The organism is Streptomyces sp. NPDC101152 (assembly GCF_044768275.1).
GTDB lineage: Bacteria > Actinomycetota > Actinomycetes > Streptomycetales > Streptomycetaceae > Streptomyces.
On the sequence record NZ_JBIWPO010000022.1, the window covers coordinates 1 to 56,990 of the forward strand.

At 72.5% G+C, this 56,990-nt stretch carries 52 protein-coding genes, 1 pseudogene and 1 riboswitch (1 of these 54 running past the window's edge); of the genes and pseudogenes, 30 read left to right on the plus strand and 23 right to left on the minus strand.

Annotated features, from left to right (window positions below; genetic code table 11):
* The coding region (locus ACIRVK_RS25805; RefSeq protein WP_404250921.1) for an alcohol dehydrogenase catalytic domain-containing protein at positions 1–204 on the minus strand (204 nt) is incomplete at its 3' end.
* Positions 205–381: 177 nt separating this feature from the next.
* Here ACIRVK_RS25805 and ACIRVK_RS25810 point away from each other — a divergent pair.
* Positions 382–2,136, plus strand: a complete 1,755-nt coding sequence (locus ACIRVK_RS25810; protein WP_404250923.1) for an ABC transporter ATP-binding protein — start codon at positions 382–384, stop codon at positions 2,134–2,136.
* A 29-nt stretch (positions 2,137–2,165) separates the two neighbouring features.
* Here the strand turns inward: ACIRVK_RS25810 and ACIRVK_RS25815 are convergent, their stop codons facing one another.
* On the minus strand, positions 2,166–2,447 hold the full coding sequence (locus tag ACIRVK_RS25815; RefSeq protein WP_404250925.1) for a hypothetical protein: 282 nt from the start codon (positions 2,445–2,447) through the stop codon (positions 2,166–2,168).
* Between the two features lie 171 nt (positions 2,448–2,618).
* On the opposite strand from ACIRVK_RS25815, the gene ACIRVK_RS25820 reads away from it, so the two are divergent.
* The 10 genes from ACIRVK_RS25820 (at position 2,619) to hypE (ending at position 13,399) form a co-directional block, all read left to right on the plus strand.
* Positions 2,619–2,984: a nuclear transport factor 2 family protein gene (locus ACIRVK_RS25820; protein ID WP_404250927.1), complete on the plus strand. Its 366-nt coding sequence runs from the start codon at positions 2,619–2,621 to the stop codon at positions 2,982–2,984.
* A 69-nt stretch (positions 2,985–3,053) separates the two neighbouring features.
* Positions 3,054–3,137, plus strand: a riboswitch (ZMP/ZTP riboswitch).
* Positions 3,138–3,162: 25 nt separating this feature from the next.
* Positions 3,163–4,011 (plus strand): bifunctional 5,10-methylenetetrahydrofolate dehydrogenase/5,10-methenyltetrahydrofolate cyclohydrolase, encoded by an 849-nt coding sequence (locus tag ACIRVK_RS25825; protein WP_404250929.1) that lies wholly within the window; start codon positions 3,163–3,165, stop codon positions 4,009–4,011.
* 96 nt (positions 4,012–4,107) lie between these two features.
* Positions 4,108–5,343, plus strand: coding sequence for a glycosyltransferase (locus tag ACIRVK_RS25830; protein WP_404251130.1), 1,236 nt, complete (start codon positions 4,108–4,110; stop codon positions 5,341–5,343).
* A 126-nt stretch (positions 5,344–5,469) separates the two neighbouring features.
* Complete coding sequence (locus ACIRVK_RS25835; RefSeq protein ID WP_404250931.1) at positions 5,470–7,188, plus strand: enoyl-CoA hydratase-related protein; 1,719 nt, start codon at positions 5,470–5,472, stop codon at positions 7,186–7,188.
* The gene (locus ACIRVK_RS25840) at positions 7,185–7,781 is read left to right on the plus strand and encodes a hydrogenase maturation protease (RefSeq protein ID WP_404250933.1); all 597 of its coding nucleotides are present in this window, start codon (positions 7,185–7,187) and stop codon (positions 7,779–7,781) included. The genes ACIRVK_RS25835 and ACIRVK_RS25840 overlap by 4 nt, the downstream gene beginning before the upstream one ends.
* A gap of 51 nt (positions 7,782–7,832) precedes the next feature.
* A complete protein-coding gene (hypB, locus tag ACIRVK_RS25845; RefSeq protein ID WP_404250935.1) occupies positions 7,833–8,579 on the plus strand; it encodes a hydrogenase nickel incorporation protein HypB in 747 nt (248 codons plus the stop codon).
* Entirely contained in the window at positions 8,576–10,915 is a 2,340-nt protein-coding gene (gene hypF / locus ACIRVK_RS25850; RefSeq protein ID WP_404250937.1) for a carbamoyltransferase HypF, read from the plus strand. Before hypB ends, hypF begins: the two co-directional genes overlap by 4 nt.
* A 3-nt stretch (positions 10,916–10,918) precedes the next feature.
* On the plus strand, positions 10,919–11,200 hold the full coding sequence (locus ACIRVK_RS25855) for a HypC/HybG/HupF family hydrogenase formation chaperone (protein WP_404250938.1): 282 nt from the start codon (positions 10,919–10,921) through the stop codon (positions 11,198–11,200).
* Positions 11,197–12,339, plus strand: a complete 1,143-nt coding sequence (hypD, locus tag ACIRVK_RS25860; protein ID WP_404250940.1) for a hydrogenase formation protein HypD — start codon at positions 11,197–11,199, stop codon at positions 12,337–12,339. Before ACIRVK_RS25855 ends, hypD begins: the two co-directional genes overlap by 4 nt.
* Positions 12,332–13,399 (plus strand): hydrogenase expression/formation protein HypE, encoded by a 1,068-nt coding sequence (hypE, locus tag ACIRVK_RS25865; protein ID WP_404250942.1) that lies wholly within the window; start codon positions 12,332–12,334, stop codon positions 13,397–13,399. The genes hypD and hypE overlap by 8 nt, the downstream gene beginning before the upstream one ends.
* 55 nt (positions 13,400–13,454) lie before the next feature.
* Here the strand turns inward: hypE and hypA are convergent, their stop codons facing one another.
* The 9 genes from hypA to ACIRVK_RS25910 form a co-directional block, all read right to left on the minus strand.
* On the minus strand, positions 13,455–13,802 hold the full coding sequence (gene hypA / locus ACIRVK_RS25870) for a hydrogenase maturation nickel metallochaperone HypA (RefSeq protein WP_404250944.1): 348 nt from the start codon (positions 13,800–13,802) through the stop codon (positions 13,455–13,457).
* 7 nt (positions 13,803–13,809) lie between these two features.
* Complete coding sequence (locus ACIRVK_RS25875; RefSeq protein ID WP_404250946.1) at positions 13,810–13,995, minus strand: hypothetical protein; 186 nt, start codon at positions 13,993–13,995, stop codon at positions 13,810–13,812.
* A gap of 23 nt (positions 13,996–14,018) precedes the next feature.
* On the minus strand, positions 14,019–14,225 hold the full coding sequence (locus ACIRVK_RS25880; RefSeq protein ID WP_404250948.1) for a hypothetical protein: 207 nt from the start codon (positions 14,223–14,225) through the stop codon (positions 14,019–14,021).
* A gap of 42 nt (positions 14,226–14,267) precedes the next feature.
* Positions 14,268–14,864: a DUF5947 family protein gene (locus tag ACIRVK_RS25885; RefSeq protein ID WP_404250950.1), complete on the minus strand. Its 597-nt coding sequence runs from the start codon at positions 14,862–14,864 to the stop codon at positions 14,268–14,270.
* On the minus strand, positions 14,861–15,418 hold the full coding sequence (locus ACIRVK_RS25890; protein WP_404250952.1) for a NifU family protein: 558 nt from the start codon (positions 15,416–15,418) through the stop codon (positions 14,861–14,863). The genes ACIRVK_RS25885 and ACIRVK_RS25890 overlap by 4 nt, the downstream gene beginning before the upstream one ends.
* Complete coding sequence (locus tag ACIRVK_RS25895; protein ID WP_404250954.1) at positions 15,411–17,204, minus strand: nickel-dependent hydrogenase large subunit; 1,794 nt, start codon at positions 17,202–17,204, stop codon at positions 15,411–15,413. Before ACIRVK_RS25895 ends, ACIRVK_RS25890 begins: the two co-directional genes overlap by 8 nt.
* A gap of 64 nt (positions 17,205–17,268) precedes the next feature.
* Positions 17,269–18,357, minus strand: a complete 1,089-nt coding sequence (locus ACIRVK_RS25900) for a hydrogenase expression protein HypE (protein ID WP_404250956.1) — start codon at positions 18,355–18,357, stop codon at positions 17,269–17,271.
* 1 nt (position 18,358) lies between these two features.
* On the minus strand, positions 18,359–19,867 hold the full coding sequence (locus ACIRVK_RS25905; protein WP_404250958.1) for a hypothetical protein: 1,509 nt from the start codon (positions 19,865–19,867) through the stop codon (positions 18,359–18,361).
* A 452-nt stretch (positions 19,868–20,319) separates the two neighbouring features.
* Positions 20,320–20,982, minus strand: coding sequence for a TetR/AcrR family transcriptional regulator (locus ACIRVK_RS25910; protein WP_404250960.1), 663 nt, complete (start codon positions 20,980–20,982; stop codon positions 20,320–20,322).
* 181 nt (positions 20,983–21,163) lie between these two features.
* Here ACIRVK_RS25910 and ACIRVK_RS25915 point away from each other — a divergent pair, with 181 nt between their 5' ends.
* Positions 21,164–22,408, plus strand: coding sequence for a YncE family protein (locus tag ACIRVK_RS25915; RefSeq protein WP_404250962.1), 1,245 nt, complete (start codon positions 21,164–21,166; stop codon positions 22,406–22,408).
* Between the two features lie 63 nt (positions 22,409–22,471).
* Here ACIRVK_RS25915 and ACIRVK_RS25920 read toward each other — a convergent pair whose 3' ends face one another.
* Positions 22,472–24,331: an endoglycosylceramidase gene (locus tag ACIRVK_RS25920; protein ID WP_404250964.1), complete on the minus strand. Its 1,860-nt coding sequence runs from the start codon at positions 24,329–24,331 to the stop codon at positions 22,472–22,474.
* A 194-nt stretch (positions 24,332–24,525) separates the two neighbouring features.
* Here ACIRVK_RS25920 and ACIRVK_RS25925 point away from each other — a divergent pair, with 194 nt between their 5' ends.
* From ACIRVK_RS25925 to ACIRVK_RS25955, 7 genes are read left to right on the plus strand one after another with little or no spacing between them, the layout of a single operon-like run.
* On the plus strand, positions 24,526–24,996 hold the full coding sequence (locus tag ACIRVK_RS25925; protein ID WP_404250966.1) for a (2Fe-2S)-binding protein: 471 nt from the start codon (positions 24,526–24,528) through the stop codon (positions 24,994–24,996).
* Complete coding sequence (locus tag ACIRVK_RS25930; RefSeq protein ID WP_404250968.1) at positions 24,993–27,353, plus strand: xanthine dehydrogenase family protein molybdopterin-binding subunit; 2,361 nt, start codon at positions 24,993–24,995, stop codon at positions 27,351–27,353. Before ACIRVK_RS25925 ends, ACIRVK_RS25930 begins: the two co-directional genes overlap by 4 nt.
* Complete coding sequence (locus tag ACIRVK_RS25935; protein ID WP_404250970.1) at positions 27,350–28,204, plus strand: FAD binding domain-containing protein; 855 nt, start codon at positions 27,350–27,352, stop codon at positions 28,202–28,204. Before ACIRVK_RS25930 ends, ACIRVK_RS25935 begins: the two co-directional genes overlap by 4 nt.
* Before the next feature lie 15 nt (positions 28,205–28,219).
* Positions 28,220–29,095: an AAA family ATPase gene (locus tag ACIRVK_RS25940; RefSeq protein ID WP_404250972.1), complete on the plus strand. Its 876-nt coding sequence runs from the start codon at positions 28,220–28,222 to the stop codon at positions 29,093–29,095.
* Positions 29,092–30,261 (plus strand): VWA domain-containing protein, encoded by a 1,170-nt coding sequence (locus ACIRVK_RS25945; RefSeq protein ID WP_404250974.1) that lies wholly within the window; start codon positions 29,092–29,094, stop codon positions 30,259–30,261. The genes ACIRVK_RS25940 and ACIRVK_RS25945 overlap by 4 nt, the downstream gene beginning before the upstream one ends.
* On the plus strand, positions 30,254–31,354 hold the full coding sequence (locus ACIRVK_RS25950; protein ID WP_404250976.1) for an XdhC family protein: 1,101 nt from the start codon (positions 30,254–30,256) through the stop codon (positions 31,352–31,354). The genes ACIRVK_RS25945 and ACIRVK_RS25950 overlap by 8 nt, the downstream gene beginning before the upstream one ends.
* An 18-nt stretch (positions 31,355–31,372) precedes the next feature.
* Complete coding sequence (locus ACIRVK_RS25955; protein ID WP_404250978.1) at positions 31,373–31,975, plus strand: SRPBCC family protein; 603 nt, start codon at positions 31,373–31,375, stop codon at positions 31,973–31,975.
* A gap of 9 nt (positions 31,976–31,984) precedes the next feature.
* Here the strand turns inward: ACIRVK_RS25955 and ACIRVK_RS25960 are convergent, their stop codons facing one another.
* From ACIRVK_RS25960 to ACIRVK_RS25980, 5 genes are all read right to left on the minus strand, one after another.
* Positions 31,985–32,899: an aminoglycoside phosphotransferase family protein gene (locus ACIRVK_RS25960; protein ID WP_404250980.1), complete on the minus strand. Its 915-nt coding sequence runs from the start codon at positions 32,897–32,899 to the stop codon at positions 31,985–31,987.
* Positions 32,900–33,112: 213 nt separating this feature from the next.
* The gene (locus ACIRVK_RS25965; protein WP_404250982.1) at positions 33,113–34,540 is read right to left on the minus strand and encodes an MFS transporter; all 1,428 of its coding nucleotides are present in this window, start codon (positions 34,538–34,540) and stop codon (positions 33,113–33,115) included.
* A 94-nt stretch (positions 34,541–34,634) separates the two neighbouring features.
* Positions 34,635–35,135 (minus strand): metallophosphoesterase family protein, encoded by a 501-nt coding sequence (locus ACIRVK_RS25970; protein WP_404250984.1) that lies wholly within the window; start codon positions 35,133–35,135, stop codon positions 34,635–34,637.
* Positions 35,136–35,264: 129 nt separating this feature from the next.
* Positions 35,265–36,068: a class I SAM-dependent methyltransferase gene (locus tag ACIRVK_RS25975; protein ID WP_404250986.1), complete on the minus strand. Its 804-nt coding sequence runs from the start codon at positions 36,066–36,068 to the stop codon at positions 35,265–35,267.
* A gap of 274 nt (positions 36,069–36,342) precedes the next feature.
* A complete protein-coding gene (locus ACIRVK_RS25980) occupies positions 36,343–36,522 on the minus strand; it encodes a hypothetical protein (protein WP_404250988.1) in 180 nt (59 codons plus the stop codon).
* 152 nt (positions 36,523–36,674) lie between these two features.
* Between ACIRVK_RS25980 and ctaD the strand changes: the two genes are divergently transcribed.
* Entirely contained in the window at positions 36,675–38,342 is a 1,668-nt protein-coding gene (ctaD, locus tag ACIRVK_RS25985) for a cytochrome c oxidase subunit I (protein WP_404250989.1), read from the plus strand.
* The gene (locus tag ACIRVK_RS25990; RefSeq protein WP_404250991.1) at positions 38,339–38,740 is read left to right on the plus strand and encodes a cytochrome c oxidase subunit 4; all 402 of its coding nucleotides are present in this window, start codon (positions 38,339–38,341) and stop codon (positions 38,738–38,740) included. The genes ctaD and ACIRVK_RS25990 overlap by 4 nt, the downstream gene beginning before the upstream one ends.
* Here the strand turns inward: ACIRVK_RS25990 and ACIRVK_RS25995 are convergent.
* From ACIRVK_RS25995 to ACIRVK_RS26005, 3 genes are all read right to left on the minus strand, one after another.
* Positions 38,658–40,175: a cytochrome bc complex cytochrome b subunit gene (locus tag ACIRVK_RS25995; RefSeq protein ID WP_404250993.1), complete on the minus strand. Its 1,518-nt coding sequence runs from the start codon at positions 40,173–40,175 to the stop codon at positions 38,658–38,660. The genes ACIRVK_RS25990 and ACIRVK_RS25995 overlap by 83 nt on opposite strands.
* A 117-nt stretch (positions 40,176–40,292) precedes the next feature.
* Positions 40,293–40,712, minus strand: a complete 420-nt coding sequence (locus ACIRVK_RS26000; protein WP_404250995.1) for a CBS domain-containing protein — start codon at positions 40,710–40,712, stop codon at positions 40,293–40,295.
* A gap of 92 nt (positions 40,713–40,804) precedes the next feature.
* Positions 40,805–43,252 (minus strand): SpoIIE family protein phosphatase, encoded by a 2,448-nt coding sequence (locus ACIRVK_RS26005; RefSeq protein ID WP_404251132.1) that lies wholly within the window; start codon positions 43,250–43,252, stop codon positions 40,805–40,807.
* Between the two features lie 196 nt (positions 43,253–43,448).
* Here ACIRVK_RS26005 and lanKC point away from each other — a divergent pair, with 196 nt between their 5' ends.
* The 4 genes and pseudogenes from lanKC to ACIRVK_RS26025 form a co-directional block, all read left to right on the plus strand.
* Positions 43,449–46,016, plus strand: a complete 2,568-nt coding sequence (lanKC, locus tag ACIRVK_RS26010) for a class III lanthionine synthetase LanKC (protein WP_404250997.1) — start codon at positions 43,449–43,451, stop codon at positions 46,014–46,016.
* Between the two features lie 73 nt (positions 46,017–46,089).
* Complete coding sequence (locus tag ACIRVK_RS26015; protein WP_030937754.1) at positions 46,090–46,206, plus strand: SapB/AmfS family lanthipeptide; 117 nt, start codon at positions 46,090–46,092, stop codon at positions 46,204–46,206.
* Between the two features lie 91 nt (positions 46,207–46,297).
* The gene (locus ACIRVK_RS26020; protein ID WP_404250999.1) at positions 46,298–47,974 is read left to right on the plus strand and encodes an ABC transporter ATP-binding protein; all 1,677 of its coding nucleotides are present in this window, start codon (positions 46,298–46,300) and stop codon (positions 47,972–47,974) included.
* A pseudogene (locus tag ACIRVK_RS26025) lies at positions 47,967–48,884 on the plus strand (ABC transporter ATP-binding protein); the annotation flags it as partial. The gene ACIRVK_RS26020 and the pseudogene ACIRVK_RS26025, both read left to right, overlap by 8 nt.
* A gap of 162 nt (positions 48,885–49,046) precedes the next feature.
* Here the strand turns inward: ACIRVK_RS26025 and ACIRVK_RS26030 are convergent.
* Positions 49,047–49,331: a DUF5955 family protein gene (locus ACIRVK_RS26030; protein WP_404251134.1), complete on the minus strand. Its 285-nt coding sequence runs from the start codon at positions 49,329–49,331 to the stop codon at positions 49,047–49,049.
* A gap of 198 nt (positions 49,332–49,529) precedes the next feature.
* Between ACIRVK_RS26030 and ACIRVK_RS26035 the strand changes: the two genes are divergently transcribed.
* Both ACIRVK_RS26035 and aceB read left to right on the plus strand, forming a co-directional pair.
* The gene (locus ACIRVK_RS26035; RefSeq protein ID WP_404251001.1) at positions 49,530–50,129 is read left to right on the plus strand and encodes an NTP transferase domain-containing protein; all 600 of its coding nucleotides are present in this window, start codon (positions 49,530–49,532) and stop codon (positions 50,127–50,129) included.
* A 184-nt stretch (positions 50,130–50,313) separates the two neighbouring features.
* Positions 50,314–51,939 (plus strand): malate synthase A, encoded by a 1,626-nt coding sequence (gene aceB / locus ACIRVK_RS26040; RefSeq protein WP_404251003.1) that lies wholly within the window; start codon positions 50,314–50,316, stop codon positions 51,937–51,939.
* 86 nt (positions 51,940–52,025) lie between these two features.
* On the opposite strand, the gene ACIRVK_RS26045 is transcribed toward aceB, so the two are convergent.
* On the minus strand, positions 52,026–52,931 hold the full coding sequence (locus tag ACIRVK_RS26045) for a HipA family kinase (protein WP_404251136.1): 906 nt from the start codon (positions 52,929–52,931) through the stop codon (positions 52,026–52,028).
* A 110-nt stretch (positions 52,932–53,041) separates the two neighbouring features.
* On the opposite strand from ACIRVK_RS26045, the gene ACIRVK_RS26050 reads away from it, so the two are divergent.
* Positions 53,042–53,731: a GAF and ANTAR domain-containing protein gene (locus tag ACIRVK_RS26050; protein WP_404251138.1), complete on the plus strand. Its 690-nt coding sequence runs from the start codon at positions 53,042–53,044 to the stop codon at positions 53,729–53,731.
* A gap of 25 nt (positions 53,732–53,756) precedes the next feature.
* On the opposite strand, the gene ACIRVK_RS26055 is transcribed toward ACIRVK_RS26050, so the two are convergent.
* On the minus strand, positions 53,757–55,289 hold the full coding sequence (locus ACIRVK_RS26055) for an IucA/IucC family protein (RefSeq protein WP_404251005.1): 1,533 nt from the start codon (positions 55,287–55,289) through the stop codon (positions 53,757–53,759).
* A 113-nt stretch (positions 55,290–55,402) separates the two neighbouring features.
* On the opposite strand from ACIRVK_RS26055, the gene ACIRVK_RS26060 reads away from it, so the two are divergent.
* Complete coding sequence (locus tag ACIRVK_RS26060; protein ID WP_404251007.1) at positions 55,403–56,941, plus strand: IucA/IucC family protein; 1,539 nt, start codon at positions 55,403–55,405, stop codon at positions 56,939–56,941.
* A gap of 16 nt (positions 56,942–56,957) precedes the next feature.
* On the plus strand, positions 56,958–56,990 hold the 5' portion of the coding sequence (locus ACIRVK_RS26065) for a VWA domain-containing protein (RefSeq protein WP_404251009.1). It continues 1,242 nt past the right edge of the window; 33 of the gene's 1,275 nt are visible here — the first part of the coding sequence; its start codon is at positions 56,958–56,960; the stop codon falls past the right edge of the window.

Here is a 56,990-nt window from a genome sequence, read left to right on the forward strand (position 1 = left end):
CACGCCTGCGGCCTCGTGGCCCAGCAGGAACGGGAACTCGTCGTTGATGCCGCCCTCGCGGTAGTGCAGGTCGGTGTGACAGACCCCGCAGGCCTGGATCCGGACCACGGCTTCCCCGGACCCCGGGTCCGGCACGACGATCGTCTCCACCCGCACCGGCTCGCCCTTGCCCGCTGCGATCACGCCGCGTACTTCCTGCGCCATGGTGTTGAGTCCTTTCGTCGGCCGCTGTCAGTCCCCCACGACCCTACGGGTGACTGATCAGTAAGGTCCGTCGGTCCCCTGCTGGGCCACCCGGTCGGCGCGCTGCTGGTGCCGGGGTGCGGTCTGTGGCGGACGCCGACGTAGCCTGATTGCTTCGTACGACTCCCGAGGAGCGCCGTGAGCATCGCAGACACCGAGACCGGCCCGCCCGCCTGGCGGCTGCTGCTCGGGTACGTCCGGCCGCACCGGTGGACCCTGTTGGCGGGTGCGCTGCTGACGCTGCTCACGGGTGCCGCCGGACTGCTGCTGCCGCTGGTGGCCCGGGGTCTGATCGACGACCTCGCGCACGACCGGGCGATCAGCGGTGCCCTGCTCGCCATGTCGGCGCTGGTGGTGGCCAACGCGGCGCTGGGCGCCCTCGGTTCGTACGTGCTGCGGCGCACCGCGGAGTCGGTGGTGCTCGGCGCGCGGCGCACCCTGTCGTCGTATCTGCTGCGGCTGCGGATAGCGGCGGTCGACCGCAGCGAACCGGGCGACCTGATGGCCCGCATCACCTCGGACACCACCCTGCTGCGCGAGGTCACCACCGACTCCCTGGTCGGCCTCGGGACGGGCGGGCTCACGCTGGTCGCGACCGTCGTGATGATGGGCCTGGTGGACCCGGTGCTGCTCGGGGTCACCCTGGCGGTGATCCTCGGTGCGGGCACGGTGCTCGGTGTGATCGTGCCGCGCATCAACAGGGCGAGCCGTCAGGCGCAGAACGCGGTCGGTGCGATGGGCGCCTCGCTGGAACGGATCCTCGGCGCGCTGCGGACGGTGAAGGCGTCCGGCGCCGAGCACCGGGAGGAGCGGACGCTGCACGAGGCGGCGGAGGAGTCGTGGCGGCAGAGCGTACGGGCCGCCAAGTGGTCGGCCGCCGCGGGCAACACGGCCGGACTCGCCATGCAGATCGCCTTCATCACCGTCCTCGCGGTGGGCGGGGCGCGGGTGGCGACCGGCGCCATCCAGGTCGGCACCCTGGTCGCGTTCCTGCTGTACGTCTTCTACCTGATGTCGCCGATCCAGCAGGTGGTCGGCGCGATCACGCAGTACCAGACGGGCACCGCCGCCCTGGCCCGCATCCAGGAGGCGCTGGCCCTGCCCGCCGAACCCGTGGCCCGGCCCGCCCCGTTGCCCGAGACCGGCGCCGCACCGGCCGCTCTCGCCTTCGACGAGGTCCGCTTCCGGTACGCCGACGACCTGCCGTACGTCCACCACGGCGTGACCTTCGACGTGCCGGCGCGGGGCATGACGGCCTTCGTCGGCCCGTCCGGCGCGGGCAAGACCACGGTGTTCTCGCTCATCGAGCGGTTCTACGACCCCGAGTCCGGGACGATCTCCCTGGACGGCCGCGACCTCGCCGACTGGGAACTGCCCCGGCTGCGCGCGGCGATCGGCTACGTGGAGCAGGACGCGCCGGTGCTGTCGGGGTCGTTGCGGGACAACCTGCGGCTCGGCAACCCGGAGGCGGACGAGGCCATGCTCACGCACGTGCTCAAGACGACCCGCCTCGACGGGCTGGTCGCCCGGCTGCCCAAGGGGCTCGACACACTGGTGGGGCACCGCGGCACCAAGCTCTCCGGCGGCGAGCGGCAGCGGGTCGCCATCGCCCGCGCGCTGCTGCGCCGCCCCCGCCTGCTGCTGCTCGACGAGGCGACCTCGCAGCTGGACGCCGTGAACGAGGCGGCCCTGCGCGACACCGTCGCCGACGTCGCCCGTACGACGACGGTCCTCGTCGTCGCCCACCGGCTGTCCACGGTGACGATGGCCGACCGGATCGTCGTCATGGACGCGGGCCGGGTCCGCGCCGTCGGCACCCACCGCGAACTGGTAGCCGCCGACCCGCTGTACGCGGAACTGGCGGCCACGCAGTTCCTGGCCACGGCCACCTGAGCGAGGGGCGGTGCGGGCTACTCGAACGCTCAGAGCAGGCCGGTCACGGGGGCGGCCAGGTCGGTGATCTGGTGCAGTCGGCCGAGGTCGTTGAGCCGGTTGAGCTGCTGCAGCTGCGCGGACGACCGCAGCAGCTCCGCCTTGCGCTCCACGGGCAGGTCACTCGCGGTGAGCGAGTCGAGCGTGGCCATCGGGTTGACTCTGCCCGCGTCCGGCGCCGTCGCGTCGGCGGCGTTCGCCAGCGGCGCGGCGAGGCCGGTGAGGCCCGCAGCGAGACCGACGGCGGCGACGATACGCGGTGTTGAGATCATGTCTTCAGCAACGCCACCGTCCCCCGGCCGGACACGGTCGGCCGCTCCCCCTCGCCCGTCAGGCGGGGCGCGCCCGCTGCGCTTGCCGAGCCCGCCGGGGCGGAGGAGGCTCGGAGGTGAGGCCTTCGCGGCCCGCTCCTCACCGGGTCGCGGCCCTCGAAGGAGGTCACCATGGGCACCGCGGCAAGCACCAGCTTCAACGCCGACACCCTGCGCAAGGGCGTCGAGGGACACACGGCGGCAGACCTGCTGTCGCTCTACGCGGACGACGCGCAAGTGCGCATCGTGGACCGCAACACCCAGCCGAGCCAACCGAAGATTCTGCGCGGGCGTGACGAGATAGGCGCCCTGTTCGAGGACATCTACAGCCGGGACATGACGCACAAGGTCGGCCAGTGCATCATCCAGGGCGACCACGCCGCCTACAGCCAGTCGTGCCAGTACTCGGACGGCACCCGGGTCCTGGCGGAGTCGATGATCACGCTGCGGGACGGGAAGATCGCCGAGGAGATCCTGATCCAGGCCTGGGACGAGTAGCGGCCGTGGCCGCGGGGGTCCGGGTCACGTCGCACGCGGCCCGGGCCCTCGCGCTGACCGGTTACGCTCATGGCGGGCCGTGACTGGCGCTGAGGTGGAGCACCACCGGGGAGCGGCCCCGCAGAGTCGATGCCGTGCGCCTGGGCGATCCGGTCACACCAGCCCAGGAGTGGATCACATGTCGCAGGCCCGGCTCATGGACGGCACGGCACTCGCCCGCCGCATCGTCGAGGACACCGCGAAGAGGGCGGCGGACCTCACCGTGCGCACCGGGACGGCACCCTGTCTCGCGACGGTTCTGGTCGGCGAGGACCCGGCCTCCGTCACCTACGTCCGCATGAAGCAGAACCGCTGCCACAAGGCCGGCATCACGTCCCGGAACGTGGCACTGCCCGCCGCCACGACCACCGAGGAACTCGTCGGCACACTGCGCGACCTCTCCACCGACCCCTCGGTCCACGGCATCCTCCTGCAGCATCCGGTGGGCGAACACATCGACGAGCGCGCCGCGTTCGAGGCGATCGCGCCCGAGAAGGACGTCGACGGCGTCACCTTCGCCTCGTTCGCCACGATGAGCTTCGGCCTGCCAGGCTTCGTCTCCTGCACTCCCGGCGGGATCATGCGGCTGCTCGACGAGTACGACGTCGACCCGACCGGCAAGCGGGCCGTCGTGGCGGGCCGCAGCGCGATCCTCGGCAAGCCCGTCGGCATGCTGCTGCTCGCCCGCGACGCGACGGTGACGTACTGCCACTCGCGCACCACCGATCTGGCGTCGGTGGTGGGCGAGGCGGACATCGTGGTGGCGGCCGTCGGGCGACCGCGGCTGATCCGGGGCGCGGACATCAAGCCCGGCGCCGTCGTGGTCGACGCCGGTTACAACCCCGGCAACGTGGGTGACGTCGACTTCGACTCCGCCGTGGAGCGTGCCGGGTTGATCACCCCGGTGCCGGGCGGCGTCGGTCCGATGACGATCGCCACGCTGCTCGAGCAGACCGTCGACGCCGCCGCCCGGCAGCTCGGGGTGTGATCGGCGCCGACACCGTTGAAGTGGTCGTCGCGCACGGGTCGTTGTCGCCGTAGGACCTGACACGGCGTCATACTGACCGTCGTGCGCGTAGCGATCATGACGGCGGGATCCCGGGGCGACGTGGCCCCCTACACGGGCCTCGGGTACGGCCTCGTCCGTGCCGGGCACGAGGTCACCCTGGTCACCCACGCCCGGTTCGAGCCGCTGGTGGCCGGTTCGGGCGTCCGCTTCCATCCCCTGCCCGTCGACCCACGGGCCGAGCTGGAGTCATCACGGGGACGCGGGCTGCATCGCAGCGCGACCGGGGTGGGCAAGCTGGTCCGGGTGGTCGCGATGGCGCGGGCCCTGGTCGGCCGGATGGCGGACGACCTCGTGGCGGCCGCCCGGTCGAGCGACCTGCTGCTGCTGTCCGGTTCGGTGAGCCCGCTCGGCCACACCATCGCCGAGGGCCTGTCCCTGCCCTGCCTGGACGTGCCCCTCCAACCGCTCGCCCCGACAAGGGAGTTCGGGCCGCCCATGCTCGGAGACCGCTCGCTGGGAGCCGTGGGTAACCGGATCGCCGGGCACGGGGTGACCCTGGCCGTGGAGCAGGTCTTCGCCGGGGCGCTGCCGGCTGTACGGCAGCGGCTGGGGCTGCCCCCTGCGAACGCCACCGCGGCCTGGCGGGCCCGGGAACGGCAGGCGCGGCCCGTGCTGCACGGCTTCAGCGAGTTGGTGGTACCGCGCCCCGGCGACTGGCGGGCGGGCCTCACCGTGGCCGGCTACTGGTGGCCGTACGACCGCGACACCCAACTCCCCTCCGCGTTGCGGGACTTCCTCGACGCGGGGCCGCCGCCGGTTTACGTCGGCCTGGGCAGCGCGACCGTTCCGGACCCCGAGCGGCTGAGCAGGGCCGTCGTGCGCGCTCTGCGCCGGGCCGGGCTGCGGGGCGTGATCCAGCGCGGCTGGGCCGGTCTCGAAGCGAGCGACACCGACATGCTGACGATCGACGAGGTCCCCCATGCGGTGCTCTTCCCCCGCATGGCCGCCGTGGTGCACCACGCGGGCGCGGGCACCACGGCGGCGGCCCTGCGCGCCGGCGTACCGGCGGTACCGGTCCCGATCCAGTTCGACGAGGGGTTCTGGTCCGCCCGCCTGGTCGCCCTGGGCGTCGCCCCACGGGCGCTTCCGCTGCGCCGCCTGACGACCGACACCCTGGCCACCGCCCTGATGCGGGCCACCCGCGACCCGGCGTTCGCGCGGCGCGCCGCCGTCCTCGGGGCGGGCATCCGCGAGGAGGACGGGGTGGCTCCGGTGCTGACGGCGGTCCGTCGCTGCGGCACGGTGGGCTGAACGAGGAGAGCGAGGCGTTCGAGAACCTCGGATGCGCTCCGGATGGAGGAAGACCGACCGCTCAGGACGACGAATCGCCGCACGGGTCCTTCTCGCCCTCCCATAAACCGACGACCATGCCGCGTCATGGACATCTTGCTCGTCGCCAGCGCGTTCAACAGCCTGTCCCAGCGTGTGTACGCGGAACTGTCCGACGAAGGGCACCGGGTCGAGGTCGTTCTCGCCTCGCACGGCGCCGAAGCGATCAGGACCGCCGTGCACGAGGCGCGCCCGGAGCTGATCATCGCTCCGATGCTGAAGACAGCGCTGCCGGAGGACGTCTGGCGGGCCCACACCTGCCTCATCGTGCACCCGGGGCCACCCGGCGACCGCGGCCCGTCCTCCCTGGACTGGGCCGTGGCCGAGGACACGCCCCAGTGGGGGGTGACGGTGCTCCAGGCGGAGGCGGGCATGGACGCGGGCGACGTGTGGGCCTTCGAGTCCTTCGCGACGGCGCCGGCCGGCAAGAGCGACCTGTACCGCAACGAGGCCTCCGACGCCGCCTCGGCCGCCGTCCTGCTGGCGGTACGGCGGTACGGCGAGGGGTCGTTCAAGCCGCAGCCGCAGAGCGATCCCTCCGTCCGCGTCGTGTGGCGCGACTACTTCCGCCAGGAGCGGCGCCGGATCGACTGGGAGAACGACGACACCGCGACGGTGCTGCGCAAGCTCCGCGGGGCCGACTCGCAGCCCGGCGTCCTCGACGAACTCCTCGGCCACGAGGTCTTCCTGCACGGCGGCCACCCCGAGGACCAGTTGCGCGGACACCCCGGGGAACTGCTCGCGACGCGTGCCGGGACGGTCTGCCGGGCCACCCGGGACGGCGCGGTGTGGATTCCGGAACTGCGGCCCCGTAAGAACTCCGGCGACCCCGCGCCGTTCCGCCGTCCCGCGGCCTCCGTACTCGCCACTTTCGGTGTTCCCTCGCTGCCGGAGGTCACGGCCCCGCTCGAGCTGCCCCCGGGCCGGAGCACCTGGACGGACATCCGGTACCGGCAGCACGGCGACGTCGGCTTCCTGTCGTTCTCCTTCCCCGGCGGGGCGATGAGCACCGACCACTGCCGCAGGCTGCTCACCGCCTACCGGCACGCACTGACCCGCCCCACCCGGGTCCTGGTGCTCGGCGGGTCCCGTGACTTCTTCTCCAACGGCATCCACCTGAACGTCATCGAGGCGGCCGCCGACCCGGCGGGCGAGTCCTGGTCCAACCTCAACGCCATGGACGACCTGGTCGAGGCGGTGCTGCGCACCACCGACCGCCTGGTGGTGGCGGCGCTCGGCGGCAACGCGGCGGCCGGTGGCGTCATGCTCGCCCTGGCCGCCGACCAGGTGTGGTGCCGCACGGGCACGGTCCTCAATCCGCATTACCGGCGGATGGGCCTGTACGGGTCGGAGTTCTGGACGTACACGCTGCCGCGCCGCGTCGGAGCCGAGACCGCGCGGCGGCTGACGGAGCAGGCACTGCCGGTGAGCGCCACGAGCGCCGCACGACTGGGGATGGTGGACCGTCTGGTGCCGGTTCCGGTCCAGGGGTTCGCCTCCGAGGTCGAGAACCTGGCGACCGCGCTCGCCGGCGACCCGGACCTCGCGCGGCTAATCGCCGCGAAGACCGCGACCCGCCGGGCGGACGAGGAACGACGACCGCTCGCCGACCACCGGCGGGCCGAACTCGCCCGGATGCGCGCCATCTTCTTCGACGCACGGGCCCCGTACCACGCCCTGCGCTCGGCCTTCGTGCGCAAGGTGCCGGGCGGCTCGGCCCGGCCGCTGGCCCCGGTCGGCGAGCCGGTCGGCGGGGGTGACCGGTGACCCGGCCCGGGACCCGTCTGCTGGTGGCGGGCGTCGGCAACATCTTCCTCGCCGACGACGCCTTCGGCCCCGAGGTGATCCGCGCCCTGGAGCGTCGGCCGCTGCCCGCCGAGGTGCGGGTGCGGGACTTCGGCATCCGCGGCCTGGATCTCGCGTACGAGCTGCTGGAGGGCTACGACACCGCCGTCCTCGTCGACGCGGCCGCCAGGGGCCACAGGCCGGGCACCCTGTCGCTGATCGAGCCGGACCTCCCGGACGGCGGCGAGGGTGTAGCCCCGCCCGAGGCGCACGGCATGGATCCGGCGAAGGTGCTGGCACTGGCCGCCCACCTCGGCGACGAGCCACTGCCCCGCGTCCTCGTCCTCGCCTGCGAGCCCGAGCTGCGCCCGAGCGGCGACGAGGACATCACCCCGGGCATCAGCGCGACGGTCCGCGACGCGGTCGAGCGAGCCGTCGAGGCCCTGCACACGTTGGTCCCGGTACTGCTCGCCGACCCCGCAGCCACACCTGCGTTGAGCCGCCCGGACGAATCCACGGGCCCGTCCGCGGCCGTGCTCCCGCTGTCGGTGACCGGCGGCGTCGAGGATCGGTGACGCACCGGCATCCCGGTCCCTCCCCCACACCGACCGCGAGGAGCACCGCCCATGTGCGAGTCCATGGAGGACGTCACCCGAGCCGTTCTGGCGAAGAACGACGGCCTGGCCGCGAGCCTGCGCGAGGAACTGGCCCGGCGGGGGGTCGGCGTCGTCAACCTCCTGTCCAGCCCGGGCAGCGGAAAGACGGAACTGCTCGGACGGGTCCTGGCCCTGGCACTGGAGCGGGGCGTCCCGGTGGCCGCTCTCACCGCCGACCTGGCGACCGAGAACGACGCCCGGCGGCTGGCCCGTTCCGGGGCACCGGTGAAACAGCTGCTCACCGACGGGCTGTGCCATCTGGAGGCCCGGCAGCTCAGCACCCATGTGCGCGACTGGCTGCCCGAGGACACCGCCGTGCTGTTCGTCGAGAACGTCGGCAATCTCGTCTGCCCGGCCTCCTACGACCTCGGCGAGAGCCTGCGCATCGTGCTCATGGCGGTGACGGAGGGCGAGGACAAGCCGCTGAAGTACCCCACGGCCTTCGGCACCGCCCACCTGGTCGTGCTGACCAAGACCGACCTGGCCGAAGCCGCCGGTTTCGACGAGGCCGCCTTCCTCGCCCACGTGCAGCGGGTGAACCCCGGGGTGGAGGTGGTACGGTCCTGCGCCCGTGACGGGGACGGCGTCGGCACCGTACTGGAGAGGGTGCTCGCCGCCCGGGACGGCGCCCCCGTGCACCGTCCGCCTCTCGCGCCGCATCCCCACGGCCACGAGCACGGGCAGAAGGACCCCGGCCTCACGGTCCGCGTCTCGTGACCGCGCCCGCCGCGCAGGCGGTGCGCCGCCGCGTCACCGTGCGCGGCACCGTGCAGGGTGTGGGCTTCCGCCCGTTCGTGCACCGCCTGGCGACCGACCTCGCCTTGTCCGGATACGTGAGCAACACGGCGAGCGGTGTGCTCATCGAGGTGGAAGGTCTGCCGGAAGGGATCGCCCGTTTCTGCGACCGGCTGGCCACCGAGCCCCCGCCCCTGGCCACCGTCTCCGGCGTCGGCGTCGAGGACCTGCCCGCCACCGGCGCCGACGACTCCTTCACCATCCGGGCCACCGAACACTCCACGGGCCGTACCCAGCTCCCGCCCGACACCGCCACCTGCGCCGACTGCCTGCGGGAGCTGGCCGACCCGGCCGACCGACGCCACCGGCACCCGTTCGTCACCTGCACCCACTGCGGCCCCCGCTTCACCATCGCCACCGGGATGCCCTACGACAGGGCACTCACCACGATGACCGGCTTCCCGATGTGCCCCGCCTGCGCCCGGGAGTACGGCGACCCCGGCGACCGCCGCTTCCACGCCCAGCCCGTCGCCTGCCCGGACTGCGGCCCCCGACTGCGCCTCGTTCCCGCGTCGGGCAGCGGTCTGCGCCCCGCACGGGACGGCGAGGCCCTGGCGGCGGCCCGGGACCTGCTCGCGGCCGGGCGGATCCTCGCCGTCAAGGGCCTCGGCGGCTACCACCTGGCCTGCGACGCCACCGATGCCCGGGCCGTCGACACGCTGCGCGCCCGGAAGGAACGCGGCGGCAAGCCGTTCGCGGTGATGTGCGCGGACCTCGGCACCGTGGAGCGGATCGCCGAGGTCTCCTGCGCCGAGCGGACCGCCCTCACCGGTCCACGGCGCCCCATCGTCCTGCTGCGCCGCCGCGAGCAGGCCGCGCACCCGGGGCTCGCTCCCGGCGTCTGCCCGGGCAGCCCGCACCTCGGTGTGATGCTGCCCTACACCCCCGTCCACACGCTGCTGTTCGGGCTGCCCGGTGATCCGCCCGGCCCTCGCGTGCTGGTCATGACGAGCGGCAACCGGTCGGGCGAGCCCATCGTCACGGACGACGAGGAGGCGCTGGCCCGCCTCGACGGGCTCGCCGACGCCTGGCTCGCGCACGACCGGGTCATCGCCTCTCCGTGCGACGACTCGCTGCTGCGGGTGCGCGCCGACGGCACCGAACAGGTCCTGCGCCGGTCCCGCGGGTACGTGCCCCGCCCGCTGCGTCTGCCGGTCGCCGTGCGGCCCGCGCTCGCGGTGGGCGGCGACCTCAAGAACGCGCTGTGCCTCGGCGAGGGCGACCAGGCCTGGCTCGGCCCGCACATCGGGGACATGGGCGACCTGACCACACTGGAGGCCGCCCAGCACGCGGAGACGCACATGCGGCAGCTGAGCGGCGTCACCCCCGAGCTCGTCGCGGCCGACCGGCACCCCGGCTACCACTCTTCCCGCTGGGCCCGCCGCCGTGCCGCCCAACTGCCCCTGCCCGCATCCGTGTTCGTCCAGCACCACCACGCGCACATCGCCTCCGCGATGGCCGAGCACGGCCTCGACGGCACCGCACCCGTGATCGGCGTGGCTTTCGACGGCACGGGCTACGGCGACGACGGCACCGTCTGGGGCGGCGAGTTCCTGCTCGCCGACTACACGGGCCACCGGCGCTTCGCCCACCTCACCCCGGCGCCGCTGCCCGGCGGTGACGCGGGGGTCGCCAACCCGTGCCGGCTGGCCCTGGCCCGGCTGTGGGCCGCGGGACTGGCATGGGACGACGACCTGCCCTGCGTCACCGCCTGCTCACCGGCCGAACTGAGCATGCTGGGACGGCAGTTGACGCGCGGAGTCGCCTGCGTGGCGACCTCCAGCATGGGCCGGCTCTTCGACGCGGTCTCGTCCCTGGTCGGCGTGTGTCACCGGACGGGATACGAGGCCCAGGCAGCCCTGGAGCTGGAGGCCGCGGCCGCCGCGGCCGGGGACGCCGACACCACGGCGTACACCTTCGGTCTTGCCTGCGGCGCGTGCGACCCGGCACCCGTACTCGGTGCACTCGTCGCCGACCTGCGGCGCGGCACACCGGTCCCCGTGCTCGCCGCGCGTTTCCACCGCGGTGTCGCACGGGCCGCGGCGGAGATCTGCCGGCGGGCGCGCCGCGAGACCGGCGTGGCGACCGTCGCCCTCAGCGGCGGGGTCTTCGCCAACGCGCTGCTGGAGGAGGAGTGCTCGCGGCTGCTCACCCAGGACGGCTTCACGGTGCTGCGGCACGGCGAAGTCCCCCCGAACGACGGCGGTTTGGCCCTCGGGCAACTCGTGGTCGCTGCGCACGAACGACAGGAGGAGTGACCCATGTGTTTGGCAGTGCCCGGCAAGGTCGTCTCGATCGACGACAGTGCCGACCCGCTCACCGGGCTGATCGACTTCGGCGGTGTGCAGAAACAGGCGTGTCTGGAGTACGTGTCGGACGTGCGGGTGGGTGAGTACGTCATCGTCCACGTCGGGTTCGCGCTCCAGCGCCTGGACGAGGAATCGGCCCTGGCCTCCCTGCGGCTCTTCGAGGAACTGGGGCTGCTGGAGGAGGAGTTCGGTGACGCCTGGGAGCAGGCGGCGAAGGAGGCGGGAACCGCGTGAAGTACATCGACGAGTTCAACGACCCAGCTCTGGCGCGGCGGCTGCTGGAGGAGATCCGCGCCACCGTCACCCGGCCCTGGGCCCTGATGGAGGTGTGCGGCGGCCAGACCCACTCCATCATCCGCCACGGCATCGACCAACTCCTTCCCGAACAAGTGGAGTTGATCCACGGCCCCGGCTGTCCGGTGTGCGTCACCCCGCTGGAGGTCATCGACAAGGCACTGGAGATCGCCTCACGGCCCGAGGTCATCTTCTGCTCCTTCGGCGACATGCTCCGGGTGCCGGGCACCGGCCGGGACCTGTTCCGCGTCAAGGGCGAGGGCGGCGACGTCCGGGTGGTCTACTCACCACTGGACGCACTGGAGCTGGCCCGCCGCAACCCCGACCGGGAAGTGGTGTTCTTCGCCATCGGCTTCGAGACCACGGCCCCCGCCAACGCGATGGCCGTGCACCAGGCGCGCCGCCTGGGCCTGACCAACTTCAGCCTCCTGGTGTCGCACGTCCGGGTGCCCCCGGCCGTCGAGGCCATCATGACGGCGCCCTCCTGCCGGGTGCAGGGCTTCCTGGCCGCCGGCCACGTGTGCAGCGTGATGGGCCTGGCCGAGTACCCGGAACTGGCCGAGCGGTTCGGCGTTCCGCTCGTGGTGACCGGCTTCGAACCCCTGGACATCCTCGAGGGCATCCGCCGCGCGGTGCGCCAACTCGAGCGCGGGGAGCACCGGGTGGAGAACGCCTACCCGCGTGCGGTGCGCGAGGACGGTAACCCGGCCGCCGTACGCATGATCGAGGAGGTGTTCGAGGTCACCGACCGGAACTGGCGCGGCATCGGCCCCATCCCCGGCAGCGGCTGGCGGCTGTCCGACGCCTTCCGCGCGTACGACGCCGAGCACCGCTTCGACGTCACCGACATCCGCACCGAGGAGCCCGCCGAGTGCCGCGCGGGCGAGGTGCTGCAGGGGCTGATCAAGCCGACCGAGTGCGCCGCGTTCGGCACCACCTGCACCCCGCGCACCCCGCTCGGCGCCACCATGGTCTCCAGCGAGGGCGCCTGTGCCGCGTACTACCTGTACCGCCGGATGAACGCCGCGACGCCGCAGGCGGCCGGGGCAGCGGACAAGGAGATGAACCCCGTTGGCTGAACTCGCCGAAACCGTCGACCCCGCGAACTGGACCTGCCCAGCCCCCCTGCGCGACCAGCCGGTGGTGGTCATGGGGCACGGCGGTGGCGGAGCGCTGTCGGCGGAGCTGATGGAGCAGGTCTTCACCCCCGCGTACGGCAACGCCACCCTCGCCGCGCTCGCCGACTCCGCCGTCCTCGAACTGGGCGGCGCCCGGCTGGCGTTCTCCACCGACTCCTATGTGGTCAGACCGTTGTTCTTCCCCGGCGGCAGTCTCGGCGACCTCGCGGTCAACGGCACCGTCAACGACCTCGCGATGAGCGGAGCCCGGCCGGCCTGCCTGTCGGCCGCCTTCGTGCTGGAGGAGGGCGTGGAGCTGAGTGTGGTAGAGCGGATCGCGCGGGCCATGGGGGCCGCGGCCGATTCCGCCGGGGTCACCATCGCCACGGGCGACACCAAGGTGGTCGAGTCCGGGCACGGTGACGGCGTGTACGTCACCACCGCCGGAGTGGGGCTCGTCCCGGACGGGGTGGACATCCGGCCCCAGCGGGCGCGGCCCGGTGACGCCGTCATCGTCAGCGGGCCGATCGGACTGCACGGGGTGGCGATCATGAGCGTCCGCGAAGGGCTGGAGTTCGGGGTCGAGCTGGCCAGCGACACGGCGCCGCTGGCGGACCTGGTCGCCTCCATGCTCGCGGTCACCTCGGACATCCATGTCCTGCGCGACCCCACCCGCGGCGGTCTGGGCGCGTCCCTCAACGAGATCGCCCGCGCCTCCGGAACCGGTGTCCGGCTGCGGGAGCGCGCGATTCCGGTACCGGACGCCGTCGCGAACGCCTGCGGCTTCCTCGGGCTCGACCCGCTCTACGTCGCCAACGAGGGCCGCCTGGTCGCCTTCGTACCCCCGGCGCAGGCGGAGGAGGTCCTCGCGGCGATGCGCGCCCACCCGCAGGGTGCCGGGGCCACGCTGATCGGTGAGTGCGTGGCCGACCATCCCGGCATGGTCGTGGTCGCGACCGGACTCGGCGGCACCCGGGTGGTGGACCTGCCGCTGGGGGAGCAGTTGCCGCGTATCTGCTGACTCCGGACGCCAGTGGGCCCCGCCGATCCATCAAGGTCGGCGGGGCCCACTGGCGTCAGTGACGGGCCTCGATCCCGGTGATCTCCAGTTCCCGGCCGCTGCGCAGCTCGGTGGAGGGCCGGTCGCAGCGCGGGCACCAGAAGAACGGGGGCATGCCCACCGGGAACTCCTCGGCGCACGGGTCGCAGTAGGCCCGCGCGGGGACCTGCTCGACCACGAGCCGGGCAGCGGCGAGGGCCGTGCCGTCCCGGGCCACTTCGAAGGCGAAGTCCAGGGCGTCGGGGACGACTCCCGACAGCTCCCCGACCCGGACGGTCACCGCCGAGACGGCGACCGTCCCGTCCGCCCGGGCCAGTTCGTCGGCCCGCTCGATGATCGCGGTCGCGATCGACAACTCGTGCACGGGCGGCTCACGGATACCGGTGGCCCGCGCGCAGGCCGCCGGCCATCCGGTAGATCCGCATCTCGCGCCTGAGGCTCGGCAGCTCCCGCACGAACAACGCCAGGGCGACCGCCCCGGCCAGGACGGCCTCGGCCATCAGCAACCGCCGTCCCGACGTCGCGTCCTGCGCGCTCCCTCTTCGTTGGACCTTCATTCCGGCTCCCTGCTGTCCGTTCCTCATCCCGGCGGGATGTTCGGCATGACGTCCAGCAGGGCGTCGTGCCGCTTCCAATGGATCCCGGTGGAGCGGCGCGCGTCGGCGGTGCCGTCCCCGTGATGCCCGGTCTGATGCTCGTACGGCCCGGTGTTGCCCTGGTGCATGCCGGACACGTGCCTGGTCGAGTCGGGCTTGGCCTGGGGTCGGCCGACCCTGATGCTGCCCATGGGGTGCTCTCCTTCCTCGCCTCCGCGCCGCGGAGGGCGGGCTCATGGCCGCTCGGTGAGGCCCTCGAAGAACCGCTCGACGGCGGGCCAGATACGGCCGCCACCGGACAGTCCCCGCCATTCCCGGCGTACGACGGCGATCATCCGGTAGCAGTCGTCGACGGGGACGATCCAGTGGTGGTCGTTGCCGTGGACGGTGTTCACGAGCAGTGCCTCCACCTCGGGTTCCACGGAGGCCAGCTGCGGACACGCCGCGGCCAGCCGCTGCCAGGCCTCCGCGTCGACCTCCCACCGCATGGCCCCGGCCGGGCTCGGGCCCTCGGCGGTGACCGTGCCGTCGGCCCTCGGTACGAAGAAGACCAGGCCGACCGGCACGCCCAGGACCTCAGTGTCCACCCGGGGCAGGCGGATCCGCCTGCGGGGGACGAGCCGGTAGCGCCCCTCGCCGGCACTCCCGTCGGCGAACAGCACCGAGCAGGGGCCGCAGGCGCAGCAGATCTGTTCTTCCGCGGTGTCGTAGAGGTGGGGGTGCTCGTCGGGCACCGGCGCGGCGCACAGGTCGCACCGCTCCGCCTCCGCAGCCTCGGTCCGGTCGGCGGCGGAGCGGATGAGACGGGCGAGCGCGCCGTCCGTGGTCACGGTGTGCCCCGGCGGGTGAGCGTGGTCAGCGGTACGAAGGCCGCCGGCGCGGGTGCCGGCACCGGCTCCACGGCCGTCAGCTCCGGAGCGACGGCGAGCACCGCCTCCCGCACCGCGGCGGTCACATCGCCCGTTCCGCCACCGCAGCCGGAGCCGCAGCCCCCGCCCGTCGTCGTCAGCCGCACGCGGCCCACCTCTCCGTCCACGCCGGCCCACTCCACATCGCCGCCGCGCTCCCGGACGGCGGGGCGCAGCCGTTCGACCGCGCGGGCCGCCCGGCGCTCGACGGGCTCCGGGTGGATCCCGTGCAGTACCAGGAGGTGCCCCAGCAGCTCGTCGTCGGCCAGGCGTTCGGACAGCTGCGCGTCCGCGTGGTCCATGACCCGGGCCAGTGCCTCGCCGTAGACCTCGGTGAGCAGCCGGACCGCCTCGGTCGCGGAGCGGGTGGTCGGGCCCGGGGCGGACTCGAGCCCTTCCAGCACCTGGTCGAGGCGGGCGAGCCGGGACTCCACCGCCGGGTCCGCGAGGCGTTCGACGGCCCCGGGCTCAGCCATGGTTCGCGCCGTAGGTCGGCGAGTGCAGGGTGGTCAGCGTCTTGCCCTTGCCGACGTACATGTGCACCCCGCACGGCAGACAGGGGTCGAAGCTGCGCACGGTCCGCATGATGTCGACGCCCTTGAAGTCGTCCGGTCCGTTCTCCTCGAAGATCGGCTGCCCCTGGACGGCGTCCTCGTACGGGCCGGGGGTGCCGAACTTGTCGCGGGGGCTGGCGTTCCACGGGGTGGGCGGGTACGGGTGGTAGTTGGCGATCTTCTTGTCCTTGATCACCAGGTGGTGGGAGAGGACACCGCGCACCGCCTCGTGGAAGCCGCAGCCGATCGCCTCGTCGGGCACCTCGAAGTTCTCGAACACCTTGGTGTCGCCGGCCCGCACCAGTCCCATCGCCTCTTCCAGGAACTGCAGGGCCATGGCGGCCGCGTAGGCGACGAAGTACGGACGGGCGCGGTCCCGTTCGATGGTGTTGCTCCACTTCGGGATGCGCCACTCCAGGGTCGTCTCCGGCAGCGACTCGCCCTTGGGCAGCGAGATGCGCACGCTGTTGCCGGTGGCCTTGACGTACGGGGTGTCGACCAGGCCGCTCAGCGCGGTCGACCAGAGGCGGGCGAGCGGGCCGCCGCCGGTGTCGAGGGCGAGGTGGTCGCCGGTGCGCCGGTCGAACCAGCGCGGGCTCATCACCCAGCTGTACTTGCCGTCGAAGTCGCGCTTCTGCGGCACCGGAACGGTGGTCTGGTTCCAGGGGTGGCGCATGTCGACGGGGTTGCCGAGCGGGTCGTGGGTGACGAAGGGCTGCTCGCCCACCCAGTCCTCGTAGTAGGAGCTGCCCAGCATGATGCGCAGTCCCAGGTTGATGTCGACGAGGTTGTTGGTGACCAGTTCGCCGTCGACGACGATGCCCGGGGTGACGTACATCGCCTTGCCCCAGTCGTTCATGTTCTCGTAGCGGTAGTCGACGACGTCGGGGTCCTGGAAGGCACCCCAGCAGCCCAGCAGGACGCGGCGGCGGCCGACCTCCTCGTAGCCGGGCAGCGCCTCGTAGAAGAAGTCGAAGACGTCGTCGTTCATGGCGACGGCCTTCTTGACGAAGTCGATGACCCGCATGAGCCGGCTGAGGTAGTCGGTGAAGACGGTCGGCTGCGGCATCGTGCCCACGCCACCGGGGTAGAGCGTGGACGGGTGGACGTGCCGTCCCTCCATCAGGCAGAACATCTCGCGGGTGACCCGGCTGACCTTCAGGGCCTCCTTGTAGACCTCGCCCTCGAAGGGGTTGAAGGCCTTCATGATGTCGGCGATGGTCCGGTAGCCGTGGATGTCCCCGCGGGGGGCGTCGGTGCGCTCGGCGCGGGCCAGTACACCGGGGTTGGTGGCCTTGACCATGGCCTCGCAGAAGTCCACGAACACCAGGTTGTCCTGGAAGATCGTGTGGTCGAACATGTACTCGGCCGCTTCGCCGAGGTTGACGATGTGCTCGGCGAGCCGCGGCGGTTTGACCCCGTAGGCCATCTGCTGGGCGTAGTCGGAGCAGGTGGTGTGGTTGTCGCCGCAGATGCCGCAGATGCGGGAGGTGATGAAGCCGGCGTCGCGCGGGTCCTTGCCCTTCATGAACACCGAGTAGCCGCGGAACAGCGACGACGTGCTGTGGCACTCCACGACTTCCCGGTTGGCGAAGTCGATCTTCGTGTAGATGCCCAGATTGCCGATGATGCGGGTGATCGGGTCCCAGGACATGTCCACGAGCTGCGCCGGCTTGCGTCCCGTGGGCCGGGACTCGGTTGTGGTCATCGCTGTTACAGCCCCTTGCTGTCGGTGTTCGGTCGGTCCGTGGTGGGGTGGGTCTCGCGCGCTGTCAGGGCCGCCAGTGGGGGTCGTAACCGCTGGTCAGCTTCTGCTTGTTGTGGCGCCACCTGGGTTCGTGGTTCACCAGTTCGTTGGTGAAGCCGCGCAGGCGGCGGATGACGGCGCCGTACGGCTTGACGATCGTCGAGGAGAGCGTTCCGCCGGGCGGCTCGTCCATGAACGGCATGAACGCGTCGGGGAAGCCGGGCATGGTGCAGCCGATGCAGATGCCGCCGACGTTCGGGCAGCCGCCGAGGCCGGCCATCCAGCCGCGCTTGGGCACGTTGCAGTTGACGACCGGACCCCAACAGCCCGTCTTGACCAGACACTTGGGCGAGTTGTAGTCCTTGGCGAAGGTGCCCTGCTCGTAGTACGAGCCGCGGTCGCAGCCCTCGTGGACCGTCTTTCCGAACAGCCACTGCGGGCGCAGCATGTGGTCAAGCGGGGGCGGCGGAGCGGATCCGGCGGCGTGGTAGAGGACCCAGATCAGGGTCTCCATGAAGTTCTCGGGCTGGATCGGGCAGCCGGGGACGTTGACCACGGGCAGGGCGCCCTGGGACCTGAAGTCCCAGCCCAGGTAGTCGGCGAGGCCCATGCAGCCGGTCGGGTTGCCGGCCATGGCGTGGATGCCGCCGAAGGTGGCGCAGGTGCCGGCGGCCACCACCGCCCAGGCCTTCGGGGCGAGTTGGTCGATCCACCAGTTCAGGGTCTGCGGCTCGCCGGTCTCGGGGTCGTTGCCGAAGGACGTCCAGTAGCCGTCGCCCTCGATGATGTTCTGGTTGGGGATCGAGCCCTCGATGACCAGGATGAACGGGGCCAGCTCACCGCGTGCGGCCGCCCGGTAGGGGGCGAGGAAGTCCTCGCCGCCCAGGCTGGGCGAGAGCACCTTGTTGACCAGGTTCACCTTCGGCAGGCCCGGGATCAGGCCGAGCACCAGGTCCTCGATGGAGGGCTGGTCGGCGGCCGTCAGGGAGACGGTGTCGCCGTCGCAGCTCATGCCCTCGGAGATCCAGAGGATGGTCATCTCGTCGAAGCCTTGTCGGTCCTCGGCGCGGTCGGGTTCGCCGCTGACCTCGGTGGTACTGCTGTGGGTTGTCATGTCAACGGCCTCCGCTGCGGGGGGTGTCGGAGTCGGTCGGGCTGAGGGGTTCGAGTTCGTCGGGACGGAAGTAGTGGAAGCGGCCGTACCAGGTGTGCAGTTCGGCCGCGGGGTCGTCGTCGAGGGTGACGGCGAGGTGCACGCTGCCGTCGACGTCGTGGAAGACGCCGGCCACCTCGGCGGTGCGCCCGGCGAGGAACATGTCCTGGGCGTCGGCGCCCTGTCGCCGCGGGCGCAGCCGGACGTGGCTGCCGCGGCCCAGCGGTACGCCGTCGACGGACACCGTGTCGGTGGACGGGGAGAGACCGTCGTCGGCGCCCTCCTGCCACCAGGCGGCGCGTCCGGCGGGCGGGGCCGGCGGGGTGACCGGCGACAGGGAGCGGATGGCGCCGTGCAGGCGTTCGAAGACCTCGCGGGGCATGGTGTCGACGCGGTCGAGGATCGCGGCGGCCCGCGGGTCGGTGGCGCGTGCCTCGCGCTTCTCCTCGTCGGTCAGCAACATGGTGCGCAGGGTGAGGATCTCGTCGATCTCCCCCGCGTCGTGCAGGTCACCCGGGCTCTCGGGGGCCACCTGCGGGTGGTCGGGAAGGATGATGGGCGAGGCCAGCAGGACGTGCCCGACGGCGCCCGTGCCGGCGGGGGGATCGCCTTCCGCTTCACCGCCGAGGACGGGAAAGGTGAACTCGTTCCGGCACGCGTCCGCATGACCGCGCAGAATCTCGGGCGGATCGATCAGCGAGGCGAACTCGACGCCGTCGCCGCCGATGAGGGTGTGGGTGGCGATGAGGGCACGGCACAGTGCCTCGTCGCGCGAGGTCCGCGGATCAGGGGCGGGGCCGGTGTTCGTGGTGCGCACCCGGAGCCGGCACAGGTCGTGAGAGAGCCGCTCGGCACTCACCGTGGTACTCGCCCGCACCTCCTCCCGACGGCGCACCACCCGCCCGGCGTCCTGCGGCAGGGCCTCGATGTCGACACCGGCCGCGGCTCCCGTCGCGACGGTGTGTTCGACGTCGAGGAGGTCGTCCACCGGGATGACGATGTCCGCTTCGCACGGCACGGCTTCGTCGAACGACAGGTGCACCGTGCCGTCCTCGGCCGGCAGCGACAGCGACTCGACCGCGCGGTGACCGCCGCCGGCGTCGGCCGCCTCGACCCTCTTGCGCTGCAGCTGCAGGTAGCGGAGCCGCACCCGCAGCAGCGCGTCGGGCCGGCGGATCCTCAGCAGGCACTCGGTCTGCTGGTACCAGGAGTCGGCCGAGCCGGACACCCCGGGGACGACGGGGCCGTCCCGCTCCACCCAGTCCCGCGGGAACAGCACCCCGAACTGCCAGCGGACGCGGTTCTTGGCCGAGGACCGTCGGTACGGGTAGAGGAGATAGCCCTCGTAGAGAACGGCGTCGGCCACGGCGCCCAACTGCTCGAAGGCGCCCAGGGACAGGTCGGGAGGCGGATCCGTGGCGCCCGTGGTGACTGCGGACACCGTGCCGCCCGCGACTGATCCGTCCGGCATCGCGCCTCCTCGTCTCCGCATGCACGCCCATGCCTTCCACCAAGGTCACACCGCCCACGCCCCCGCGCCTCCCACGCGGGCCTCCGTTGAGCCGTTGGAGGGATCACGTGGCGTGGTGGGCGGTGGGGGCCGGGAGAACGGCGGGAAATGCCTCAGGCCGATCGCCTACGGAAAGCGCGGCGGGCCATGGCTCAGGCGGGGGTCTTCTGGCGAGGAACCGTCCGGGGCGGCGACGGCCGGGGCGACAGGCCTCGGCGCCGCGGCTCGGGCGGCAGGGCTCCGGGGGCGCGGCCGGCCTGGGGCGGCGGGCAGGACTGCGGCCTGGGCGTCATGGCCGGGGCGGCGAGCCGGCCAGCGGGCCTGGCCTCCGCGGAGGGGCGGCGGGCGTCGGGCAGTGGTCCGGCGGGTGGGGTGGCGTGGGCCTCGTCGGGGTTGCGGAGGAGGGCGAAGCGTCAAGTGGTCGGTGGGGTCCAGCCCGGGGGGCGCAGGATGCCCAGGAGTTGGCGGACCAATTCGTCCACGACCTCGTCGAGGGTCGCGTTCACCCAGCCCGCGCTCCAGTCGTGCAGCAGCCCGTTGACGCTGCCGATGAAGGCCGTGGCCGCGATGCGGTAGTCGCGCGGGGCCGCCTCTCCGCGCGCGGCCGCCGTCTCCGCCTCCGCGCAGATGAGGTCCACCCAGCGGGAGCGGCGGGCCAGGCGCTGCTCCTCCATGCGCGGGCTGACGCCGATGATCTCGACGAAGGTGATACGGATCCGGCGCGGATCGCCGGTGACGTTCGCCGCGTAGGCACGGAAGACGGCCGTGGCACGCTCGGCGACGGGACGGCCCTCCGCCTCGGCGAACGCGGCGAGGACGGCCGCCTCCGCCCAGTCGTTGACCTGGAGGTGCAGCGCCGCGAGGACGTCCTCGAGCGTGTGGAACTCCTCGTAGAACTGACGGGTCGACAGCCCCGCGGCCTCGCTGAGCGCCGCGACGGTGGTGGCCCGGTAGCCGGGGTCGGCACCGAAGAGTTCGAGCGCGGCGTCCAGGAACCTCCTGCGCCGCTCGGCCTGCCGTTGCTCGGCGGTCTTGCCGCCGTACCGCCCGGTCGGCGCCCTGAGCCTGCCCGCCACTGAGCCTCCCTCGTCCTGTGATCCCTTGATTTTGTCGTGTACGCAGTCTTGTGGAGAAGGGCACCCGCTCCTTACTTTCCAGTAAGTACGAGTCTGAACGCGCTTGTTTTCAGATTCGGCCCATCGATTCCATTGGCATGCCCTCATCACGCCCGCCCCGTCAACAGAGGAGAGAGCACTCATGCCTGCCTTCAGATCCAGGCACCTTTGCTCCGTAGCCGCCGCCCTCGTCCTGACCTTCGCCGCACCCGCCACCGCCGCCACCGCGGACTCGTCCGCCGGGCTGCGCGAGGTGCTGTTCGTGGGCAACAACTGGGACGGCACCGCGACCGTCCTGAAGTCGTCCGGCGACTTCGCCAAGGTCGGGGCGATCAACGTCGTCCCCGACAAGGCGCAGCGCATCGCGGAGATCAACGCCGACCCGATCAAGTGGATCTACTACACGGCCATCCGCAACGAGGTCGGGCAGGGCCACGACCAGTACGTGGACGACATGTACTCGACCCCGGACGGCAAGTCCGTGGTCGTCTCCCGGCCCAGCTTCGCCGACGTCGTCTCCATCGACCTCGCCACCGACAAGATCAACTGGCGTTTCCCGGTGGCCGGCTACCGTGCCGACCACATGGCCGTCTCCCCCGACGGCACCAGGGTGGCGGTGTCCGCCTCCACAGCGAACAAGGTCCAGGTTCTGGACATCAACACCGGCAAGGAACTGGGCGAGTTCGCCACCGGTGACAAGCCGCACGAGAACGTCTTCACCAACGGCGGCAAATACATCTGGAACATGTCGATCGGCGAGGTCACCACCTCCCTCGACGACCCGTCGGCGGACTGGACGAAGGGCGACCGCCACATCACCATCGTGGACGCCACCACGTACAAGACGGTCAAGACGATCGACATGCGCAGCCGGCTGGACGCGATCGGCCTGAAGGACTTCTCCTCCGCGATCCGCCCCGCCGCCTTCACCCCCGACTGGTCGAAGATGTACTTCCAGGTGTCGTTCTTCAACGGCTTCCTGGAGTACGACATCGCCGCCGACAAGATCACCCGGGTGAAGACACTGCCGGCGAACCCGGCGACCAACCCGGACCGCACGACCTGGCTGCTGGACTCGCGCCACCACGGCATCTCGATGAGCCCCGACGGCACCAAGCTGTGCGTCGCCGGGACCATGGACAACTACGCCACCGTCGTCGACCGGGCCACCCTGCAGGAGGGGCCGCTCGTCACGGCGTCCACCCCGTACTGGGCGACCGTCAGCGGTGACGGAAAGGACTGCATCATCTCCGAGAGCGGCGCCGACCAGGTCACGGCGATCGACTTCGCCACCGGCCAGAAGGTGACGTCCGTGCCGGTGGGCGACCACCCGCAGCGGGTGCGGCTCGGCCATGTGCAGGCGGACTGGACCGGCCCGACGAGCTGATCCGTCACCGACCACCGACGGCGCCGGACGGGGAGTCCGGCGCCGTCGTCGTGCCCGCAGGCGTCAGAAGTGGGCCGCCGTCCAGGCCGCCAGTTCCGACTTCGCCGCGGCCAGCAGGCTCGCCGAGGGCGAGGTCGCCCCGTTGGTCACCAGGGCGTAGTGCAGGATGCCGGAGTCGGTGTCGGTGAGCAGCAGCCGACGGCTGCCCGTGCCGCCCGGTTCGGGGGCCGCGGCGACCGGTGCCGACGCCGTGTAGGCGGGGGGGCCGTACGTCGCGGCGAGGTCGGAGACCACGGTGGTCGTCGCGGTCGGGAAGGAGGCGGGGAGGTGGAGTTCGGTGGGCGCAGAGCCGGAGCCCGACCGCCACACGAGCAGTCCGTACTGGCCGGAGCCGACCAGTTGGGACACGTTCGGGAGCGAGCTGGGGACCGGGTTCCAGGTCAGGGTCGTCGAGCCGTCGCGTGAGCGGTCCTCGTAGGTGAAGGCGAGCGTGGTGCCGGCCGTGGCGCTCGGGTAGACCCGGTCGAGCAGCCGGGCGTCCTGACGGAGCGTCGCGGCGCCCGAGTCGTCGAGCCTGACGGCCGAGAGGTCCTCGTCGTTCCACGCGTCACCGGAGGTCTGCACCTTGTTCGGGTTGTCGTTCATCTGTTCGTGGTGACGGCCGCTGTAGATGTCCCACTGCCACTGGTTGCCGGAGAGCACCGGACCGGAGGCCGACGGGTTGTTCCACCAGCTCGAGCCAGGCAGACGGGAGTCGAGGGCCTGGTACATCGCCTTGTCGACGGTGGGCGCCTTGCCGGCGACCGAACCGGACAGCGGATGGCCGAACTCGCTCACCACGGCGGCCGTACCGGCGGCCGAGGCGCGGTCGCGGACGGTGCCGAAGTCCGTCGCGTACTGGCCGTCGGAGGCGTTGCCCCACATGAACACCCCGGAGATGGCCTTCTGGTCGTAGAAGTGGGTGTTGAAGACGTAGCGCGGGCCGAGCGTGCCCGCGTCAAGGAGGCCGCCCTCCTGCTTCTGTGAGTCGATGTTGGCGTTCCAGAAGAGGTTCGGCTCGACGAAGGCGGGCTTGTCCTGCCAGCCGGCCGCGTCCATCCGGGCCCGGAACTTCTGGTAGAAGGGCCACAGCAGGTCCTCTTCCCAGGTGCGACTGGTCTGCCCCGAGTCGTAGCTGCCGGCGAACGGCTCGTTGTACGGGTCGAAGCCGACGACCCCCGCGAACTCCGCGCCACTGAGATGCTGCCCGACGTACGCCATGGTCTTCTGCGCGGTGTCGAGGAAGGCGTCCTGCAGGCCGTAGGTGTTGTGCCAGAAGTCGTGCTGGGCCTTGGTCACGGCCTGGTTCTGGGTGATGTTCTGCCCCCAGAACAGGCAGATTCCGCACGACTCCTGCGGGTAGTTCCCGAGTGCCACCGCCCACTTGGGGGCGCCGTCGCCGGTGTACCAGCTGCCGGAGTTGAACAGGTAGCGGGAGTAGAGGTCCTGGTGGAAGTCCGGGTAGACCCGGATGCCCGCGTCCAGGAAGGCCCGCATCTGGTCGGTGGCGGCGGCGAGGTAGGTGGTGTCGACGGTGCCGCGGGTGGGTTCGGCGTGGGCCCAGGACAGCAGGAAACGCACCGCGTTGCCGCCGCCGAGCGCGCGCAGCGCCGTCGCCGACTTCTGGGCGTCGGCCACCGAGGCGAAGGGCAGACCGCTGTTCTCCTCCAGCTTGGTCTCGCCGGAGACGTTGTAGCCGCGCAGGACGACCTCGCGGCCGTTGCCGTCGACGAATCTGCCGTTCTGCACGGTCAGGGTCGATCCGTCGAACCAGAGGGAGTCGGGGACGGGGGTCACGGCGGAGGCGGACGCGGCGCCCGCCGTCGTCAGGGATCCGAAGAGGACAACCAGCACAACGAGCAGACGTGTCCGGATATTCGGCATGTCCACTACAGTCCGGGGATTTCCGGACACCGTCAATACTTCTGACTCATGAGTAAGTTTCAGGATTTCCGGACCCTGATCTTCTGCCCACGACAGCGATGGATTAACGCTCAACGAACCCCGCTCAGCACTCGCCGCCTCCCGCCGACGGTCCTAGAGTGACGTACATCACGCCACGTCTCCTGGGAGGGCACATGACCCGTATCTCGGTGAAAGTGGACGGCACGACGTACCAGGACGAGGTGGAACCCCGCCTGCTGCTGATCCACTACCTGCGTGACCGCCTGGGCCTGACCGGCACCCCGATCGGCTGCGACACCTCGAACTGCGGGGCCTGCACGGTGGACCTGGACGGCGTGAGCGTGAAGAGCTGCTCGGTCCTCGCGGTCCAGGCGGACGGCGGCGAGGTCACCACCGTCCAGGGACTGGCCCGCGACGGCGAGTGGACCGGGCTGCAGAAGGCGTTCCACGAGAAGCACGCCCTGCAGTGCGGTTACTGCACCCCGGGGATGCTGATGGCGGCCCGCGACCTGCTGCGGGAGAACCCCCACCCCTCCTCGGACGACGTGCGGCACGCCCTGGAGGGCAATCTGTGCCGCTGCACCGGCTACCAGAACATCGTGCGGGCCGTGCTGGCCGCCTCCGGACAGGAGGTGTCGGCATGACCGACCAGACCGTCACCTCCGAGGTGGGCCGGGCCCGGCCCCGCAAGGAGGACGCCCGGCTGATCACCGGCCAGACCAACTGGACCGACAACATCAGCGTGGGCGGACTGCTCCACCTGGCGATCCTGCGCAGCCCCATGGCACACGCCCGCATCCAGCGCATCGACGTCTCCCCCGCCCTCGAACGCCCGGGCGTCGTCGCCGCGTTCACCGGGCGCGACCTGGACGGACTCGGCTCACTTCCCTGCGCCTGGCCGGTCACCGAGGACATCGTGCTGCCCGACCACCCGCCGATCGCGGTCGACGAGGTGCGCTATGCGGGCGATCCGGTGGCCGTCGTGGTGGCCCGCGACCGGTACACGGCCGCCGACGCCCTGGAGGCGATCGAGGTCGACTACGAGCCGCTGCCCCCGGTGCTCGACCTGGAGGCCGCGCTCGCCGAGGGCGCCCCGCTGGTCCACTCCGACAAGGGCACCAACCGCTCCTACGTCTGGCCGCTGAAGACCGGCGAGGACTTCGCGACCGTACGGCAGCGCGCCGAGGTCACGCTCAAGCGCCGGTACGTGCACCAGCGCCTGATCCCCAACGCGATGGAGCCTCGCGCGGTCGTCGTCAGCCCGCTCGCCGCGTCCGGCGAGTACACCCTGTACTCGGCCACGCAGATCCCGCACATCCTGCGGATCATGCTGGCGGTCGTCACCGGGATCCCCGAGCACAAGCTGCGCGTGATCGCGCCCGACGTGGGCGGCGGCTTCGGCTCCAAGCTCCAGGTCTACGGCGAGGAGGCCATCGCCCTCGCCGTCGCACGGCGCACCGGCCGCCCGGTGAAGTGGACGGAGTCCCGCTCCGAGGGGTACCTCGCCACCCACCACGGGCGCGGCATGATCCAGGACCTCGAGATCGCCGCGACGCGCGACGGCAGGCTCCTCGGCCTCAAGGTCGACCTGCTGGCCGACATGGGCGCCTACCTGATGCTCGTCACCCCGGGCATCCCGATCCTGGGCGCGTTCATGTACCCGGCGATCTACAAGATGGACTCCTACGACTTCACCTGCACCGGCGTCTTCACCACCCGCACGCCCACCGACGCCTACCGCGGCGCCGGCCGCCCCGAGGCCACCTACGCCATCGAGCGGATCATGGACGAGCTGGCGGCCGAACTGGACATGGACCCGGTGGAGTTGCGGCGCCGGAACTGGATCGGGCACGAGGAGTTCCCGTACACCACGATCGCGGGGCTGACCTACGACAGCGGCAACTACGAGGCGGCAACCGGCAAGGCGATGGCGCTGTTCGAGTACGACAAGCTGCGCGCCGAGCAGGCCGACCGCAACGCGCGCGGGGACACCGTCCGGCTGGGCATCGGTGTCTCGACGTACACCGAGATGTGCGGGCTCGCCCCGAGCCGGGTGCTGCGCGATCTGCGGTACGCGGCCGGCGGCTGGGAGGCGGCGGCCATCCGGATGCTGCCCACCGGCAAGGTCGAGGTGGTCACCGGCACCAGCCCGCACGGGCAGGGCCATGTCACCTCCTGGAGCCAGATCGCGGCGGACGTGCTCGGGGTGCCCTTCGAGGACGTCGAGGTCGTGCACGGCGACACCAAGGCCGCTCCGCAGGGCATGGACACCTACGGTTCGCGGTCCCTGGCCGTGGGCGGCGTGGCCGTGCACCACGCGGCGCACAAGGTGGTGTCCAAGGCCCGGAAGATCGCGGCGCACCTGCTGGAGGCGAGCGAACAGGACCTGGACTTCGCGGACGGCGTCTTCTCCGTGAAGGGCTCCCCCGAGGCGCGCAAGACGATCCAGGAGGTCGCCTTCGAGACGTTCACCTCGCACGACCTGCCGGACGGCATGGAGCCCACCATCAACGCCGAGCACCTGGTCGACCCGGACAACTTCTCCTACCCGCACGGCACCCACCTGTGCGCGGTCGAGGTCGACACCGAGACCGGGCGGACGCACATCAGGTCGTACGTCTGCGTCGACGACGTCGGCCGGGTGATCAACCCGATGATCGTCGAGGGCCAGGTGCACGGCGGGCTCGCGCAGGGCATCGCGCAGGCCCTGTACGAGGAGGCCGTCTACGACGACGAGGGCAACCTGGTCACCGGCACGATGGCCGACTACCTGGTGCCGTCGGCGGCGGACCTGCCCGACTTCGTGACCGAGCGGACCCAGACGCCGGCGACGTCGAACCCCCTGGGCGTGAAGGGGGTCGGCGAGGCGGGGACCATCGCGTCCACGCCGGCGGTGGTCAACGCGATCGTCGACGCCCTGCGGCCGCTGGGCGTGCACGACGTGCGGATGCCCTGCACTCCCGAGCGGGTGTGGCGAGCGGTGAGGGAGGCCCGGTCATGATTCCTCCGGCGTTCGAGTACGCCCGTCCGGCCACCGTCGACGAGGCGGTGCGCACCCTCGCCGAGGCCGGCGAGGAGGCGAAGGTGCTGGCCGGCGGGCAGAGTCTGCTGCCGCTGCTGAGGCTGCGGCTGGCCTTCCCCGAGCTGGTCGTGGACGTGGGCCGCATCCCTGAGCTGCGCGGGGTGCGCGAGGACGGCGACACGCTGGTCATCGGCGCGATGACCACCCACCACGACGTCGTCACCAGCCCGCTGGTGCGCCGGCACGCGGGGTTGCTGGCGGCCGCCACGGCGACGGTCGCGGATCCCGCCGTACGGCACCGGGGCACCCTGGGCGGCTCCCTGGCGCACGCCGATCCGGCCGGGGACCTGCCCGCGGTGATCCTGGCGCTGGGCGGCGAACTGGTCGCGCAGGGACCGCGCGGGCGGCGCACCATCGCGGCCGGCGACTTCTTCGTGGACTATCTGCAGTCCGCCCTCGAACCCGACGAGCTCCTGGTCGAGGTGCGGCTGCCGAAGGCGGACGGCTGGGGGTTCCACTACGAGAAGTTCCACCCGGTGGCGCAGTCCTGGGCCACGGTCGGCGTGGCCGCACTGGTGCGGCGCGACGACGGGCACATCGCCGAGGCCCGCATCGGCCTGACCAACATGGGCGCGACCCCGCTCAGGGCCTCCGCGGCCGAGGAGGCGCTGACCGGTGCCGGGGACCCGCAGGCGGTGGCGCGGGCGGCTCAGTCGGCGGCGCAGGGCACCCGGCCGTCGCAGGACACCGCGGCCTCGCCCGAGTACCGGGAGCACCTGGCCCGCGTCCTCACCCGGCGCGCCGTACTGACCGCCGCCGCGATGGGGTGAGCGGCGATCGGTGAGATGAGCGGTCCGCAGCAGGTGCGGGCCCGTCTGGAGGCGACGGGGTATCTCGTCGACGACGGACTGGCCCTCGCCTGCTTCCTGGCCCTGCGGCTGCACCGGCCGATCTTCTGCGAGGGGGACGCCGGCGTCGGCAAGACCGCCCTCGCGTCGGCCCTCGCCGAGGCGCTGGACGCCCCGCTGATCCGGCTGCAGTGCCACGAGGGCATCGACGCCTCGCAGGCCCTGTACGACTGGGACTTCCCCCGTCAGCTGCTGCACCTGCGGGCCGCCGAGGCGGCCGGGGTGCGGGACGCCGAGCGGCTGGAGAGCGAGCTGTACGACCGACGCTTCCTGGTCGCCCGGCCGCTGCTGAAGGCGCTGGAGACCACTCCGTCGGTGCTGCTGGTGGACGAGATCGACCGGGCGGACGACGAGTTCGAGGCGTTCCTGCTGGAGTTGCTGTCGGAGTTCTCGGTGACCATTCCGGAGCTGGGCACGCTGCGTGCCGAGGTGCCTCCGGTGGTCGTGCTGACCTCCAACCGCACCCGTGAGGTGCACGACGCGCTCAAGCGGCGGTGCCTGTACCACTGGTTCGACCATCCCGGCTTCGCCCGTGAGCTCGCGATCGTGCGGCGGCGGTTGCCCGGTGTCTCGGCCCGGCTGGCGGAGCAGGTGACCGCGCTGGTGCAGGCGTTGCGCTCGCAGGACCTGCTCAAACCGCCGGGCGTCGCCGAGACGATCGACTGGGCGCAGGCGCTGGACGCGCTGGGCGCGACCGAGGTGGACGCGGAGCTGGCGGTGGCGACCCTGGGCTCGGTGCTGAAGTACCGGGAGGACGCCGAGCGGGCGCGGGGCCTGGATCTGACGGCGGTGCTCGCGGCCCGGGGGGCGTGAGGACCGTGGACGGCGCGGACGGCGGACACGGGCCCGGGGCCGACGCCGCCCTCCTCGGCTTCGCCCGCGCCCTGCGGGCCGCCGGTGTCGACGCCGGCGCCGAGCGCGTGCACACGTTCCTGCGCGCGGTGGACGAGCTCGGGCCCGGGATGCGGGCGGACGTGTACTGGGCAGGGCGTCTGACGCTGTGCGGTGGGCACGACGACCTGGAGCGCTACGAACGGGTCTTCGCCGCCTACTTCGGTGACGCACCCCGCGCCCGGCGGACGGCGCCCGCCGCTCCCCCGCCCCGGCTGCGGCTGGTGGTACGCAGCGGCCCCGCGCCCGGTACGTCCGCGCGCGACGAGCGTCACGACGCCCCGCCCACCGCCGCCCTCGCCAGTTCCACCGAGGTTCTGCGCCATCGCGACGTCGCCGAGCTGGACTCCGCCGACCGGGAGCAACTGCGCCGTCTGCTGGCCGCGTTCACCCTGCCCGGCGAGACAAGACGCAGCGCGCGGCGGCGGCCCGCCCGCCGCGGGGAGGTCGATCCGCACCGGACCGTGCGGGAGCTGCTGCGGCGCGGCGGGGAACCGGCGCGGCTGCGCCGGCACCGCCGGGCCGAGCGGCCCCGGCGGGTCGTGCTGCTCGTCGATGTCAGCGGGTCGATGGCGCCGTACGCGGACGCCCTGCTGCGGTTCGCGCACGCCGCCGCGCGAGGCGGCCGTACGGAGGTCTTCACGGTCGGCACCCGGCTGACCCGGGTGACCCGCGAGCTGTCCCACCGGGACCCCGACCTGGCGATGACCGCGCTCGCCGAGGCGGTGCCCGACTGGCGCGGGGGTACCCGGCTCGGGGAGCTGCTGCGCGACTTCCTGGACCGCTGGGGGCAGCGGGGCATGGCCCGCGGCGCGGTCGTGGTGCTGCTGTCGGACGGCTGGGAGCGGGGCGATCCGGAGCTGCTGGGCGCCCAGATGCGCCGACTGCACCGGCTGGCGCACCGGGTGATCTGGGCCAACCCGCGCAAGGCGCGCCCCGGTTACGCGCCGCTCGCGGCAGGGATGGCGGCGGCGCTGCCGAGCGTGGACGCGTTCATCGAAGGGCACAGCATGGCGGCCCTGGAGCGACTCGCGGCGGTGGTACGAGGGGCCGAGCCGGCCCCGAGGGAAGGAGCGGGCCGTGCGTGACATCCTGCCGACGCTGAGCCAGTGGTACACGGCGCGGGTCCCCTTCGGACTCGCGACGGTCGTCGCAGTGAGCCGCAGCGCGCCCCGCGATCCGGGCGCCGCCATGGCGGTCGGGCCGGGTGACGAGGTCGTGGGCAGTGTGTCCGGCGGCTGCGTGGAAGGCGCGGTGTTCGAGCTGGCCAAGGAGGTCGTGGAGAGCGGCGAGGCACGGCTGGAGACGTTCGGGTACAGCGACGAGGACGCGTTCGCCGTCGGGCTGACCTGCGGCGGCGAGATCACCCTGCTGGTGCGTCCGGTGACACACGAGAGCGACCCGGGGTTCGCGGCCGTGGCCGAGTCCGTCGCGGTGGGCCGCCCGGTGACCCTGGCGACGGTGACGGACGGGCCCGCCGCCGTCGGCGCGACGCTCGCCGTCTGGCCGCAGGAGGTCGTCGGCACCCTGGGGTCGACGGGCCTGGACGTGGCCGTCACCGCCGACGCGCGCGGCGAACTCGCCCTCGGAGCCACGGGGTTGCGGCACTACGGCCCGCACGGCGAACGCCGCGAGGACACCGTCACCGTCTTCCTGCACTCCTTCGCCCCGCCGCCGCGCATGCTGGTCTTCGGCGCCATCGACTACGCGGCCGCGGTCGCCCGCGTCGGCAGCTTCCTCGGCTACCGGGTCACGGTCTGCGACGCCCGCCCGGTGTTCGCCACCCCCAAACGCTTCCCGGACGCCGTCGAGGTGATCGTCGACTGGCCGCACCGCTACCTGCGCGGCACCGACACCGACGAACGCACCGTCATCTGCGTCCTCACCCACGACCCCAAGTTCGACGTGCCGCTGCTGGAGGAGGCGCTGCGCCGGCCGGCCGCCTACATCGGCGCGATGGGCAGCCGCCGTACCCACGACGACCGGATGAAGCGCCTGGTCGACGCCGGGCTCACCGAGGCCGAGCTGGCCCGGCTGCGCTCGCCGGTCGGCCTCGACCTCGGGGCACGTACGCCCGAGGAGGTCGCCGTGTCCGTCGCCGCCGAGATCGTCGCCCTGCGCTGGGGCGGCACCGGTACCCCGCTCACCGCGACCGGCGGGGCCATCCACCCGTCGACGTGACGCCCGTTGGAGGAAGTCATGGAACTGCACCACGAGTTCACCGTGCCGGTCCCCGTCGACGACGCCTGGCGGACGCTCCTCGACATCGAACGGGTCGCGCCGTGCATGCCCGGGGCGACCGTCGAGGAGTACGACGGCAAGACCGTCACCGGCTCGGTGAAGGTGAAGGTCGGCCCGATCAGCGTGACCTACCGGGGCACCGCCGTCTTCGAGGAGCAGGACGAGGCGGCGCACCGCATGGTACTGATCGCGAGCGGCCGGGAGACGCGCGGTCAGGGCACCGCCCGCGCCACGGTGACCGGCACGCTGAGCGAGCAGGACGGCGGCACGGCCGTGTCCGTGCGCACCGACCTCACGGTGACCGGGCGTCCGGCGCAGTTCGGGCGGGGTGTGATGGCGGAGGTGGGCGACCGGATCGTCGGCCAGTTCGCGCAGTGCCTGTCGGAGGAGATCGCTGAGCCCGCCGCGCCGGCGGCCGAGGAGCAGCCGGAGACGGAGCCTCTCGACCTGTTCCGCACGGCCGGGGTGCCGGTGGCCAAGCGGGCGGCCGTCGGGCTCGCCTCGGTCGGATTGATCGTCCTGGCGTTGCTGGGCGTACGGCGTCGCCGGCGGCGGCACTGATGCCCGGCGTCAGCCGCCCTCGCTGCGGTGGTCGTCGATGATCTGCTCCAGGTGGTGCAGGGCCGCGCTGATCCGGGCCGGGTGGTCCCGGAAGTAGGGGTCGTCCGGCACCGGGAGGGAACCGGCGAGCGCCCAGCCGCGGCCCCGTGCCCAGGTCGCGTCGTCGGCGCCGACCGCCTCGCGGAAGGCGTCCCGCGCGCGTGCGGGCAGGAACTTCCAGGCGGGCACCAGGTCCACCGCAGGGTCGGCCACGGCCAGCGTGCCGAAGTCGATCACGGCACTGAGCCTGCCGTCGCTGGTGAGGAGGTTTCCCGCGTCGAGATCACCGTGGATCCACACCGGCGGCCGGTGCCAGGCGGGCGCGGCGAGGGCCGCCTCCCACACCTCTCTCAGCGCGTCGGTGTCCACGAGGCCCGTCCCGCGCAACGCCTCGATCTTGGACAGGACACGGGTCTCAGCGGCGATGGAGTCGCGCGGATCGCCCAGGGGGACACCGCGGAAGGCGTTGCTCTGCTGAGGGCCGGGGCCGCCTGTCGCGTCGACGGCCTGGAGCGCGGCGATGAATCCCCCGAGGTCGACGGCGGTTTGGACCGGGTCGCCCAGGGCCTGGGGGGTCGCGGTGGTGCCGTCGAGCCAGCGGTAGACGGACCAGGGGTGGGGGTAGCCCTCGCCGGGCTCGCCCTTGGCGAGCGGCTCGGAGACGGGCAGGGGCAGGTGCGGGGCGAGGTGGGACAGCCAGCGGTGCTCACGGTCGACCTGGCCGGCCCAGTGGGCGTAGCGCGGCAGACGGACGGACAGGTGGTCACCGAGCCGGAAGGTGGCGTTGTCCATGCCCGACTGCGGCACCGGTGCGACGGGGAGGTCGGCCCATTGCGGGAACTGGGTGGCGAGCAGACGGCGTACGAGCGTTTCGTCGATCAGCACGTGGACCAGTTCACCGGGCCGACGGGCGCGGATCCACCGAATTTCCCCGTGTGAGCAGGGCCGAGCGGGGTAGGCACCGCACAACGGAGGCATCGACGCCTCCATGGCACAGCACTTCTGCGGGAAGGAGGTCCGTGACAGCGCATCATCGCAGCGCCCGGGCCGCTTCCCAGAGCCTGAAGCGGCCCGGCCTTCTGTCGGACGCTGCCAGGGTCACCGTTCGCCGCCCGGGAGCAGCGCCCCCGGGAGCATGACCAGCGCCAGGACCGCGGCGGCCGCGTACAGGCCCGCGGCCCCCAGCGCCACGGTGTGGAAACCCCGCACGAAACGCTCCCCCCCGCCGGGCTGCCCGGCGACCGCGCCGGCGACCGCGATACCTATCGCGCCGCCGGTCTGACGTGCGGTGTTGTTCATCGCGGAGGCCAGCCCGGCGCGCTCGCCGGGCACGGCGGCGATGGCCGCGGCGACGACCGCGGGCGTCAGGAAGCCCATGCCGATGCCCCACAGCAGGAACGCCGGCAGCAGGGCCGGGTAGTCCGAGTGCGTCCCGGCGCGAGCCAGCAGGGCCAGGCCCGCCGCGGCCACGAGCAGTCCCGCCGCGGCCGGCAGACGGGCACCGGTCCGGCTGGTGACGCGGCCCCCGAAGGGCGCGATGACCGCGAGCGGGGCGAACAGCGGGATCACCGCCAGGCCGGCGAGCAGGGGCGAGTGGTGCTGGACCGACTGCAGGAACAGCATCAGCACGAACAGGGTGCCGAGGGTGCCCAGGTTCATGACGCCGGCCGCCACGTTCGCCGCGTCGAAGGCCGGTCGGCGCAGCAGCGGTACGGGCAGCATCGCGTCGTCCCCACGGCGCAGTTCCGCCACGGCCAGCGCCGGCACGGCGAGGACGGCCACCGCTGCCGCGGCGATCACCTGCGGGGCGCCGGCGCCCGAACGGCCGCCCTCGATGAAGGCGTACGTCGTCGCCAGCAGGAGCAGACTGCCGAGCAGCAGGCCGGGCAGGTCGAGGCGGCGGGCCTGTTTCTCCCTGCTCTCCCGGACGACCGCCGCGGCCCACACCAGGGCCACCAGCACGATCGGCACGTTGAGCAGGAAGATCGCCCGCCAGCCGAAGGCGTCGGTGAGCGCGCCGCCGAGCAGCGGGCCCGCGGGCAGGGCCAGGCTGCCGATGCCCGCCCAGACGCCGATCGCCCGGGCCCGGGCCGCGTCGTCGGGGAAGGCCCGGCTGATGATGGCCAGAGTGCCCGGCAGCAGCAGCGCCGCGCCGATGCCCTGCACCGCCCGGGCGGCGACCAGCACGGACACACCGGGGGCGAGCCCGCAGGCCAGTGAGCCGGCACCGAAGACGACCAGTCCGCCGAGCACCACTCTGCGATGTCCGTAGAGGTCGCCCGCCGACCCGCTGGTCAGCATGAGGGAGGCGAGGGCCAGCGCGTACCCGTCGACGACCCACTGCAGACCGCCGACGTCCGTGCCCAGACCCGAGCCGATACTCGGCAGGGCGACGTTGACGATGGTGACGTCGAGCAGCACCAGGAAGTACCCGGCGCACATGACGACGAGGACGGTGCGCGGCGAGCCCGCGTGCCGGGCCGGGTCCACCGCGCGTCGTAGAAGCGTTACCGGTGTGGCAGCCATGATCCAGTCGTACCAGAGGGGTCTGACAGTGCCTCTTCACGCCTTGCTCGGCAGTGCTGCCGGGTGCCCTTCGCCACCGCGCCGAAACCGCCCGTCACCGCGGCGGCAGGCGGTGCAGCTCCACATCGGTGAGCCGCCCGTCGGCGGCCGTCGCGGTCAGGTAGGTGCAGTGGGGCTGGCGACGGCGGTCGGTCGGGGACCCGGGGTTGAGCAGGCGCAGGCCGCCGGGGGCGGCGGTGTCCCACGGGATGTGGCTGTGCCCGAAGACCAGCACGTCGAGGTCCGGGAACCGGGCCGCGCAGCGTGTCTCGCGGCCCTGCGCGGGTCCCGTCTCGTGCACGACGCCGAAGCGCAGGCCGCCGATCTCGGCGCGCGCCACCTCGGGCAGCCGCGCGCGCAGCTCGGGCCCGTCGTTGTTGCCGTACACGCCGATCAGACGACGGCTGCGGCCTGCCAGCAGGTCGAGGGTGGCGGTGTCGACCCAGTCGCCGGCGTGGAACACGACGTCGGCACGCGGGATCTCGGCGAGCAGCGCGGCGGGCAGCGCCTTGGCCCGCTTGGGCAGATGGGTGTCGGCCATGAGCAGGAGACGCACGCGAGCAGCGTAGACGGCCGGTTCACCTCGGCGGGCCGGCCCACGCCGGGCAGCCGCAGGCCGCTGACGACATGAAACTGCCCTCGGGCCCGGCATCGGCCGGGCCCAAGGGCAGTCCGTTCCGCGGCTTCAGCGGCTCGCGCTGAGGCCTTCCAGCGCCGAGCGCAGGGGCTCCCAGCCACGCGAGCGGCTCAGACCACGGTTGCGGGCACGTACCAGCGGACCCCAGAAGTCGGCACCCACCAGCGTCTCCGGCTTGACCGCCTTCACCCGCTCCAGGATGGCCTCGGGCACCTTCTGCGGGTCGGGCACCTTGAACTCGGTCATGATCTCGTCGTACTTGTCCTGCAGCACCGTGCTGGTGTGGTCCGCGCCGAAGACGACCAGCTGCCCGGTGGGCTGGGTGTCCACGAGGACGGTCACCAGCTCGGGGCGGTAGCGGTTCAGGATCTCGACGAGCTTGTACACGTCGCCGGTCCACGCGTCGGTGTGCCGGTCGCGGGCCGCCTCGTCGATGCTGCGCGGCAGCATGTCGTCGAAGACGATGACGCTGGACCAGTCCGAGTGCTTCTCGACGTTGATGAAGTCACGCAGCGCGAACTCCATCAGGTGCATGCCGTCGATGAAGGACAGGTCGAGGGACGTGCGCCTCCAGTACCCGATCGGGCTGCGACCACGGCGCAGGTTGCGCACGGGGTGGCGGCCGCCGCGCAGGTGGACCAGCGGGTTCTCGCGGGCGAAGAAGTCGTCACTGGTGGCCTTGACCAGGTGCACGTCGCACTTGATCTCGGTGACCACCTTGAACGCGGGGTCGATCGCGACGCTGGGGACGCGCGACAGCGCGAGACTGCGGCCGTCGTTTACTCCGATCTCCAGGTAGTTGCGGTTGGCGGTGGCCTTGTGCAGCTCCCGCAGGAACTCATGGCGTTTCACGAAGGGGACTCCTCGCGGATCCGGACTGGTGCTGCGTGCACAGGGGCGCCGACCCCGCTCCAGGTCGGGCAGCCCGCGCCGCCGACGATCCCCAGCGCTCGCGGCGGTGTTCCGGGGCGATCATCGTGGCGTCGAACCTACCTCTGTGAACGCTGTGAGCCAAGCGGTTCACCCAATCATGTCCAGCTCTGGGACACTCCTTGGCCACCTCATGTAGATCGGCTCGCCATGTAGGACGGACGTCACGGGTCCGCGGTTGCCTGCGAAGGCGGACTCAGTCCTCGCCCCGCACGATGTTGCCCTCCGGGCCCGCCTGCTGCGTCCGGGACGTCTCCCCGTCGAGGACGGCCGGGAGGCAGGTGCGCACCACACCCTTGCCACGCAGGCGCCGGGCCTTGGACCAGCCGGTCTCTGGTCGGCGGATCACGAGCTTCTCACTGGTGTGCGACGTCACGGCGGTTCATCTTCCTTCTGCGTCAGTGCCTGGGCACCGGGTCCCCGGCGCCGGTGGGGCCAAACGCCACGCTGACGGCCCACAGCCAGGCGTGGCGCGGATGCGGTGCCTTGTCACGGCGGTAGCGTCGCCGCGGCCCGTGGAGGAGGACGATGACGGAACTTTCGGAACATGTCGCCCAGGAGGACAGATCCGGGGGCACCACGCTCGGCGCCGCACTGCTGCGCTGGACCTCGACGACCGATCACAAGGTGATCGGTCGCCTGTACATGGTCACGGGTTTCTCCTTCTTCCTGTTCGCCGGGCTGCTGGCGATGGCCATGCGGGCTGAACTGGCCCGGCCCGGGCTGCAGTTCATGAACGAGCAGACCTACAACCAGCTCTTCACGATCCACGGCACCATCATGATGCTGCTGTTCGCGACGCCGATGTTCGCCGGGTTCGCGAACGCGGTGATGCCGTTGCAGATCGGCGCCCCGGACGTGGCGTTCCCGCGCCTGAACGCCCTGTCGTACTGGATGTACCTGTTCGGTGGCCTGATGGTGGTCTCCGGGTTCGTGGTGCCCGGCGGGGCCGCGGCCTTCGGCTGGTTCGCGTACGCGCCCCTCAACAGCGCCTACCACTCCCCCGGCGCGGGCGGTGACCTGTGGGTGATGGGCCTGGTGGTGACGGGTGTGTCGACGACCCTGGGCGCGGTCAACTTCATCGCGACCATCCTGTGCCTGCGGGCTCCGGGCATGACGATGTTCCGGATGCCGATCTTCACCTGGAACGTGCTGTTCACGTCGATCCTGGTGCTGCCCGCGTTCCCGGTCCTGACGGCCGCGCTCCTCTGCCTGGAGGCGGACCGGAAGTTCGGGGCGCACATCTTCGACGCGACGAACGGCGGGGCACTGCTGTGGCAGCACCTGTTCTGGTTCTTCGGGCATCCCGAGGTGTACATCGTGGCGCTGCCGTTCTTCGGGATCATCTCGGAGATCATCCCGGTGTTCTCCCGCAAGCCGCTGTTCGGCTATCTGCCGATGATCGGCGCGACCATCGCGATCACCATGCTGTCGGCGGTGGTGTGGGCACACCACATGTTCGCCACCGGCGCGGTGCTGCTGCCGTTCTTCTCAGTGATGTCGTTCCTGATCGCGGTGCCCACGGGCCTGAAGTTCTTCGCGTGGATCGGCACCATGCGCGGCGGCTCGCTGTCGTTCGAGACGCCGATGCTGTGGTCGTTCGGCTTCCTGGTGTCGTTCCTGCTGGGTGGTCTGAGCGGGGTGCTCATCGCATCGCCGCCGCTCGACTTCCATCTGACCGACACCTACTTCATCGTGGCGCACCTGCACTACGTCCTGTTCGGCACCGTGGTCTTCGCGATGTTCGCCGGGTTCTACTTCTGGTGGCCGAAGTTCACCGGCAAGATGCTCGACGAGCGGCTGGGCAAGGTGCACTTCTGGCTGCTGTTCCCGGCCTTCCAGCTGACCTTCCTGGTGCAGCACTGGCTGGGCGAGGCGGGCATGCCGCGCCGGTACGCCGACTACCTGCCGACGGACGGCTTCACCCTGCTCAACACCCTGTCCTCCGCCGGCGCGTTCCTGCTGGGCGTCTCCACCCTGCCGTTCCTGTACAACGTGTGGCGCACGGCCCGGCACGGGCGGCCGGTGACCGTGGACGACCCCTGGGGCTACGGGCGGGGTCTTGAGTGGGCGACGGCGTGCCCGCCGCCGCGGCACAACTTCGTGGCGCTGCCGCGGGTGCGCTCGGAGTCGCCGGCGTTCGACGCGCACCATCCCGCGATCGTGCGGTGGGCGAGCGAGGAGGGGCTGCGGTGAAGACCGAGTCGGTGTTCTTCGGGGGCGTGGCGGTGTTCTTCGCGGGCGCCGCCGGGCTGTACGGCTGGTGGGCGCGGGAGCCGGCCGGGTCCGCGGTGCTCGTCGTCGCGTTCCTCATGGCCGCGCTGATCTCCTTCTTCACGGCCGTGCAGTACCGCCGCAAGGGGCTCCGCCCGCAGGACCGGACGGACGCCGAGGTCGCCGACGGCGCCGGTCCCCTCGAGTTCTTCCCGCCCGACAGCCGGTGGCCGATCGTCACCGCGCTCGGCTTCGCGCTGACCGCCACGGGTGTGGTCTTCGGACTGTGGCTGTTCCTCATCGGCGGCGTGGTGCTGGCCCGGGGTGTTGCGGGTTTCGTGTTCCAGTACGTGAATCGAGGTGTGGGTCCCGAGGAGTGAGCGAAGCTCTCGGCGCTCCGGGCCGGAAGTCCGTGACCGGGTGGTGCTCGCTCTCGTATCCCCCTTCCAGGCCCTGCCGCACCTCGCCGCTCTCGACGCCCTCCAGGAGGCGTTCCTGCTCGGCGTCGGTGAGGGCGTGGCACACCCGCCGGGTCAGCAGACAGCCCGCGACGGGCGCCAGCACGAGGGCGATGCGCAGGATCCACGTCAGGGTGTTGACGGAGATACGGAAGGTCTGCGCCACGACGTCGTTGCCGCCGGCCAGCAGCAGAACGCCGAAGAAGGTGATGCCGGCGACGCCCAGCGCCGTGCGCACGGGACGGTCCCTGGGGCGGTCGCACAGGTGCCGTTCCTGGTGCCACTCGCCGGTCAGGCGCTGCTCGACGAACGGGTAGACGTACAGGACGAGGAAGAGCAGGCCGGGCAGGACGACCGCCGGGAGCAGGACGTTCCACATCAGGGTGTGGCCCCAGAGGTTGGTCTCCCACGGCGGCACGAGCCGGAGCGCGCCCTCCAGGAAGCCGACGTACCAGTCGGGCTGGGAGCCGGTCGAGGCCTGGTCGGGGCGGTAGGGGCCGTAGGTCCACACGGGGTTGATCTGGGCGAGGCCGCCGAGCAGGACCAGCACGCCGAAGACGGTGAACGTCAGGCCTCCCGAGGAGGCCGAGAACTGCGGGTACATGGGTTTGCCGACGGCGTTGCCGTTGGTGCGGCCCGGTCCGCGCCACTGGGTGTGCTTGAGGTGGAAGACCAGGATCAGGTGCACGGTGACCAGGCCGATCAGCGCGCCCGGCAGCAGGAGGATGTGCAGGGGGTAGAGGCGGCTGACGATCTCCTGCCCGGGGTACTGGCCGCCGAAGACGAACAGCGCCAGGTAGGTCCCCACGACGGGGATCGACAGCATGATGCCCTGGGCGATGCGCAGCCCCGTGCCGGACAGGAGGTCGTCGGGGAGCGAGTAGCCGGCGAAGCCCTCGGCGAGGGCGAGCACGAACAGCGTCAGGCCGATGATCCAGTTGACCTCGCGCGGGCGACGGAAGGCTCCGGTGAAGAAGATCCGCAGCAGGTGCAGACCGATCGCGGCGACGAAGACGAGGGCCGCCCAGTGGTGCGCCTGCCGCATGAGCAGGCCGCCGCGGATGTCGAAGCTGATGTGCAGGGTGGAGTCGAAGGCCGCGGACATCCGTACGCCCCGCAGCGGCACGTACGAGCCGCCGTAGACCACCTCGCGCATCTCCGGGTGGAAGAAGAACGTGAGCCACACGCCGGTCAGCACCAGGACGAGGAGACTGTAGAGGGCGATCTCGCCCAGCAGGAAGGACCAGTGCTCGGGGAACGCCTTGCGCAGCAGGGCGCCGCCGCCGTCCAGGACGGGCAGGCGGGCGTCGGCGGCGTCGGCCAGCCGCTCCCCCGGATGTCTCCTCGACCGCTCCACGCCCGACCGCCTCCCTGCTCCGCACCGGCGTGGTGTCCATCCCACGCGCAGGCGGTGCCGAGTACCGGGGGGGCGGAAAACACCCGTGGGTGTCGTGCGGAGCCCCCGTTCGGGTGATCAGTCGTTGGGCTTGGCGGCGCTGATGTCCCCGAGGGCGGACTCGGGGTCGCGTTCCATGGCGGCGTCGCCGAGGGAGACGATGCCGACGGGCCGGCCGTGGTCGACCACGGGAACGCGGCGTACGGCGTGTTCGCGCATCAGGCGGATGGCACGGTCGAGGTCGTCGTCGGGGGCCACGGTGACCAGGTCGTCGCTGCAGGCGCCGGCCACGGTGGTCTGCTCGAGGTCGCCGCCCTCGGCGAGCGCGCGGACCACCAGGTCGCGGTCGGTGACCAGGCCGCGCAGCCGGTCGCCGTCGGTGACCAGGACGGCTCCGAGGTCGCGGTCGCGCATGAGGCGGGCCACGGCGGTGACGGAGGTCTGCGGCTCGACGGTGACCGGGTCGGCGGTCATGATGTCGCTGACGTGCTGGGGCATGGGGTACCTCTCCTTCGCCCGGTACGTGTGTCCGGGCGGCGGGCGGGTCGCCGCCGTCCGCGCCCCGGGTACCCCGCACGCGGTGGCCGACGTCAGGGACGGGCGAGGGGCACTTCGGCCCACACCTGCTTGCCGCCGCTGACCGGTACGGCCCCCCAGGTGTCCGACATCGCCTCGACCAGCAGGATGCCGCGTCCGCCGGTGGCCTCCCAGCCGATGCTGGTGGGTTTGACGGGCGTGCGCGGCGAGGAGTCGGCGACGGACACCCGCAGCCGGTTGTCGAGCAGCGTGAGGTCGAGGCGGACCTGGCCGTCGGTGTGCACGAGGGCGTTGGTGACGAGTTCGGAGACGACGAGGAGCGCCGCGTCCGTGTCGTCCCGCTCCACGCCCCAGGCGCGCATGGTGCGGCGGGTGAAGCGGCGCGCGTGCCCGACGGCCTCGGGGACGCGCCACACCGTCCAGCTCTCGCGCAGCGGCCGCAGGGCCATGCCGTCGTAGCGCAGCAGGAGCAGGGCGATGTCGTCGTTGCGCTGGGCGTTGTCGAGCAGCGCGTCGGCGACCAGGCTGAGCCGGCCGGGATCGGCGACGGCCAGATCGTCGGCGAGCCGGTCGATGCCGACGTCGATGTCGGCGTCGGCGGACTCGACGAGGCCGTCGGTGGTCAGGGCGATCACCGTGCCGGGACGCAGGCGCAGCACGCTCAGCGGGAAGTCGGCCTGGCGCACCACGCCGAGCGGCGGCCCCACGTCGGTGTCGGGGACCTCGGTGGTGCCGTCCGGGTGGCGCACCACTGGGGGCAGGTGGCCCGCGCGGACGTACCAGGCGGAGCCCTCCTCCATGTCGACGTCCACGTAGCAGCAGGTGGCGAAGAGGTCGGTCTCCATGTCGGTGAGCAGCCGGTTGGCGTGCGAGACGACGACGTCCGGCGGGTGTCCCTCCACGGCGTAGGCGCGCAGCGCGGTGCGCATCTGGCCCATGAGGGTGGCGGCGGCCGTGCTGTGGCCCTGGACGTCGCCGATGATCAGGGCCACGTGGTTGTCGGGCAGCGGGATGACGTCGTACCAGTCGCCGCCGACCTCGAGCCCGGCGGTGGCCGGCAGATAGCGGGCCACGGCGACCGCGCCGGGCAGCTTGGGCAGCCGGCGCGGGAGCAGCTGGCGCTGGAGCATGCCGACGAGTTCGTGCTCGGCGTCGAAGGCGTGGGCGCGCATCAGGGCCTGTCCGGCGAGGCCGGCGGAGGCGGTGAGCAGGGCGCGTTCGTCGGGGCCGAAGTCGTGCGGGGAGTCCCAGCCGATCAGGCAGGCGCCGGCCATGCGGTTGCCGGCTGGCAGCGGCAGCACGGCGAGGCCTCCGGGGCCGACCTCGGCGAGCGCGGGTTCCAGCGCGGTGCCCGCGGGCCAGATGTGGGCGCGGCCCGCGCGCAGGGCGGAGGCGAGGGTGGGCATGGCGCGCACCGGCGCGTCGGGCCACTCGCTGCGCCACTCCATGCGCCACAGCTCCGGCCAGGACTCCTGATCGGGTGGGTCCAGGACGGTCACGATGAGCCGATCGCCCTCCAGCTCGGCCAGCGCGATCCGGTCGGCGCGCAGCGGCTTGCGCAGGGCGGAGACCACGGCCTGGCTGACGTCGCGGACGGTGCCGGCGGTGGCGAGCGCGGCGGCCAGCCGCTGGACGCGGGTCACGTCGGTGACGTCCGAGCGCAGCGTGGAGGCGTCGGCCACGGAGCCGACGAGCTGGGCCGGCCGGCCCTCGCCGCCCGGCAGCAGACGCCCACGCAGCCGCAGCCACTTCGGCGGCCCCGAGGGCTGCAGGACGCGGAACTCCAGCTCCCGGTCGCCGATGGACATGTGGTCGGCCTCCACCACCGACATCAGCGAGGGCAGGTCCTCGGGCACGGTCAGGCCCAGCAGGGTCTCGACCCGGCCGTCGAACTCGTGGCGGGTGAGGCCGAACAGCTCCAGGATGTCGTCGCCGACCTCGACGCGGCCGGTGTCCATGGCGAGGCTGAAGGTACCCGTCGTCAGGTCGCCGCCCTCGGCGGGCCGGGCGGGGGCGGGCGGGCCGACGGCGTCGGAGATCAGCTCCAGGCACTTGCGGTCGTCGGTGTCGAAGCCCTCGAGCCGCTCGCTCACGGCCAGCAGACAGCCGCCGCCGTCCCCGCGCACGGGCAGCACCGCCAGGAAGAAGTCCCCGGCGGGCGTCCGCCGCGCGCGGGCGTCGGCCGCGAGTTCCCGGGGTCCGAGCCAGACCGCGCTGCCCGTGCGGTGCGCGTCCGCCACCGGGGAGTGGCTGGCGCGGGGATAGCTGTCGCGCAACCCGAACAGGGTCCTCGGCACTCCCGCCGACTCGGCCAGGCACAGGGCGTCGCCGTCCTGGCCGGGCGTGTACACGGCGGCGAAGGACGCACCGGCGAAGACGAGCACCTGTTCCAGGACGCGGCGCGTGCGTTCGGCCGAGTCAGGACCGGTGGTGAGCGCTTTCAGGGCGGCCTCGGCACGCAGCGTCCTCGTCCTCCGTCCCTCGCTGCCCTCACTGACCACGTCCGTAATTACAGCGCGTATGAGGCGCTCGCGCAGCCCCTGTGAGCGTTCCGTGGAGGTCAGAAGGCGTGTCCACTCGAAAGGCGCCGAACAAGTCTTGACCCGTGCGTACCGCACGGTGAGCTCGTGACAGGCGTGACTGTCGGCGGCCGTGGCCCGGCTGGAAGGCTCGATGCCGGGCCACGGAAGGGGATCCATGGACAAGCGGTACGAGGTGTACGCCCTCGCGGACAGACACTTCTACGACACGCCGGACCGGCTCGCCGCCGCAGGTGAGCGGGCCGCACCGCTGTTCGCGACGGCCCGCCGCGAGGTTCCGCGGGGGTGGGAGGCGGCGCGGATCGGGGACTGGCTGACGCTGACGCCGCTGGAGGCGGACGGGAGCCCGGTGTCCGGGCCGGCGCAGGGCTGGAAGATCCACGCGTCGGCCACCCGGGAGAACGCGGAGCGGATCGCGGCGACCGTGTGGGACTACTGCGTGCCGCGCCGGATCCCGTTCAAGTTCGTCCCGGGCCCGCATCTGCTGCATCTGCGCAACACCAAGTACGCGAGGCGCGACACCAGCGGCAAGTTCGTGACGGTCTACCCGGCCGACGAGGAGCAGCTGCACCGGGTGCTGCGCGAGCTGGGCGACCTGCTGAGGGGCTGCGAGGGGCCGTACATCCTCACCGACCTGCGCTGGGGCGAGGGCCCGCTCTACGTCCGTTACGGCGCGTTCGCCCGCGCCTTCACCGTGGACGAGCGCGGCTCGCTCGTGCCGGCCGTGCGTGACGGCGAGGGGCGGCTGGTGCCGGACCGGCGGGCGCCGTCCTTCCAGGTGCCCGAGTGGGTGACGCTGCCGGGCTTCCTCGAACCGCATCTGGCGGCGCGCAACACGACGACGGTGGGCGAGCTGCCTTACCGCATCGAGAAGGCGCTGCACTTCTCCAACGGTGGCGGGGTGTACGCGGGCACCGACACGCGTGACGGCCGGCAGGTGGTGCTCAAGGAAGGGCGGCCGCACGCGGGGCTGGCCTCGGACGGGGCGGACGCGATCACGCGGCTGGAGCGGGAGAAGGCGGCGCTGGAGCGGGTGGCGGGGACGGGTGTGGTGCCCGAGGTGCGGGACTGGTTCACGCTGGGCGAGCACCGGTTCCTGGTCATGGACTTCGTCGAGGGGCGCCCGCTGAACTCGTTCTTCGCCGAGCGCCATCCGCTGCTCACGCCGGACCCGGATCCCGGGGCCGTCGCCCGGTACACCGAGTGGGCGGTGCGCGTCCACGGTGCGGTGGAGCGCGCGGTCGAGGCCGTGCACGCGCGCGGGATCGTCTTCAACGACCTGCACGTCTTCAACATCATGGTCGCCCCGGACGAGGAGTCGGTCTTCCTCATCGACTTCGAGGCGGCCGCCCCGGCGTCGGAGAACGGCCGCCAGGTCGTCGCCCACCCCGGCTTCTTCGCCCCGCCCGACCGCACCGGAACCGACGTCGACCGCTACGCGCTCGCCTGCTTACGGCTCGCTCTCTTCCTGCCCGTCACCACCCTGTTCGTGGTCGACCGGGGCAAGGCGGCCCATCTGGCCGAGGTCGTGGCCGAGCAGTTCCCGGACGTGCCGCGGGGCTTCCTCGACGAGGCGGTCGCGGAGATCACCCGCGGCCCCGGCGTGACCGCCCCGGCCCTCGTGCGGCCCGGGGACTGGCCCGGCAGCCGTGACTCCATGGTCAAGGCGATCCTCGCCTCCGCCACCCCCGAGCGGGACGACCGCCTCTTCCCGGGCGACATCGCCCAGTTCTCCGACGGCGGCGGACTCGGACTCGCCCACGGAGCGGCCGGGGTCCTGTACGCGCTGGCCGAGACCGGCGCCGAGCGCTACGAGGAGGGCGAGCGCTGGCTCCTCGCGCACAGCGACCCGCCGCCGGCCGGCACCCCGCTCGGCCTGTACGACGGACTCGCGGGCGTCGCCCTCGTCCTGGACCGGCTCGGCCACCGCCGGCGCGCCCTGGACCTGGTCGAGGGCATCCTCGCGGAGAAGTGGCACCATCTCTCCTCCGACCTGAACGGCGGACTGGCCGGCCTCGGCCTGGTCCTCGGGCACCTGGCCGACCGCACAGGTGAGTCCGCGCTGGACGAGCGGGCCGCCGAGGCCGCCGACATCGTCGTACGACGTCTCGCCGAGCCGCTCCCGGACCAGCCCCGGCGCCGGGCCGGGCTGCTGCGCGGGTCGAGCGGGCCCGCCCTGTTCCTGCTGCGGCAGTACGAACGCGTCGGCGACGCACGGCTGCTGGAGGCGGCCCAGACGGCGCTGCGCCGGGACCTGGAGTGCTGTGTCGTCCAGCAGAGCGGCGGCGGACTCGAGGTCGACGAGGGCTGGCGTACCCTGCCCTACCTCGGCGACGGCAGCGCCGGGATCGGCATGGTCCTCGACGACCTCCTCGCGCACAGCGCCGACGCCGAGTTCGAGAAGGCACGGGCCGGCATCCTCACCGCCGCGAGTTCCCGTTTCTACGCGCAGCCCGGTCTCTTCCAGGGCCGCGCCGGAATGATCCTGCACCTCAGCCGCACCACGGCGCCGGACGCCACCGACGGGCGGCTCGCCGAGCAGATCGCCTCACTGGGCTGGTACGCGATGGCGTACCAGGGCCAACTGGCCTTCCCCGGGCACCAGATGATGCGGCTCTCCATGGACCTCGCCACCGGAACGGCGGGCTGCCTGCTCGCGCTCGACGCGGCCACCACGGGCACCGCCCGGCTGCCGTTCCTGCCGCCGCCCCGGCGGCCCTCATGACGCGGCTCCGCGATCTGACGGAGTCGTGACCCAACCCCGTCCCCACGGGTGGACGCAGAAGGAAGGAAACGAAATGGCACTGCTCGACCTGCAGACCATGGAATCCGACGAGCACACCGGCGGTGGCGGCGCCAGCACGGCCAGCCTGCTCTCCTGCATCAGCGCCGCGAGCGTTCTGCTCTGTCTCTGACGCGCACCGTGTGCTCACGGCTCCGGGCGGTCACCCCCTGCGGGGGAAGGGCCGCCCGGGGTCCTGCGTACCCCTTCGACCTGGGGGCCGTATGACGACGACCTGGGCGGACGCCGGACGGCACAGCGGGACCCGCTGCGTGGCCCTGTGTCTGGTCGGCGCGGCCTCGACCGGCGCCGGTCTGCTGCTGCCGGCGGCCCTCGGCCGCACTCTGGACCTGCTGCTGGCCCACGCCCCCGCGACCCGCTGGGTGCTGTCGTGCGCCGGGCTCGTCCTGCTGGCGGCCCTCCTCGACGCCTGCGAGACGGTACTCACCGGCACCGTCGACGCCCGGACCACCGCGTGGCTGCGGCGCCGGCTGACCGGGCATGTCCTGGCCCTGGGCCCCCGGGCCACCGCCCGCTTCGGGCCCGGTGACCTCGTCGCCCGTCTCGTCGGCAACGCGGCACAGGCCGGGACCGCTCCGGCCGCCCGCGCCGCGCTGCTCGCCGCGCTGGCCGGGCCGGTGGGGGGCGTCGTGGCGCTGGGTCTCATCGACCCGTGGCTGGCTGCCGTGTTCCTCGCCGGAGCACCCGTACTGACCCTGCTGCTGAAGGCGTTCGCCCGCGACACGAGCCGGTCCGTGGCGGAGTACCAGCGGGTGCAGGGGCGGATCGCGACCGCGCTCGCGGAGGCGGTGGACGGCCGGCGGACGGTCCGGGCGGCGGGTACGGCGGACCGGGAGGCGGCACGGATCCTGCGCCCCCTGCCCGAACTGTCCCGCGCGGGCCAGCGGATGTGGCGGGTCCAGGGGCGCGCGGCCGGACAGGCGAGCGCCGTCGCCCCGCTGCTGCAGCTCGGTGTCGTCGCCGTCGCCGGAGTCCTGCTCACCCGGCACCGCCTGACGGTCGGTGAGCTGCTCGCGGCTTCCCGGTACGCGGTCCTCGCGGCCGGAGTGGGCGTGCTGGTCGGGCAGTTCGCGAGCCTCGCCCGGGCGCGGGCCGCCGCGGGACGCGTCGACGAAGTGCTGGCGGAGCCCGCGCCCGCCTACGGCGACCGGCGACTGCCGCGTGGGCCGGGCCGTCTGGAGCTGCGGGGTGTCACCGTCCGGCGCGGCGGACGCACCGTCCTCGACGGCGTCGACCTCGTCGTCCCGGGCGGCACCACCCTCGCCCTGGTCGGCCGCTCCGGCACCGGGAAGTCCCTGCTCGCCGCACTGGCTGGACGGCTGGACGACCCGGACGCCGGGGAGATCCTGCTGGACGGCGTGGAGCTGCGCGAGCTGTCCCACGACGAGCTGCGCGGGGCCGTCGGCTACGCCTTCGAACGTCCCGCGCTCCTCGGCACCACCGTCGAGGACGCCCTCACCCTCGGCCTGCCGTCGCCCTCGCCCGCCCGCGTCCGCGAGGCGGCCCGCACGGCCCACGCGGACGGCTTCGTGCGCCGTCTGCCGCAGGGCTACGCCACCCCCTGCGCCGGCGCCCCCCGTTCCGGAGGGGAGACCCAACGCCTGGGCCTCGCCCGCGCCTTCGCCCACGGCGGGCGGCTGCTGATCCTCGACGACGCCCTCTCGAGCCTCGACACCGTCACGGAGTCCCGCATCGCCGAAGCGCTGCTGTCCCGTGGCACGGGCGGTACCCGGCTCCTCGTCGCCCACCGCGCGGCGACCGCGGCGCGTGCCGACGCGGTGGCCTGGCTGGAGGGCGGCCGGATCCGGGCCGTGGGGACCCACGCGCGGCTGTGGCGGGACGCGGAGTACCGGTCGGTGTTCGGGGGGCCGGATGACTGACGGCATCTTCCGGCGCGGGCTGCGATTCCTGCGGGCCCGGTGGCGGGTCCTGGTCCGGCTCGGTGTCTGGTCCGTGCTGGAGACGGGACAGACCTTTCTCACCGGGTACGCCCCGGCACGCGCGCTCGACGAGGGGTTCCTGGCCGGGCGGGGAGCCGTGGGCCTGGCCTGGCTCGCGGTGGCCGGGGCGGGCGTGGCGGTGGGGGCGTACGGGACCGCGCGGGTGTACGGGGCCGTCGCCGCGCTGGTGGAACCGCTGCGGGACCGGCTGGTGGAGCGGGTGGTCGGGCGCGGGGTGCGGGAGGCCGACGGCGGGGCGCTGTCCCGGCTCACCCAGCAGGTGGAGATCGCCCGGGACACGTTCGCCGGGCTGGTCATGGTGTCGCGGTCGTTCCTGTTCACCTCGGTGGGCGCGCTGGCCGGGCTGTGCTCCCTCGACCCGCTCCTCCTGCTGGTCGTCGGGCCGCCCCTGGTGACCGGCATCGCCCTGTTCGCGGCGACACTGCGGCCCCTGGCCCGCCGGCAGGAGGCGTTCCTCGTCGCCGACGAGGCGCTCGCCGACGGGCTGGGCACCGTGTGCCCCGGACTGCGGGACGTCACGGCGACGGGCGCGGAGGAGACGATCGCCGCCGACGCCGGGGAGCGTATCGACGCGGAGTTCTACGCCGCCCGGTCCCTCGCCCGCTGGGGCGTGCTGCGGGTCGTGGCCCTCGCGGTCGGGGGTCAACTCCCGATCGTGCTGCTGCTGGTCGCCGCGCCCTGGCTGCTGGGCCACGGCGTCACCACGGGCGCCCTGGTCGGGGCGCTCGCCTACACGACCCAGTCCCTGCTCCCGGCGCTCCACAACCTCGTCCACGGCCTGGGCACGAGCGGCGCCCGTCTCACGGTGGTGCTGCGCCGGCTAGTGCCGCGGCAGGCGACGTTTGCCCGGTCAGGAGCGGCGTCCGGGGCCTCCTCTCGGCGTGCCGGACGGAAGACGCCGTTGATGGACCGGACGTGCTTGGGGTTTCGGCCGGTGCGGCGAGAGGGCGTGCCGGGCGTCGCGACGGGGCGGCCGTTGCCTGCCGCGGCACTAGCTCCTCGGTTCTCCGAACAGTTCCACCGCGTTGCGTACCTCCGTCAGGCCTCGGGACAGGGCGCTCACCGAGCCGATCGCTGCCGTCACCAGCAACAGGGAGCTGCGCAGGCGGGGGACTTCCGGGGTGCCGTAGGCGACCATGGCGGCGAGGGCGGCCAGTTCGTCCTCGGCGATGGCGCGGTCGGGGAACTCGGCCGGATGTGCGGCCAGTTCACGGCGCAGGCGGGCCACCGCGGTTCGCAGTCCCGCCACTCTCGGGTCCTCGTCACTGCCGGTCACTGGCCTCTGCCCCACGCTCCGCAACACAGCTCCCCCCTCACACACCGGTGATCGCGCCGAGCAGCCCCTGCGGCGTTGGTCGGGCGCCGGGGGACGCGGGTCAGTAAACGCCACCCGACGCCAAGCGCGCCACCGTGCGGACCGAAATTCAGACCCCGGAAACCGGGCACCCGCCCGGGCGTCAGGTATGCAGGAGGAATGACGGACAACCATCGGCACGTGACCGGACTGCTGCTCGCCGCGGGCGGCGGGCGGCGCCTCGGCGGACGGCCCAAGGCGCTGCTCGAACACCGCGGGCGACCGCTCGTCGAGCACGCGGTCACCGTGCTCCGCGAGGCGGGCTGCGGACGGGTCCACGTGGTGCTGGGCGCCGCGGCGGACACCGTACGAGAGCGGGCGCGACTGGACGGGTGCGTGCTCGTCGAGAACACCGAGTGGGCCGACGGCATGGGGTCGTCCCTGCGTGCGGGCCTGGGTTCGCTCGCCGGCACGGGAGCGCGGGCCGCGCTCGTGTCGCTCGTCGACCAGCCGGGCATCGGGGCCAAGGCCGTGCGGCGGGTGCTCGCCGCGTACCGGAACGAGGACTCGCTCGTCTGCGCCGCCTACGACGGCGTACGCGGCCACCCGGTCCTCCTCGGCGCGGCCCACTGGGCCGGCGTCGCGGCGAGCGCGAGCGGGGACCGGGGCGCACGTGCCTATCTGACGGAGCACCAGGAGGCGGTCACGCTGGTCGAGTGCGGGGACGTTGCGCGGGGGTACGACATCGACACCGAGGCCGATCTCGCACACCTGGAGTGAGCACGGTGGCACGCAGCGCCATCTTTCCTCGACCCGGAGAATCTCGACGTCAACAGATCATTGAACTTCCACAATGAGGAAACTAGTATCCACTGTTCAGAAGCACCCCACCGCTCCCGGGGTGCCGCCCGCCGTACCCGGTTCGACTGGCACCCGGTGCCACCGCTGAAGGAAGTGACAGCTCATGTCCGCACCAGCGCCGTCCCCGCTGGCCATCGTCGACGCCGAGCCCCTGCCCCGGCAGGAGGAGGTCCTCACCGAGGCGGCGCTCGCCTTCGTGGCCGAGCTGCACCGGCACTTCACGCCACGCCGTGACGAGCTCCTCGCCCGCCGCGCCGAGCGCCGCGCCGAGATCGCCCGCACCCCCACCCTCGACTTCCTCCCTCAGACCGCCGCGATTCGCGCCGACGACTCCTGGAAGGTGGCCCCCTGCCCCGCGGCCCTCGAAGACCGCCGCGTGGAGATCACCGGTCCCACCGACCGCAAGATGACCATCAACGCCCTCAACTCGGGCGCGCGGATCTGGCTCGCCGACTTCGAGGACGCCTCGGCACCGACCTGGGAGAACGTCGTCACCGGCCAGGTCAACCTGATCGACGCGTACACACGGAACATCGACTTCACCGACCCGGCGAGCGGCAAGTCGTACGCCCTGCGCCCGAACGAGGAGCTGGCGACGGTCGTCATGCGCCCGCGCGGCTGGCACCTGGACGAGCGGCACCTCGTCGACGCGGACGGCGATCAGGTCCCCGGTGCCCTCGTCGACTTCGGCCTCTACTTCTTCCACAACGCCCGGCGCCTGCTCGACCTCGGCAAGGGCCCGTACTTCTACCTCCCGAAGACCGAGTCGCACCTCGAAGCGCGCCTGTGGAACGACGTGTTCGTCTTCGCGCAGGACCACCTGGGCATCCCGCAGGGCACCGTCCGCGCGACCGTGCTGATCGAGACGATCACGGCGGCGTACGAGATGGAGGAGATCCTCTACGAACTCCGCGACCACGCCTCGGGGTTGAACGCAGGCCGCTGGGACTACCTGTTCTCGATCGTGAAGAACTTCCGTGACGGCGGCGCCAAGTTCGTCCTCCCGGACCGCAACGCCGTCACGATGACGGCCCCGTTCATGCGGGCGTACACGGAACTCCTCGTCCGTACCTGCCACAAGCGCGGCGCGCACGCCATCGGCGGGATGGCGGCGTTCATCCCCTCCCGCCGGGACGCCGAGGTCAACAAGGTCGCCTTCGAGAAGGTCCGCGCCGACAAGGACCGTGAGGCGAACGACGGTTTCGACGGCTCCTGGGTCGCCCACCCCGACCTGGTCCCGATCGCCATGGAGTCCTTCGACAAGGTCCTCGGCGACAAACCGAACCAGAAGGACCGGCTGCGCGAGGACGTCCACGTCGAGGCGGCCGACCTGATCGCGATCGACTCCCTGGACGCCAGGCCGACGTACGCCGGTCTGGTCAACGCCGTCCAGGTGGGCATCCGTTACATCGAGGCGTGGCTGCGCGGCCTCGGCGCGGTCGCCATCTTCAACCTCATGGAGGACGCGGCCACCGCCGAGATCTCGCGTTCGCAGATCTGGCAGTGGATCAACGCGGGCGTCGAGTTCGAGAACGGGGAGAAGGCCACCCCGGAGCTGGCCCGCAAGGTCGCCTCCGAGGAACTCGAGGCCGTCCGCGCGGAGATCGGCGAGGAGGCCTTCGCGGCCGGTCACTGGCAGCAGGCCCACGACCTGCTGCTCCAGGTCTCCCTCGACGAGGACTACGCGGACTTCCTCACCCTGCCCGCGTACGAGCAGCTGCGCGGCTGAGCCTCACCCCTCCGAGTGGCCCAGGGACTGTCCCGGGGCCACTCGGTCGCGTCCGGCCTCTGCCCGCTTCGGCCGCCGGCTCGGAATCATCCGAGGTGCGCCGACCAGTCCTGTTCGGCCGCCGGTTTGCCGTGCAGGTCGGGGACCTGCTTGAGCCACGCGGGCCGTCCTCGCTGGTTCCTCGCCGCGCGCACGGCCTCCTCGGCGGCGAGCTCCTCGCGGCTCGGGAAGTCGGTGGGCAGCCACCGCGCCGACGCGCGCACGCGCGCGTGGAGATACGTCACGTACGCCGCGCGCGCCTCCCCGGGCGAGGAGTGGTCGGTGAGCCAGGCGTCGGGGACCTCGGCCACGACCTCGCGCAGCAGCTCCTCGGTCACCCGGGGCGCGAGTTCGGCGTCGGCGGCGCGGACGTCGGGTCCGTACTGGCCGAGAGCGTGGTGACGGAAGTCGTACGTCTTCTCGGGGTCGGTGGCGTCCCAGCGGTGGTGGAAGACGAGGGCGGCGCCGTGGTCGATCAGCCACAGGCGCGGGGGCACCGTCCCGAGCGTCGGCCAGATCATCAGGTTGGAGCTGAGGACCGTGCGGTCGACGTTCGCGGTCAGCGCGTCCAGCCACACGACGCGCCCGGCCTCCAGCGGGTCGACGCGGAAGTGCTCGGCCACCTCGGGAGTGAAGTCCTGGGCGCCCGGCAGATAGTCCATGCCGAGGTTGACGCCCGCGCTCGCGCCGTGCAGGTCCCGCACCTCCTGGTGCGGTTCCGCGGCGGCGATCGCCGGGTCGAAGTGCACCAGGACCAGCTCCGGGAAACGCAGCCCCAGCGCCCGCGCCAGCTCCCCCACGATCACCTCGGCGACCAGCGCCTTGCGGCCCTGCGCGGAGCCCGTGAACTTCACCACATAGGTGCCCAGGTCGTCGGCCTCGACGACACCCGGCACGGAGCCGCCGGACCGCAGGGGCGCGACGTAGCGGGTTGCGGTGACCTCTCTCAACATCATGAAGTGACCATAGTAACCAGGCGTGACAACCGCAGGCCTGTTTCCGCCGGGACCGGGCAGAGGCCGGGAGTAGGGTGGGCGAGGCGGCGGATGAGGCGGTGGCGCGGGTGGAGTGGCAGGAGTTCGCCGAACAGATGGCCCTGCTCGCACGGGACCTGCTGGCGAAGGACTCGGTTCAGGCGACGCTGGACGAGATCGCCGCATCGGCCGTGCGGCTGCTGCCCGGCTGCGACGCGGCGGGGATCCTGGCGATGCGCAAGGGCCGTGCCGTCACCCTGGCCGTGTGCGGGGAGATGGTCGAGGAGAGCGACCGGCTGCAGGGACGGCTCGCCGAGGGCCCCTGCTTCGACCTCGCCCGCGATCACGAAGGTGACCGGGTGTACCGCATCGCCGACATGACCGATCCGCAGCCGAACTGGCCGCGCTTCGCCGTCGGCGCCCGCGACCTCGGTGTGGGCAGCATGGCCGGCATCCTGCTGTACACCGACCGGCAGGACTTCGGCGCGCTGAACCTCTACGCGCGCCGCCCCGGCGCCTTCGGCAAGGAGATGGAGACCGCGGGCTGGCTGCTGGCCTCGCACGCGGCCGTGGCCCTGTCCAGCGCCCACACCGTCGACCAGCTCGAGCACGCCATGGAGACCCGGCACGCCATCGGTGAGGCCATGGGCATCCTCATGGAACGTCACAGCATGAGCGAGGACGACGCCTTCGCCGTGCTGCGCCGCATCTCCCAGGACCACAACATGAAGCTGCGCGACATCGCACGGCGGGTCAGCGACGAACACAACGGGAAGTGAGGCGGGTGACCGCGCTCCCGCCCCCTCACCCGGCCAGCGGATTGGGCAGCGGCAGGTAGCGGGCGTCCGCGCCGTCGGCGCCGGTCCAGCGCAGCAGGAGGTTGGTCTTGCCGGGCAGGGTCGGGGAGGCGAGCAGGGCGGCCGTCTCGGGCAGGTCGTGGCGGGCCAGCGCGCGGCGGGCGGCGGGCCAGGGGTCGAGGCCGGGGTGGTGTTCGGCCAGGGCGGCGGCGACCTCGCTGAGGTGGTTGACGACCAGGCAGTACACCAGCCGTTCCCAGCCGGCCGCCCGGTCCACGTCCGTCAGCAGCTTCACGCCCTCCGCGTCCCGGAACAGGGCCTGCACCGGTGTCCCGTCGGCGTCCACCGCGACCAGCACGTTCTGCAGATGCGCCTCGAGCACGACACCGTGCTCGGCGAAGGCGGACAGCGCCGGGGGCACGACGACCGCCAGGTACGCCTCCCACCAGGCCGCCGGATCCGCGGCCCCGGCGAGCGGGTCGCCCTCGAAGCCCTCCACGAGGCCCGCGGCGAGCAGCGGGGTCGCGCCGGGCAGCAGATGGCCGCGCAGCCCGTCGCGGACGAGCACCGCGAGCTCCTCGAAGGCGAAGGCGGCGGTGCGGTAGCCGCGGTCGCTCAGCCAGGCCGCCGGCCCCCCGGCGAGGGCGCGCCCGGCGGCCTCGTCCGTGCGGCGGAGTTTGAGCAGGTCGTGGCGCCACAGCCGCCGGATGTCGTTGGTGATGCGCACGTCGAGGCTGAACTTCAGGAAAAGATCCTGCTCGGGGGCGTACAGGGTGCGGATCGCGGCCGTCGGCCAGGTGTCCGCATCGGTGGTGCCGAGCCGGACCAGGCGGCCGTCGGCGAAGGCCTCCGTCAGGTCGACCAGCTCCAGCTGCCAGGGATGCGCGGGCAGCAGCCGGTAGCCCGGCGGGGCCTCGCCCAGCGCGTCCAGCGCCGAGGTGTCGCCCTCCTCGACGACCGAGTCCTCACGCAGCCCGAGCAGCACCAGCGGGAAGCTCGCGTACGCCTCCGGGGCGTACGGCAGCCAGCCCGCGACCGGGCCGCCGCCGCGCGCCTTGGGCGCCGGGTGGTAGGGGTGGCCGGTGACGAGCGACTGCTCGGAACGCCGGTACGGGTCCGTGGGCGCCGTCCGCCGCGCGCGGGCGGCGAGGAGCGCGGCCACCGCGTCTCGGCTGTCGATCATCTCGGCGGGGAGTTCGTGGTTGGTCAGGCCGGTGTCGCGGCGCAGTTCCTCCGCGACGAGCTTGACCAGCTCGGTGTGGCCGACGCGGTGCCAGGCGCCGGCCGTGTACACCTCGGGGTCGGCGGGACGCCGGTCGCCGCGCACCCGCAGCAGACGGTCGACACCGGGCAGCCGGTAGGTTCGGATCGCGTCGGCGCCCGCCCCGGGCGGTCCGGCCGTGGTGCCGTGCGGGCGAGAATCGGCCAACGGTTCGGCGACCTCGCGGAGCAGACAGTTGAGCAGCGGCGCGGCGGCGTACGCGTCGGCGCGGTCGGTGTCGTCGGCTGCGGGCGGGAGGTTGAGATCCACGCGTTCCACTCGTTCCCTGAGGTCCGTTCGAGGCCAAGACGATCAGTTCGGGGCCAAGACGATCAGTATGGAGGGCGTCGCATCCTGTTCATGACGCCGTACTTCCTGCGAGGAGCCAGCCCGTGCACCGTCCCCACCCCGCGGAGGCCGAGGTCGCCGACGAGCTGGCCGCCGTACGCCCCGGCCTGCTGCCACGGTACGCGGCCGAGCTGTCCGGCGCCCGGGCGGCCGTACTGACCCGGCTGTGGCGGGCGCTCGCCCATGAGCCGCTGCCCTGGATCACCGGCCGCGAGCCGGGCCGGGACGGGCTCACCCTGCGCTTGCGGGACGGGCGCCGGCTGCACGGACCGGCGGCCGACCCGTACGCGACCACCGAGTACGTCACGGCCGTAAGCCTCGACGACATGGAGTACGACCATCCGGCGCTGCTGATGACCGACCTGGCCGTGCCGCACGGGAGCGGCTTCGCGGCCGAACTCGCGCACAGCGTCGCCTCGTTGGCGCTGTCGAGGGCCGGCCAGGAGCCGGTCACGGAGGAGTGGCCCGAACGGGACCGGGAGTGGGAGCAGCGGGTGGTCGACGGGCACCCCTTCCACCCCAACTGCCGTTCCCGGCCCGGTTTCTCGGTGGTGGAGCAACTGGCGTACGGGCCCGAGCACCGGCCGGTCGTCGAGCTGGGGACGGTGCCGGTGGCGGCGGGCGAGTGCCTGGTGACCGGCGAGTGGCCGGACGAACTACGGGACGGGGGACGGCTGTTGCTGCCGGTGCACCCGTGGCAGGCGGCACACGTGCTCAAGCGCACCTGCGACCCATGGCTCGGCGCGCACCCGCTGATGTCCCTGCGCACGCTGGCTGTTCCCGGCGGTCCGCACGTCAAGACCGCGCTGAGCGCCCGGCTGACGTCCTCGGTGCGGGACATCTCGGTCTACTCGGTGGGCCTCTCGGCCACGCTGTCCTCGTTCGCCGAGTCGCTGGCCGCGCGCTGCGACGGTCTGTTGCACGTCACGCGCACCCTGGGCGCGGCCACGGCCGACTCCCCCGACCTCGCGGCGGTGTTGCGGGAGTCGCCACAGAAGTACGCGGCGACGGACAGCGGCGAGCGGGTCGTGCCGGTGGCCGCGCTGTCCACCACCGCGTTGCCCGCGTCCCCCTCCTGGCTCGCCGAGTTCACCCGCCTCGCCCTCACCGTCGGCCTGCGCCTGCTGGAGCTGGGTGTGGCCCTGGAGGCGCACGGTCAGAACCTGCTGGTGGTCCTGGACCGGACGGGTGCCCCGCTGCGGCTGGTCTACCGCGACCTGGCCGACATCCGGGTCAGCCCGGCCAGGCTGACCCGGCACGGCATCCCGGTTCCGGAGCTGAGCGGACGGATCGTCACGGACGACGTGCCGGTCCTGCGCCGCAAGCTGTTCGGCTCGCTGGTGGCGGGCGCCCTGGCCGGTACGGCGGGTTCGGCGCCGGTGCTCGGGACGGCGCTGGAGACAGCCGTACGGGATCTGCCCCGCTCGCCGGATCTGGTCGCGCTGGTCGGGGGGCCGCTGCCGACGAAGGCGTTGACGCTGATGCGGATGTCGCCGGGGACGGCGGGGGATCAGTGGGCGGAGCTGCCGAATCCGCTGAACTCCCGGTACCACCCCGCTCGTTTTGGATCATGGCGCACCTGATCAATAGGATCCGCCGATGATCAGAACACAACGGCTGGCGGCAGGAGTG

Excerpts from the sequence above, each read along its gene's own strand:
- ACIRVK_RS25915 (WP_404250962.1), top strand. The coding sequence starts at position 21,164 with ATGCCTGCCTTCAGATCCAGGCACCTTTGCTCCGTAGCCGCCGCCCTC.
- ACIRVK_RS25890 (WP_404250952.1), bottom strand. The coding sequence starts at position 15,418 with ATGGCTGAGCCCGGGGCCGTCGAACGCCTCGCGGACCCGGCGGTGGAG.
- hypB (WP_404250935.1), top strand. The coding sequence starts at position 7,833 with ATGTGCGAGTCCATGGAGGACGTCACCCGAGCCGTTCTGGCGAAGAAC.
- ACIRVK_RS25935 (WP_404250970.1), top strand. The coding sequence starts at position 27,350 with ATGATTCCTCCGGCGTTCGAGTACGCCCGTCCGGCCACCGTCGACGAG.
- ctaD (WP_404250989.1), top strand. The coding sequence starts at position 36,675 with ATGACGGAACTTTCGGAACATGTCGCCCAGGAGGACAGATCCGGGGGC.
- ACIRVK_RS25965 (WP_404250982.1), bottom strand. The coding sequence starts at position 34,540 with ATGGCTGCCACACCGGTAACGCTTCTACGACGCGCGGTGGACCCGGCC.
- ACIRVK_RS25920 (WP_404250964.1), bottom strand. The coding sequence starts at position 24,331 with ATGCCGAATATCCGGACACGTCTGCTCGTTGTGCTGGTTGTCCTCTTC.
- aceB (WP_404251003.1), top strand. The coding sequence starts at position 50,314 with ATGTCCGCACCAGCGCCGTCCCCGCTGGCCATCGTCGACGCCGAGCCC.
- ACIRVK_RS25930 (WP_404250968.1), top strand. The coding sequence starts at position 24,993 with ATGACCGACCAGACCGTCACCTCCGAGGTGGGCCGGGCCCGGCCCCGC.
- ACIRVK_RS25955 (WP_404250978.1), top strand. The coding sequence starts at position 31,373 with ATGGAACTGCACCACGAGTTCACCGTGCCGGTCCCCGTCGACGACGCC.
- ACIRVK_RS26020 (WP_404250999.1), top strand. The coding sequence starts at position 46,298 with ATGACGACGACCTGGGCGGACGCCGGACGGCACAGCGGGACCCGCTGC.
- lanKC (WP_404250997.1), top strand. The coding sequence starts at position 43,449 with ATGGACAAGCGGTACGAGGTGTACGCCCTCGCGGACAGACACTTCTAC.
- ACIRVK_RS25905 (WP_404250958.1), bottom strand. The coding sequence starts at position 19,867 with ATGCCGGACGGATCAGTCGCGGGCGGCACGGTGTCCGCAGTCACCACG.
- ACIRVK_RS26000 (WP_404250995.1), bottom strand. The coding sequence starts at position 40,712 with ATGCCCCAGCACGTCAGCGACATCATGACCGCCGACCCGGTCACCGTC.
- ACIRVK_RS25875 (WP_404250946.1), bottom strand. The coding sequence starts at position 13,995 with ATGAAGGTCCAACGAAGAGGGAGCGCGCAGGACGCGACGTCGGGACGG.
- ACIRVK_RS25855 (WP_404250938.1), top strand. The coding sequence starts at position 10,919 with ATGTGTTTGGCAGTGCCCGGCAAGGTCGTCTCGATCGACGACAGTGCC.
- ACIRVK_RS25820 (WP_404250927.1), top strand. The coding sequence starts at position 2,619 with ATGGGCACCGCGGCAAGCACCAGCTTCAACGCCGACACCCTGCGCAAG.
- ACIRVK_RS25835 (WP_404250931.1), top strand. The coding sequence starts at position 5,470 with ATGGACATCTTGCTCGTCGCCAGCGCGTTCAACAGCCTGTCCCAGCGT.
- ACIRVK_RS25830 (WP_404251130.1), top strand. The coding sequence starts at position 4,108 with ATGACGGCGGGATCCCGGGGCGACGTGGCCCCCTACACGGGCCTCGGG.
- ACIRVK_RS25880 (WP_404250948.1), bottom strand. The coding sequence starts at position 14,225 with ATGGGCAGCATCAGGGTCGGCCGACCCCAGGCCAAGCCCGACTCGACC.
- ACIRVK_RS25825 (WP_404250929.1), top strand. The coding sequence starts at position 3,163 with ATGTCGCAGGCCCGGCTCATGGACGGCACGGCACTCGCCCGCCGCATC.
- ACIRVK_RS25815 (WP_404250925.1), bottom strand. The coding sequence starts at position 2,447 with ATGATCTCAACACCGCGTATCGTCGCCGCCGTCGGTCTCGCTGCGGGC.
- ACIRVK_RS26045 (WP_404251136.1), bottom strand. The coding sequence starts at position 52,931 with ATGTTGAGAGAGGTCACCGCAACCCGCTACGTCGCGCCCCTGCGGTCC.
- ACIRVK_RS25925 (WP_404250966.1), top strand. The coding sequence starts at position 24,526 with ATGACCCGTATCTCGGTGAAAGTGGACGGCACGACGTACCAGGACGAG.
- ACIRVK_RS26015 (WP_030937754.1), top strand. The coding sequence starts at position 46,090 with ATGGCACTGCTCGACCTGCAGACCATGGAATCCGACGAGCACACCGGC.
- ACIRVK_RS25940 (WP_404250972.1), top strand. The coding sequence starts at position 28,220 with ATGAGCGGTCCGCAGCAGGTGCGGGCCCGTCTGGAGGCGACGGGGTAT.
- ACIRVK_RS26035 (WP_404251001.1), top strand. The coding sequence starts at position 49,530 with ATGACGGACAACCATCGGCACGTGACCGGACTGCTGCTCGCCGCGGGC.
- ACIRVK_RS25895 (WP_404250954.1), bottom strand. The coding sequence starts at position 17,204 with ATGACCACAACCGAGTCCCGGCCCACGGGACGCAAGCCGGCGCAGCTC.
- ACIRVK_RS25900 (WP_404250956.1), bottom strand. The coding sequence starts at position 18,357 with ATGACAACCCACAGCAGTACCACCGAGGTCAGCGGCGAACCCGACCGC.